Origin of the sequence: Chryseobacterium sp. GP-SGM7, from assembly GCF_049166575.1 — a bacterium.
In the GTDB taxonomy this organism is placed as follows: Bacteria; Bacteroidota; Bacteroidia; order Flavobacteriales; family Weeksellaceae; genus Chryseobacterium.
The window spans coordinates 1,153,429-1,211,099 of record NZ_JBMHFF010000001.1 but is presented as its reverse complement, the minus strand read 5'-3'; the positions used below and the strand labels follow the sequence as shown (position 1 = coordinate 1,211,099).

Here is a 57,671-nt window from a genome sequence, read left to right as displayed (position 1 = left end):
CAATTCCTGTTCCGTATCGTACCGAAATTTGATTAAAAGAACCAGCTATTTTTGTTTTTAAATTAGAATTCAGCTTCCCGCCAAAAACCCAGCCTTGGTCTGATGCATATTGCTCCATAGAATTTTTTCCTGATTTGTCCAGATTATGAAATTCAGCCAAAAGTTTAAGTTGATGAATATTATTTTTAAAAGGAATTGTCTGTTCGAGAATCATCACTTCTCTTTGTCTGTAAATCAGATTTTTGGTTCCGCTGATCACATTCGTATAAGAATATGGTGTTGAATTGGTTGCGGCTGTATCAATTGCAGCGGGAAAAAACATAGAAAATCTGGTATTTTTATGTCTAAAACCCCAACCTGTCGCAGAGTGGTCATCAAAATAAAAATAATCCGCAATATGAACGTCATCGTATCTCAGCCAACGTGAACCAGCCCAAACATCCCAATTGCTTCCCATAATATTTCTGGCTTCCACAAACGCTTCAGGCAATGCGATAATCATCCCGTGATTTGATTTTGAATCTACATTTCCCAGAAAAGTTCCGCCGGAATAAAAACTCAATCTTGCCTGCATATCGATTTTTGTTGCTTTTGCACTATCGCCATTCGCAACCGGAGTGAAATGAAAAGCCGGCAAAAAATCTACATAATCACCCTGATCCATTCTTCCACCAAGCGAACCTTGATTATTAAGATTCAGCTGTCTTCCCGTTTTTCCATCAGCATTTGGAGAATATCCCGCGCCAATTCTGCCCGTTGTTCCGAAAGAAAAATCTTTGTTGGTAATCACAATCTGAGCAAAAGAAACCTGAGCAATGAGGAGCAAAACCCCAAAGCTGTATTTTAAAGCATTGATTTTCATCGTTTATTTAAGAGTTTTCGGTTTATAAAACTTTAAAGCAAACAGGAGAATCACAACATAGCAAATAATAGGAAGAAGATAAGCGTGTGCAATATCTGTTTCTGCTATTTTACCCATTAATGGCGGGAAAACTGCACCTCCAAACATCGCCATTACAAGAAATGAAGATGCTTGCGGAACTTTGCTTCCCAATCTCTTCAGACCAAGGCTGAAAATTGTCGGGTACATTACGCTCAGGAATAAGTTCAATAATATCAGACTGATAAATGATGCCCAACCGAAACTTTGCGAGATAATTAAACATAAAATAATATTACACGTTGTAAAAATTGCCAAAAGCTTATTCGGAGCAATGAATTTCATTAAAAATGTTCCCACAAAACGCCCGATCATCATCATTGCCATACTTAATGAAAAATAGTAAGAAGCCTGAATCTCCGGCAAATGCATCTTTTCCACTCCATAATTGATGAAATAAGCCCAGGTTCCGCCTTGCGCAGCAATGTTGAAAAACTGTGCAACCACAGCGAATATAAAATGTCTCTGTTTGTAAAGTGGTGCGTGTGGATCTGAAACCGAAGCTTCTACTCCATTTTCATTTTCTGAAATCTGAATATCTTCTGCGTGCGGGTCTTTCAGACTCGGAACTTTTATGAAAGAAAAAATAATGGTAATTGCTAAAATCACAACGCCAATCCAGGTATATAAATCTTTCACAGAATCCAGCGAATTATCATTTAATCCAGATTTTCCAAAGATGAAAAATCCGCCCAATAGCGGACCAATAATTGCTCCCAATCCATTAAATGACTGTGCGAAATTTACACGCTGATCACTCGTTTTTTCATTTCCCAACGCGGCTACAAAAGGATGCGCCACAGTTTCTAAAGTTGCCATTCCCATTGCCAGAACAAAAAGTGCGATTCTGAAAAAATTAAATGACATTTCATTGGCAGCCGGAATAAAAAGAAATGAGCCAAGCGCAAAAAGTGATAATCCCAAGATAACTCCTTTCTTGTAGCCAAATTTTTTCATAAAATATCCCGCAGGAATTCCCATCAAAGCGTACGCTCCGAAAATTGATAGTTGCACCAAGCCTGATTCCGATTTAGAAATTTTCAGGACATTCTGGAAATGTTTATTCAACACATCACCCATTGTGAGAGCAATAGCCCAAAAGAAAAATAACGAAATAACGAATGCCAGTACGACATAATATTTCTTTTCTGTAAATTTTGCAGTATTCATAGTTTTGATTTTTAAAAGGTTGGACTGAAATGCTCTTCTCTGAAATTTCTGAATTCTTCATACGAATAATCCGGACAAGCACCAGATTTGGAAGTAATGAAAGCGCCTAAAGAAACGGCCTGCCTCATAATTTCATCCGGAGATTTCCCCTGGATTCTTTTAGATAAAAATCCTGCTAAAAAAGAATCTCCGCTTCCCACAGTATCATTAACGTCAATAGAAACGGCTGGAAATGTATATTTTTCTTTCCCTACAAAATATCTTGCGCCTTTGCTTCCTTTGGTCAATACAATTTCATTCAGGTCAAAGTAATTTTGGATATGTTGGATACTTTTGTCTTCATCAATATAATTTTCGCCCAAAAATTCGATGATCTGTCTCAGTTCAGCCTTATTCATTTTTACCAGATCGGCTTTACCTAAAAGTGTTTTAACCAATTCAAAATCAATGAAAGGCGGACGAAAATTGACATCAAAAATTCTGAATTTTGAATAATCTACCAATTCAAGTAATGTGTTTTTCGATTCTTCATTTCTTGCAATCAAACTTCCGAAAACGAAAGCTTCTGAATTTTGAATTAATTCTTTGTGTTCAGAAAAAATCTTAATGTGATCCCAAGCTACATTACCGATAATGTCATAATGCGCTTCGCCGTGTTCATCAAATGTTGCAAGAACAGTTCCCGTAGGTTTTTCTTCATCAATTTGGATGAAATCTGTAGAAATTTTCCAGTCTTCCAATTGATTGATAAGTTTATTGCCCAATTCATCATTGCCGATTTTGCTTATCATTTGTACTTTAATACCCATTTTATCAAGATTATATGCGACATTAAATGGGGCTCCTCCAGCTCGGGAATCTGTAGGAAAAATGTCCCAAAGTATTTCTCCGAAACATACAGCGTAATTATTATTTTTATTATTCATTTTGATTAAACGTTTAAGTAATTAAGTAAAAAAATTATTTGACAGAGTTCTGAAGAATTAAACTTGCTGATAAAGTTATTTTCTTCGATGTTTTAGAATATTGATTGATTTGCGAGTCTAGAATGGCTATTGCTTCATCTGCCATTTCTTCTAACGGCTGTTTGATATGAGTAATTTCTGCAGGAAATAATTGATAGGCGTCTGTTTCATCAAAAGCCAAAACTGAAACATCCTGCGGAACTTTGATATTATTTTTGATAAGATAAGCCAATCCTGCAACTGCAAGTTTATTACTGGAAAAATATAAAGCTATGTTTTTTGGATTTTTTCCCAAAGCATCACTCAAGCTGGCTTGAATCTCATCACTGATATTTTCAATTCCTACTAATATTTTCTTTACTAAAATATCATTTTTAAATTCAGAAATACAAGATTCGAAGCCTTTTTGTCTGTCTAAAAGATGTTCCAGTTTTGTATCATACCCAATATAAATAATTTGGTCAAATGCTTTTTGTAAAAGAAAATCGGTAGTCGTTTCTGCAATTTCCCTATTATTTAGAATAACTCCGGGAAGATTGATGCCTTTTAAATATCTGTCGATGGTAACAACAGGATAATTTTTTTCAATTAATTTCAAAAGAGAACCCTCAGAACCAACAACGGGGGCTACAATCATTCCATCTACCTGTTGCTGGGAAAAAAGCTCAATCAGTTTTTCAAATTTACCGGCATTTTCATCAGAACTTCCGATAATCAAAGTGTAGCCTAACTGCAAAGCTTTATCTTCAAGTTTTCTCGCAATATTAGAATAAAATTCATTTGAAATATCGGCAACGATAAGACCTAACAACTTAGATTTATTATTCTTTAAACTTCTGGCGTTTCTGTTGGGAATATAGTTAATAGTTTCAGCTACTTCAAAAATTTTTTTCTTGGTGTCTTCACTGATTCGCTGACCTTCTTTTCTGTTAAGAACATAAGATACTGTTGCAACGGAAACTCCTGCAATTCTGGCAATATCTTTTATGGATGCTCTTTTCATTGACCTTATTATTTTGCAAAGTATTTTATAAATTATTAAAAAAACAATAGTCAAAAATATTTGCACAATTCAAAATAAAATGTAATTTCGCAAATTTGTGAAATCAAAAATTTTAAAATATAAATATTTGTATTTCAATGATTTATAATTAAATTATAATTAATACATTTTTGATACTTAACCAGAAATTCATTTATAATTAATTTTTGGTTAAACGTTTATTCAAAAAAATTTATTATTTTTTATAATAGCAGTTGACAAAAATCAAAATTTATTCAATTACCAAAAAAATTAGCCCAAAATCAGATTACAAAATATTTACAGCATTTCACCTTTTAATTCTTAAAACTTTCAAGCTTTCTTAAGATTGGCTTTGTTTTTGCCAACCAAGGATTATGAAAACAATTTATATCGTAGAAGATGAGACAGGCATCAGAGATGCATTACAGCTACTCCTGTCATTTGAAAATTATGATGTGCGTTCTTTTGCAACCGTTGAAGCATTCAACAGCAGAGACAAATCTGTAAATCCTGATATTTTTATTCTGGATGTAAGACTTCCCGACGGATCTGGTACAGATTTATGCAATCAAATTAAGGAAGATGAAGCTACTTCAAAAATTCCTGTAATGATTATCAGTGCACATGCAAAGGCTGAAAATGTGATAAATTCCTGCGAAGCCGATGAATTTATCCCCAAGCCTTTTGATATTGATGATGTGTTGATAAAAATTGAAAAACTAACTTCTTAACAGAATAAATTTATATAAAGTATCCGCCTCAGTTGTGAGACGGATACTTTGATACTTAGATGATTTTATGAAATTGCTTTCGATTCAATAATCAAAAAATAAGCAATACGGTCTTTAATGAGCCATTTTCCGTTTTGGTTGACGTAAAAATCATCGTATTTTACGCTGTAATCTGTCAAAACATTCTTTCCTTCCACTTCTCGTACCATTTTTAACTGCGAGAATGAAATTCCAACAGCAGTTTCTCCATCAATTTTTACGGTATGCTGTCCGTTTAAGGTAAAATAGGTTTTCACTTCATTGGCGTGACCGTTAAAATTCTTTTCCACATCTTCTCTCCCCGAAACACTGGAAACCAAATTCCCATTCATATAAACTTTATAGGTAAGGTCTGGAGTGAACAAATCCATCACCTGCGGGATTTTTTTTCCATCGCCCAGATAAGCGTAATCATCGATCAAGTTTCTTAAATCTTCTTTTGTTTTTAAAATTTCTAGTGTCATAATTTTGTTGTTTTAAATTTTTCTTTATTCTTACCCAACAAAATTATATTATATTTACTTACATTTTATTAGTCATTACTTAAAGGTTAGTAACTAACAAATTAATTATTCATGAAAAAATCAACAGAAATCCAGACAGAAAATAAAGAATTTACCGAAGAATGCCACAAGATTTTAACGGCAGTTTCCGACGCATTATATGTCATTGGTGGAAAATGGAAACTGATGATTATCATTGCAATGGCGAGAGGAAACAAACGATTCACAGAAATTCAAAGACAAGTCACAGGAATTTCTGCACGTGTACTTTCCAGCGAACTGAAAGATTTGGAACTGAATGGTTTTATCATCAAAAAAGTGGAAAATGGCTATCCTGTAAGTATTGAATATGAATTGCTTCCTTACAGCCAGACTTTAGAAGAACTGGTCAATGCAATGACAAAATGGGGAATTCAACATCGAAAGAAGGTAAAAGCTGAGATGCGCAATAAAAATAAAATCAAGAATTAATCTCAAACCCGTACCTTTGATTTTTACAAACAAAATGAGTTCAATCACTATTAAAGAATTTTATCTGGATATTTTGGGCGAAAGTTGTCCGGATATTGATTTGTTTATTACGGAAAATATTAATAAAGATATTGGTCACTTCAATGTTTTTGATATTTCTAAAATTTTCAGAGAAAGCAAATCAAAACCCGAAATGCCTTACAATAGACGTACTTATTACAAAATAAGTTTAATCAACGGGCAAAATAAAGTGGAATATGCAGATAAAACTATTGAGATCGAAGACTGCGCCATTCTTTTCGCTTCACCAAAAGTACCCTATAATTATAACAACCAATGCACTAATCAATCAGGACATTTCTGCGTTTTTACTAAAGACTTTTTACCAACAAATAAAATCGGAATCGAAATCGATAATCTTCCCGTTTTTTCGCCACAGAGCGATTTTGTATTTCAAATTTCGACAGAACAATTTCATCAGTTTGAAGCCATTTTCATTAAAATGCATGAAGAAATTAATTCTGATTACATATATAAATATGATTTGCTGAGAAATTATGTAATGGAACTGATTCATTCCGGCCAGAAATTAAAACCCATTCTTCCAGTAGAAAACAGTAAGACTGCAGCTTCCAGAACAACAACTTTGTTTATAGAACTATTGGAAAGACAGTTTCCTATCGAAAATATCAGTCAGCTTTTAAAACTGAAAACACCGGCAGATTTTGCTGGAATTTTAGGCGTTCACGTTAATCATCTCAATCGTGTTCTGAAAGAGACGACAGGAAAAACAACAGGAGAAATCATCGGAAGCCGAATTTTTCAGGAAGCAAAACTATTACTTGCACAAACGCAATGGAATATTTCTGAAATCGCTTTTACATTGGGTTTTGAGGAAGTAGCGCACTTTTCTAATTTTTTCAAAAAACACGATCAACAATCACCTCAACATTTCAGAGAATTAATGAATGTTTGATTTTCACAAATTTTGATTTGATTTATGCAAATGCTTTAATGTTCAAATTTTTCAACTTTGTATCATTAATTAAAAACATTAAAAATGTCAGACAATCAAAGTAAAATAGCATTATTAACAGGCGGAAGCCGCGGATTGGGTAAAGATTCTGCATTGCAATTGGCAAAAAAAGGATTTGACCTCATCATCACTTATCAAACTAAAAAAGAAGCTGCGGATGAAGTAGTAAAAGAAATTGAAAACATCGGCCAAAAAGCATTTGCTTTGCCTTTGGATATCTCATCAACTTCAGGTTTCGACCAATTTGTAACGGAAGTGAAAAATATTTTAGACACTCAATTTTCCTCAGCAAAATTAGACGCATTGGTAAACAACGCCGGAATCGGAATCAATGAAGCTTTTGAAACCACAACTGAAGAAATTTTAGATTCCATGACGAATATCCACTTCAAAGGACCTTATTTCTTAACTCAAAAATTATTGCCCTTATTGAATGACGGAAGCAGCATTGTGAATACTTCTTCTGGCTTGGCAAGATTTTCTTTCGCCGGATATTCGGCTTATGGTGCAATGAAAGCAGCGGTAGATTCATTATCAAGATACCAAGCTGTAGAGTTGGGAAGCAGAAAAATCAGAGTGAATTCTATTGCTCCGGGCGCGATTGAAACAGATTTTGGTGGTGGTTTCGTTCGTGATGTTGAAGATATAAATAAACATCTGGCTTCAGAAACTGCTTTGGGAAGAGTTGGTTTGCCGGATGATATCGGAAGCGTGGTTGCATTTCTTTGTTCGGATGATTCTAAATGGATTAATGCACAGAGAATCGAGGTTTCCGGAGGATACAGAGCTTAATCAAAGCATCATAAAATAGATAAAAGCCCAATCGACAGTTTGTTGATTGGGCTTTTATTATCGTTGAATTGAAATGTAATAAGTTCGGCACTAAACATCTAATATTTTTTACAATCTTACGCATCTAATTAATTTGAAGCTGATTACAACAAATTTTTTCATTATTATCACCAGACTTTTAAATCATAAGCAGCCTGCCAAAATTGAAATTCCAATCTTGAAGCCGTAAAGAAAGCTTCATTCATTCGGTTTCTTATTTCGGGAGTTGTATTTTCAGCAGCTTTATCACAAATTTCGATGGCTTTTCTAACCGCAACTGCAAAATCTTCCCCACCATACGTATCGATCCAGCTTTGATAAACATTTTCTGATTTTTTTTCAAGATTTAAAATGTAATCTCCTACTTCTTTGTAAATCCAAAAACACGGCAACGTTGCAGCCATGGCAACCTCGACAGGTTCAAAAGCTGCGGTACTTTTCAAAAAGTGAATGTAATGATGGCACACCGGCTGTAAAATTCCTTTGCCTGAAATTTTAAATTCTTTAAAATAGAATTCATGTAAAGCATTTTCTACTAAGATTGCGTTTTCAGCAAAACGCATATAAGCCAAAGCATCTTCTATATTATAAGCTTTGCTTCCAATCATTGCCAACGTTCTCCCAAAATGTTCGAGATACAAAGAATCCTGAGCAATGTAAAACTGGAATTTTTCTTTATCTAAATTTCCGTCAGATAATTCTTTAATAAAAGGCATTTTGATAATGTCGCTGTAAACGATTTCAATCGATTCCCAGGCTTTTTCAGACCAATTCATTTTTGATGAGTTTTTGAGGATTAAAAAAGTGATTTAACGGACCGTTGCCTTTTCCTGTTTGTACATCGTAACCGTGATAAATGGCTTCGGAAACATAGTTTTGCGCCAAGTCAACTGCCTTTTCGATGCTGTTTCCCTGTGCTAAAAACGAAGCAATTGCCGATGAGAGTGTACAACCTGAACCATGCGTATTATTGGTTTCAATTTTTTCCGATTCAAAAGTTCTGTAATGATGCTGATTATTATAAAGAAGGGAAGTGATTAATTCAGTTTTCAAATGACCGCCTTTCAATAAAATATTTTTACAGCCTAATTCTTTAATGCTTTCCCCGGCAATTTTCATATCGTCCAGAGTTTCAACTTTCATATTGACTAAAATTCCCGCTTCATCCATATTTGGAGTAATAATATCAGCGATTGGGAACAGTTTTTGAATAATTGTTTTAATCGTTTTTTCCTCGATTAACCGATGGCCGCTTGTTGCTACCATCACCGGATCAAATACGATGGGAATCTTTCTGTATCTCCTTAAGGTTTCTACAATAGTTTCTACCAATTCGGACGTGTGAACCATTCCTATTTTAATTGCATCCGGAAAAATATCATCCAAAATAGACTCTATCTGTTCTGAAACTACTTCCTCAGGAATCGGGAAAATATTCCTTACACCTTGTGTATTTTGAATGGGCAAAGCCGTTAAAACTGAAGTTGCATAACATCCCAAAGCTGAAATGGTTTTTATATCGGCCTGAATTCCGGCTCCGCCACTTCCGTCGAAACCCGCAATCGTAAGAACTGATGGATATTTGTATTTTTTCATTTTATAATTTCGTTTTTCAGATTAAAAGCTGCTTTTTGAGGATTTTCAGCACTGCAGATTTCCGAGACGACTGCGATACAATCTGCACCAGCTTCGATAACAGCTTTTGCATTTTTAAAATGAATATTTCCAATTGCTACCAAAGGTTTTTCTGTAAGTTCTCTGATTTTCTTTAAACCTTCCAAACCCCATTCTGTAACGGTATCTGTTTTTGTTTGTGTTTTAAAAACCGGACTTACTCCTAAATAATCTGAAAGAATTGTTTCATTGTTTTCAAGCTGGCTTAAATATTCAATCGAATATCCAATCATTTTATTCTGGAAAGAAGTTTTTCTTAAAACAGAAGGTTGTATATCATTATTCCCGACGTGAATTCCAAAAGCATTAATTTTTTCAGCAACAAATATATTATCATTAATAATTAAGGGGATTTTATACTTGTCGGTAATTTCTTTCAGACAGATTGCTTTATCAAGAAAATCTAAATCAGAAGCATTCTTCTCACGCAACTGGATGATGTCTACTCCACCCAAAATGGCTTGTTCGGCAACATCTGAAAAATTTCGTTCTTTACAATCTTCTTCGGAAATAACGAGATATAATTGATAAGGAAATGATTTTATCAAACTCATTTTTTTGAAACTTTTACGTTTTCAAAAAACTCCTGCTCAGAAATAGTGTACAATTTATCTAAAATATTCACCTGAAGACTTCCCGGTCCTGCTGAAATCTTTTCTGACAATTCTCCGGCAATTCCTAAAAGTGACATTGCTGCAACAGTTGATTCGGTTTTATTTTCAGAAATTCCGGCAAAAGCTCCAATAATAGCCGAAGCTGAACAGCCCAATCCTGTTACTTTAGTCATTAACGGATGTCCGTTTTCAACAAAATAAGTTTCCTTCTCATCGATAATAATATCTGTTGCGCCAGAAATACAAACTACAGACTGATAGTTTTCAGCAAGAAGTTTTGCTGCAGTAATTGCTTCATTACTTTCTGCAGTACTGTCGACTCCTTTTGTAATGGTTTTATTCGCTTTTGCTAAAGCGATGATTTCTGATGCATTTCCTCTGATCACTGTCGGTTTAAATTCCAAAAGTTTTGCTAAAACTTCATCCCTGAAAGAAGTTGCGCCCGCTCCAACCGGGTCTAAAACCCAGGTTTTATCTGTACGACGAGCTTCTTCTGCAGCAATCAACATGGATTCACACCAATATTCATCGAGTGTACCGATATTGATGACTACAGCATTTGAAATAGCAACCATTTCTTTCACCTCAGATTTTGCGTGAGCCATAATCGGAGACGCTCCCACTGCCAAAAGTGCATTGGCAGTATTATTCATCACCACAAAATTGGTCATATTGTGTACAAGCGGCGATTGTTTTTTTACAGATTGAATGTAAGTCCAGAGATTATTTTCCATTAAACTAATTTTTATAAAAAAATGCTTTAGGAAAACGACAGAATAAAGAAAGAAAACATCACAGAACAATGTATCCTTGCTTTTCCCTACGTCGGTGTGAGCCGTATCAGGTTCAAAGGGACTCTCTCAATTCTTTTCAGAATACCCCTAAAGCGTAGAGCAAATATACAAATGTTTTGTATAAAAGAAAAAATTTGATGGTAATGTAAGATTTTCAGTTAGGTATTCAAAGGATAAATCATTAATAATTAGTAAATCATTAACATCTTAAACCATATTTAAAACTAACATATTTATAAGTTCTCAAAAATTACAGAATTTAATAAAACTCATCTAGAAATGATTTACTGTAAGCATTTACTAATAAATATGATTTTTAAAATTAAAAATTATTAACGTAAACTAAACAATAAATCGATGACAACCTCGTTGTTTAGGCAATTATAAGGTTTTATTTCTCAAATCTATGACTAAAATTTGACATCATTAATTGAAATTAGAAACTTATCCTTCATTTAAAATAATAAACTAAACAAATTGATACACAAAACATCCTTAAAAGCCGCAACAACCATTGCTGCGGTCTGTTTCAGTACATTTATTTTTGCACAGCAGAAATTTTCGGTAAGCGGAACAGTTAAAGATCAGAAAAACGGTGAATTACTTCTCGGAGTTACCGTAAAAGTCGCAGAAGATCCTACAATTTCCGTAATTGCCAATGAATACGGGTTTTACTCGCTTTCTCTTCCGCAAGGTTCTTACACTTTGGTCGTTTCTAATCCTGGTTTTAAAGATTTCCAACAAAAAATTACGGTTGAAAATGATTTAAAATTAAATCTGCAATTAACTCAGGAAGGAAATGACAGGGTGAAAGAAATTGATGAGGTTATTATTTCCGCAGTAAAAAAAGACAAAAACCTTTCTTCTGCACAAATGGGAACTGAGACTTTAAGCATCAAACAAATCGATAAACTTCCCGTATTATTCGGTGAAAAAGATGTGATGAAAACTATTCAGCTTTTACCCGGAATTAAAAGTAACGGTGAGGGAAGCAGCGGATTTTCTGTAAGAGGTGGCGCAACCGACCAGAATTTGATTTTACTGGATGAAGCTGCAGTTTATAATGCTTCACATTTACTGGGATTTTTCAGTACATTCAACAGTGATGCGCTGAAGGATGTGAGTATCATTAAAGGTAACAGTCCGGCACAATACGGAGGTCGGCTTTCGTCTGTTTTGGATGTTAAAATGAAAGACGGAAACAACAAAGATTACAACATCAATGGAGGTATTGGATTAATCAGCAGCAGATTGAGCGTTGAAGGCCCGATTCAGAAAGAAAAATCATCATTTATCGTTTCTGGAAGACGAACTTATGCGGATGTTTTCCTGAAAGCAACCGATGATTTTAAAGACAGCAAATTGTATTTTTATGATTTAAACTTAAAAGCCAATTATCAGATTAATGACAATAACCGTTTATACTTATCGGGATATTTTGGGCGTGATGTTTTAGGTTTGGGCGATACTTTTTCGACAGATTGGGGAAATACTACGGCAACTTTGCGTTGGAACAGTATTATCAACAGTAAATTATTCTCAAATACATCTTTCATTTACAGCAACTACAATTATAATATTGCTTTGAGCAGTAACAATAATACTTTCGGGCTTGATTCTAAAATTGAAGACTGGAATCTGAAGCAGGATTTTTCTTGGTTTGCTGGAAATAAACATTCGGTGAAATTTGGTTTACAGTCTATATATCATACGATTACACCGAGTAGCGCTTCTGGAACAAGTGTGAGTAGTTTTCCGAGAAATCCGAGATATTCCTGGGAAAATGCTATTTACATTAATGACGATTTTAAAGCAACCGAAAAGCTGACAATCAATTACGGAGCGAGATTGGCAATGTTCAGTGTTTTGGGCGGAGATACTTTTAATACCTATCAAAATGGAGTTTTAACCGATTCTGAATATTTAGAAAAAGGAAAATTCGGGAAAACATATGTGAATCCTGAACCGAGAATTACAGCGAACTACAGAATTAATGAAATGAGCAGTGTGAAAGGAGGTTATTCCAGAAATACCCAGAATCTACATTTATTAAGCAACAGTGGAAGCGGAAACCCAACCGACCAATGGATTGGAAGCAGCTATACTGTAAAACCAGAGATTGCAGACCAGATAAGCGCGGGTTACAGCCGAAATTTTAACAATAATAATTATGAACTGAATGCTGAGATTTACTACAAATCAATGCAAAATCAAATTGATTATAAAAACGGAGCGCAAATTTCATTTGACACAGCTGCAGATGTAGAAAGCGAGCTGTTATTCGGAAAAGGAAGAGCTTATGGTTTAGAATTAATTGCCAAAAAGAAAAGTGGAAAACTAACCGGATGGATTTCTTATACTTTATCTAAAACCGAAAGAAAAATTGACGGAATCAACGATAATGAATGGTATGATGCAAGACAGGATAAAACACACGATCTTTCTGTCGTTGCAACGTATCAGCTAAATCCAAAATGGTCTTTTTCAGGATTATTTCTTTACAGCACAGGAAACGCAGTGACTTTTCCCACTGGAAAATATGAACTTAACGGACAAACGGTTTTCCAATATAGCAGCAGAAATGCCGACAGAATGCCCGCTTATCACAGAATGGATTTGAGTGCAACTTACGAACCAGTTTCTGATAAACGCTGGAAAGGTTCCTGGTCATTCGGAATTTATAATGTTTACGGAAGAGAAAATGCCTACACCATTACTTTTGAAGACAATCCGAACAATCCTGGAACGACCAGAGCCATGCAGACTTCACTTTTCAAATGGGTTCCAAACATTACTTATAATTTTAAATTCTAATTATGAAAAATATATTAATCATCATATTTTCTTTATTTCTACTACATTCTTGCGAAAAAGAAATCGATCTTGATCTGGAAGACCAAAGCGGACAAATCGTGATTGAAGGAAATGTAACCGATCAGGCTGGACCATATTATGTGAAAATTACAAAATCGGTTGCTTTTACTCAGACTAATCAATATCCTGCGATTGAAAATGCACAAATTATTTTGAGCGATAATACAGGACAAACAGAAACCCTACAATATATCGGAAACGGAAGATACCAAACTTCAACATTTGTAGGACAATCCGGAAGAACGTATACTTTGAAAATTCAAGCTGAAGGAAAAGAATATATTTCTACAAGTACAATGCCTGAAGCAGTATCTTTCGATGGCCTGGATCAGGATTCTTTTATGGTCGGCGGTGAAACAAGTTACACACTTTTACCCGTTTTTACAGATCCGCCAGCTTTAGGGAATCGCTATCTTTTCAGTTATACAGTTAACAATTATTCTAAGAAATTTTTTTCCGAATTTTCTGATAATGTGAATAATGGAATGCCCAATCAAAGACCCTTGATTTTGCCAAACGATGATGGTGAAGATTCAGATGATATAAAAGTAACTGTTGGAGATACCATTCACGTAGAAATGCAGTGTATTGACCAGAATGTTTATACCTTTTACTCCGCTCTGCTACAACTTTCAGGAGGTGGTCCCGGTGGAGGAATTACTCCCGCAAATCCGCCAAGCAATATCAGTAACGGAGCTTTGGGATATTTTTCAGCACATACTGTGAGAAAGAAAAGCGTTGTTATTCAATAAAAAAACTAAAAAATTTAGTAAAAGCTATTTCATCACAACGAAATAGCTTTTTTATTTTTAAAACTAAATTATTACCAATTACGGACATTCATATTTTTATTTTATTGATTTTAAAGCTGTTTCAAAAACAATTTCCATATTAACAGAATTTAACAGTTATCTGATGTAACAAATATTCCCATTCATGTGTCTTATAGTTACAATTAATAACCTTAATGAAAAAAATTTTAGCACCAATCGCTTTATTAGTAGGAACTCTGGCTTTTGCACAACAAAAAAAAGATACTGTAAACTCTAAAGAAGAAAAGATTGAAGCAGTAACAATGACCTACAGAAAACCCACTGTAGAATCTAAAGTAGACCGTACTGTTTTTAATGTTTCCAACAGTTCAATTCTTGCAGGAAACACAACCTGGGATATTTTACGAATGACTCCATTGGTAAGCATCGATAATAATGACGCTTTGAAAGCCGAAGGAGAATCGGTAACGGTTTACATCAATGATAGAAAATCTGTTTTTACAGGGAAGGAATTAAAAGAATATCTGCAGACTATTCCTGCGGATAATCTGATGAAAATCGAGGTTATTACGAGCCCGTCTTCCCGGTATGAAGCTTCAGGTTCTGTGATTAATATTGTTCTGAAAAAACGGGATGATGAAGGGATGAAAGGCAGTATCACTTTAAATAACCGACAGAATACGAAAAACTCACAGTATACTAATTTTAATTTGAATTATCACAAGAAAAAATTCACACAAACACTTATCGGAAGTTACAGCGACAATACTTTTGTTCAGAAAAACTCTTTACTTAATACTTTATATGCAAACAATGAAGTGACCAAAATTGATAACGACATCATCTACAAAGGTAAAAATCCGTCTATTTCGTCAACTTCTGAGTACGAACTTAATGATAAAAACAGCGTCGGCGCCATTCTCGAATTTTATAAAGGAATAAGAAGCAACAGCTCTGAAACCAATGCTCAGATTTTTGAAAATGACAATTTAAACCGTTCATATTTTCAAAATCAGACGTCATCATCATCAAATCCCACCTTTGGAACGAATGTGTTTTATAAATATTATGACAAAGAAAAAAACAGAATTTTAGATGTTAATTTAGGTACAAATTACGATGCCGAAAATGACAACAGTTATTATCTTAAAAACACAGTAACCAATGCAGGAGCAACTTCTGTGGACCAAATCGGGGTTTTAACAGATCTTGAAAACCGAAATTATTACCTGAAAGTTGATTATACACAACCTTTAGGAAAATCGGGAGGAACTTTTGAAGTCGGCGGTAAAATAGATTTTCACAATAACGCAGTGCCCAACTCGTTATATGGTATTTTACCGGAAGGTTTGAGCAGAAATGACACCTTCAGATATAAAGATAATATTAGTTCTTTATATGCTAATTTTACCAAAACTTTTTTCAAAAAACTAGAGACCAGAGTCGGTATCCGATATGAATATATTGATTACAGGATGAGTCAGGACATCGCAGGAGCTTCAAGGAAAGATTCTTACGGAAGTTTCTTACCCAATTTATTACTAAAATATTCTTTCACAGACAAATATGATTTAAGTTTAACCTACACCAGAAATCTTTGGAGACCTTGGTATTCTGAGTTTAACCCGTTCTTATTACCGAGAAACGACGGATTGTACACCCGAGGAAATATGGAATTAAATCCTAACCCAAGTGATCGTATTTACATGAAATTCGGATTTATGAAAAAGTACTTTCTTTCGGCAAGATACAGTTTCACCAACCAGGATTACTGGACAGATTATGTAGTACAAACAGGAGCAACTCCGAAAGACAATAAAACCATTTCTCAGGAAAGTAACTTTACAGGAAATGTGCACAAATATTACCTTTATGCAAACACCAACCAATCTTTCCTGAAGAATAAATTAAGTGTCAATCTAAGTTTTGGATATAACTATATCGATAACAGCGATTTTAATGCAAGAAATGATCTTAAAGGAGCAGATTATATAAGTTTTTGGGCAGGATCAAGTAATTTAACGTATACCAATCTTTTCAATAAAAACATCAATTTGAGCGCGTGGGTAGAAATTTCCAATCAGAATAACGGAAATTCTTATGCCAATAAAACCAATGTTTTTCATAATATTTCGGCAACCAAAATTTTCCCTAAAACACAGATGGAAGTAAGTTTACAGCTAATGAATATCTTTCAGAGACCAAATTTTGATGCAACCTCTTACAGCCAAATCGGAACCTTCAGAAATTCAACAAAATCTGACTGGTACGGATTTTCTTTAACATTTGTAAAACGATTCGGAAACCAGAAAGTAAAAGAAAATACCAAAACCGACGTTGAAAAAGACAGCGGTGGCGGAAAATAAACACAGCTTTTTTTAATTGTGACGGATAATAAACATTTTTATTATCCGCCTTTTTTTTTAAAATTTGAATTAAACTTAAAAAAAAATTAGAAATTCTATTTATGGCATAGAAATTACTTCACTAAGAAAAGAAAACATCCCAAGATGGAAAGTGTGAAACAAAATAAAGATTTATTAGAATATTATTTATCATTAAACCTAAAAAAACAGTTCAATATTGATCTTGATCTGAAAGATGAATATATATTTACCGAAAATATAGTGTCTGGAAAAACAATTGTTGCACCTACTTTTTCTGACAAAATTTTATCACAACCTGAAATTAAAGAATTTTTATCAGCTTTAATCAGTGATATTAATAATGAAGAGCAACCCAGAATGGTGACAACATCAGAGCAGAAACACATGAGAGATATTGTATGAAAAACTAAAATCCCTTTCAGAAATCATTGAAAGGGACTATTATTCAATTAAAAATTCGCTGCTATATATTGATATATTTTGCAACTTTTTCCTCCAAATCATCAAGATTAAAAGGCTTTGCAACAAAATCATCAGCCTGAGCTTCTCTTGCCAAAGCCACAATATCATTATTTGCCGTAACATAAATCACCGGAATTGTACTAAATTCATCATGATTTTTTAAAAGCTTAGTCGCTTCTACCCCACCAATTTTCGGAATCCAGTTATCCATAAGAATTACATCGGGCTTAAACTGTGAAACTTTTTCAATAATATCATGAGATGTTTCTGAAATTTCGACCTGATAACCATTTTCTTCAAAAATAATTGTAATAACTTCCAAAATTGCTTTATCATCATCAAAAATCAAAATTTTCTTTTTACTCATATAATTAACTTTAATTTAAGTTTTTAATTTTTTTAATATTTATAATTGATTGATATGATCTGCTAAATTACCTGGTTTAATCAGCAAATCGTATCTCACTTCTTTTACCGCATGTTTCGGCATATAATTGACTTCAGCTGTATCAGGATCCTGAATCCAGACTTTGCCATTGTTTTTTTTTATATATAATAAACCTTCTACTCCGTCTGCATTTGCTCCTGAAAGCAAAATACCTACCAAAGTTTTTCCGAAAACTTCAGCTGCAGACTTAAATGTAACATCAATCGACGGCCGTGAATAATTCATCTTCTCTGAACTGTCTAGAGACATTGTTTTTTTATCTTCGAACAACAAATGATAATCAGCCGGAACGATGTAAATCTTATTTTTTTCAATTTCGCACTTGTCGTCAATCTCTACTACTTCAGTTGCAATAAACTGTTGAAGTAAGGTCTGTAAGATATTGTTTGAGTGTGCTTTTCTATGAAGAACAAGTACAATTGAAAAGTTTAAATTTTCGTTTAAATTTTTAATCATCTCCAGAATAACCTGCAGACTTCCTGCAGATCCTCCAATTACTACCAGTTCAGTATTTGAGTTTTCTGTGTGCATGATTAAAAAAACATTAGTTGTGATCTACTTTTTTCCAGATCCGCTGATCTTCGATCTGATGATAATTTTTATCTAATTTAGAAAATCTAATGGTTTCTTTTGCACCTAAAGCCAAAAATCCCAAATTTTCTAAACTACTATCAAAAAGCTTAAAAACCCTTTCCTGTAAACCACGATCAAAGTAAATCAAAACATTTCGGCAAATTATCAATTGAAAACTATTGAACGAACGATCTGAAACCAGATTATGCGTCGACAAGATCAGTTTTTCCTGAAGACTTTTATCAAATTTTGCACTGTCGTAATTGGCAGTATAATAATCTGAAAAATCTTTTTTCCCTCCGGAAAGCATATAATTTTCAGAATATAATTTCATTTGCTGCAGGGGAAAAACGCCTGATCTTGCAGTTTCTAAAACTGAAGGATTAAGGTCTGTTCCGTAAATTAAACATTTATGATACAAATTGGCTTCTTTCAGCAAAATAGCCATAGAATATGCTTCTTCACCTGTAGAGCAACCTGCAACCCAAATTCTGATTAAGGGATAGGTTCCCAACTGCGGTAAAATCTTTTCCCTTAAAGCTTTGAAAAAATAAGGATCCCGGAACATTTCTGTAACATTCACCGTTACTTCTTCTACAAAACGCTTTAAATATTCCGGATCGTTGATTAAAGTATAACGCAACTCTGCAAAGCTCGTAAACCTGTCGATCAGACAGATACGGTTTACTCTCCGTTTAAAAGAAGCTCTGCTGTACTCGGAAAAATCGTATCCGTACAGATCGTAAACATCTTTAATAAGATATTCTATTTCTTCATCTTTTACGATACTTGGTTCCAGCATTTATGAAAGATTTTCCAGAGCAGTTAATAATATATCTACATTAATCGGTTTTGAAACATAATCCTGCGCTCCCGCGTCAAGACATTTCTGGCGATCTTCCGGCATTGCCTGTGCTGTGACTGCAATTATCGGAATTTCATTTATTAAAGGAGTATTTCTAATAATTTTTATGGCTTCATAACCGTCCATTTCGGGCATCATCATATCCATCAAAACAGCTGCAAAGTTTTGTTCGTTTTTCAGCATATCGATTGCTTCCAAAGCCATTGTTGAGCTTTCAATCTGATAGCCTTTTGCTTTTAAAGTCAGTTTTAAAGCAAATATATTTCGCGGATCATCGTCCACAATTAGAATTTTCTTATTCATCAGAATTTTAGCTGTTTAACTTTCATATAACCAAACTCGAAGTAAGGATAATAACTGATCAATATCTACTGGTTTTGAGATATAGTCAGACGCACCTGCATCAATACATTTCTGGCGGTCACCAATCATCGCTTTTGCAGTGATTGCAATAACGGGAAGTCTTGCCAGTTTCGGCATTTTCCGTATTTCCCGAATGGTTTCGTAGCCGTCCATTTCGGGCATCATCATATCCATTAAAATAACATCAATATCAGGATTTTGTTTGATTTGCTGTAATGCATCTTTTCCGTCCATCGCAACCACCACTTCTACTTTATATTTTTCTAAAGACTTCGTTAAAGAGAAAATATTGCGGGCATCATCATCTGTAATTAAGATTTTTTTACCGCTTAAAACTTCCGTCAACGTACCTAAAGTTTTGGTTCTTACATTTTCTAAAGAATTATTTTTTTCTTCCACCAAATGCAGAAATAAACCTACTTCATCCAGAATTCTTTGATAAGAATGGGCAGTTTTTACCACAATAGAGTCTGCGTATTGCTTGATTTTCTGTTCTTCAGACTGAGACAGATTCCTCTCAGTAAAAATAATGATCGGTAGATTTTCAAGACCTTCGTAACTTTTAATCGACTCAATAATCTGATATTCATTACCACGGGAATCACCAATATCAAGAATCACACATTCATTTTGATTTGAACTTAAAGCATTTACAACATCTTCCACATTATTTTCTACCGACAATGAAATATTAAAATTACTCAGGAAATAAGATAACGCACTTGCATGTTTCGCATTTTCTTCTACAATTAATACCTTTTTTGGACCTTGCTGTAAAGCTTCTTCAATTTTTCTGAAAACATCCGTCATCTGTTCCAATGCAACTGGTTTGTTGATAAAATCTACGGCTCCTTTCATTAAACTTTCTTTCTTCACATGAAGCGCAGACATCATGTGAACCGGAATATGTTTGGTTTCCGGAGTAGATTTCAGTTCATCCATTACTTTCCAGCCGTCTTTTACAGGAAGCTGAACATCCAGTAAAATTGCTTGTGGATGATATTTCTGAGCTGCAGACAAGGCGTGATCACCTCTTACCACGACAATACCTTTGTAATCCTGTAATCTTGCATATTTCAGCAAAGCTTTAGCAAAATTGGTATCATCTTCAATAATCAAAATAACTTTATCATCTTTATGGATCTGATCTCTATCATCATCTACATTCTCAGGGATTTCAAGAACAGCGATATTTTCATAATATTCCGTTTCACCATCATCCACGATATTTTGAATTTCTTTAACCTCCTCCCGGATAATATCAACTAATTGACGATCTGTTTCAGGTTTTTCAATTTCTGAAACAGGTTTTATTGGAATTATCAGACTAAATTCACTTCCTTTATTGACTTCACTTGTCAAGCTCAATTCTCCGCCTAAAAGTCTTGCAATTTCACGGCTGATTGACAGCCCTAAACCAGTTCCACCAAATTTTCTACGGGTAGAACCATCGGCTTGCTGGAATGCTTCAAAAATAATTTTCTGTTTATCTTCCGCAATTCCGATTCCAGTATCTTTTACTGAGAAAATAATGAAATCTTTATTTTTAGGATCTTTATTAATATTTAAATCAATACTTCCCTCTTTTGTAAATTTCAATGAATTGGAAAGTAAATTTCTCAGAACCTGATCCACACGCAAACGATCGCTCTCAATCACTGGCTCTACATCTTTATCAATATTAATGTTAAACTGAAGTTTTTTCTCTAAAAATATAGGATTGAAGAGACTTTTTAAATCTTTTACAACTTCATTGATTTCAACATCCTGATATTCCAGAGTCATTTTACCCGATTCGATCTTCGCTAAATCTAAAATCTCATCAATCAGAGTCAATAAACTGCTTCCTGAGCTCTGAATAACTTTCGCAGATTCTACCTGATCTTCATTAAGATTTTCTTCAGGATTTTCTGCCATTAAACGGGAAAGAAGAAGAATTGAATTTAAAGGAGTTCGTAATTCATGAGACATATTCGCCAAAAATTCTGACTTATATTTTGTGCTTAATGCTAATTCTTCAACCTTTTTCTGAATTTCATTATTTCGTTCTGCAATCAAATGGTTTTTGTCTTCCAATAACCTTGAACGTTCCTCCAATTCAGCATTTGCCTGCATCAATTCTTCCTGCTGGACTTTCAGTTCTTCTTCAGAAGCCTGAAGTTTTTGGGTCTGAGCTTCCAATTCTGTATTCAGATTTTCCAATTCAGAATGTTGAACCTGCAATTCTTCCGACTGAGCCTGAGTTTCTTCTAATAATTGCTGCTCCTTTTCACGACCTTTAGCAGCGTTTAATGCAATCCCGATATTTCTGGCAGATTCTACAAAATAATCAATTCGATCCTGATCAAAATTACTGATTGCCGCCAATTCTAAAACACCAATGCAATGACCATCTGAGAAGATAGGAATCAATAATAAGCTATTCAATTTCAGTTTACTGCTTGAGAAACTTGCTACAAAACTTTCTTCTTTAAGATCATTATAGACTTTATGTTTTGCACTGCTAAAAGTCTGCCCGATCATTCCTTCTCCAGGTTCAAAGCTTTTTTTCATGTTGGCTTCCAGACCAAAAGCTGAGCATAACTTCAAAGTTCCTTCATCAAAAAGATACATCGATCCGTTGATGCATTTTCCATATTCAATCAGCTGATTTAAAGATCTTTCTGAAACCTCTTTCACAGATTTATTTCCCATTAGAGATTCATTCAGCAAAGCCAAGCCTTTTTGCCTCCAGTCACTTTTATTTATTTTATCAAAAGATTTTTTAAGAGAATCTTTCATGTGATTTAGAGAATCTACCAGATCACCTAGGTCATCTTGTGCGTCATCTGCCAAAGTCTGGGTATAATCTCCGTTTGCAACACGGTTTGCAATCTTTTGAATAGCACTTACACGTCTGCTGATTTCAAGGTCTTTATCTCTTAAATCTTTTTCTAATTTTTCTCTTCGAACGAGATCAGATCTTAATTTCAAATAGAAAAAAACAGTGACTATAATTGCTGAAAGTGCCGAAAAAATAATGAATAATACCGTTGTATTTGAAGAGTTGTTGAGATCCTTATTTTTTACTTCGAGTTGAGACTCTTCAAATTGAGCAAATTCTTTTACGATCTGCCTGCATTTATCCATATAAGATTTGCTCAGCATAATCTGCTCCTGCGTCATTATAATACCTTTTCTACGGTTTTCTACAAACAGCTTCAGGTTAGCAATATTACTTTCAACATTCTGTTCTAAATTTTCTAAAAGTTTTTGCTGATGCGCATCTTTTATATTTAAACTTTTTGCTCTTTCAATTGCTTGTGAATATTCATTCAGGCTTCTATTGTAAGGCTCCAAAAAGCTTTCTTTTCCCGTCAGTTGATAACCACGATTTCCCGTTTCGGCATCTAAAAGTGCAACTAAAACATCTTTCACTGCTGTAACTGATCTTCTGCTTACACCTACACTTTCTCTGTGGTTCATCTGATTTTGAATACTCAGGTAAGATGCAACCGAACTTGCAATTAAAATAGCTAATGAAAGACCAACTCCAAACTGAAGATTTCTAAGTATTTTTTTCGGCATAAAATTAGTTTAATGGTAAAGTGAAATAAAATGTAGAACCTTCGTCGATGATACTTGAAACTCCTATGTTTCCGTGATGTTGTTTGATGATCTCCGAACAGATATAAAGCCCGATCCCCATTCCCTGAAACTGCAGCGAAGACTCTTCAACACGGTAAAATTTATGAAAAACCGCTTCCTGCTTAAAATCCGGAATACCAATTCCGAAATCGGTAACACTTACTTTTACTTCCTGCTCTTCTTTGTCTACAAATGTGGTAACAATTACCTGATGATTTTCAGGAGAATACTTAATAGCATTCGTTAAAAAATTAATCAAAACCTGCTCAATACGAATGACATCCAAAGGAATTAAAATATCGGGAACAAAACCGTGACGGTCAATTTTCACTTGTTTATTTTCATGGGTCTGAAGAATTGTATCGATAGAATTCTGAATTAGCTGATCCAGATCTGTTGGTTTTTTATTGATTTTCAGTTTACCGTTTTCAATTTTAGAAACATCCAATAAATCGGTAATCAAGGTATTAAGCTTTTCAATCTGATCATGAACTTTTACCATAAACCCTGATTCTGCGCTTTGTTTATCAAGCTTTAATTTACGATCCAAAAGTTGAACGTAGGCTTTAATGCTCGTTAAAGGTGTTTTCAGTTCATGGCTTGCTATACTTAAAAATTCGTCTTTTTCTTTCTCAACTTTTTTCTGATCATCGATGTCTGTAAAAGTTCCAACCCAATTTTTAATTACATTTTCTTCAAGAACCGGTGTTACACGAAGCAAATGATATCTGAAATCTCCTGTTTTTCTGTTTTTAATACGAATTTCAAGTTCTAAAGCTTTACCTTTATTTCTGCACCGTGAAAATTCTTCCTTTATATCTAAATCATCGGGATGAACTTCGGGAAAACTGGTATCTGAAATAGAATATTCATACCATTTTCCGTTGACAAAATCTACAATTCCTTGTTCATTTAAAGTAAATGCAATTTGGGGTAAAGATTCCAGCATCAGATGAAAATGATCAATCTGCGACTTCATGGTAACCTGAGATTCACGTCTGCCTTTTACTTCAAGCTCGAGATTTTGCTGCATTTTTCTCATCGCAACACTCTGCTCCTGAATACTATAGAAAGTTTTCACTTTCAAAAGAAGAATTTCGGGATCTACTGGTTTTGTAACATAATCTTTCCCTCCAGAAGCGTAACCTTTTGTAATAAATCGTTTTTCTGTATTTACAGCCGATAAAAATATGATAGGAATTTCTTTAGTTCTGCTATATCCGGCAAGAGTTTCGGCCACTTCAAAGCCATCCATTTCAGGCATCTGAACATCCAAAATAATTAAAGCATACTCATTTTTTAAAGCTTTTCCCAAAGCTTCCTCACCAGAACCGGCGGTGTCTACCTGAAAATCTTTAGATTCTAAAAGTTTTTTTAATGAAAAAAGATTGTTTTGGTTATCATCAACTATTAAAATCATATCAACGAAAAATAAATAATTTATTATAATTTACTTAGCCTCAAAAATACTTACAATAATTTGATAAATAGTTATACTTGAATCATATTTACCATAATACAATTTATTGATTATTAATCTGGAGAATTTTCGGTGAATTTTTCAGATAATCGCAAAAAGTATTTCATATCTTTAAAGTGTTTGCTTTTTTAAACAAGAATTTATTCAAAATAAAATTGAAAAAGAAATATAATTCATCTTAAATCTTTCAAGGAACAAGTATTTCTGGATAATTCTTACTTAGTAAATTTGTTTATCATGATTCGCAACAATAATGCCATTAAAATTAATTATGAATGTCCGTAGTTGGTAATAATTTAGTTTTAAAAGTTTGTTTCTCATTCCATAGGAATCTAAACTACTTTATTTCAGAATATTTAGATTCCTCCTGAATGACAAAATGACAGCTGATTTTAGAGTTATAGTTGTTTTATACATTTCAAAGTAAACTTTTAGACAAAAAAAAAATAGTTCACAAAACCCTCCAATAAAAAGAAAATATTAAATTTAAAGCTATGAAAAATTACATATTTTTAGCATTTGCAATACTTTTCGAGTCGGTGGCAACTTCTTTTTTAAAAGCTTCTGAAGGCTTTACAAAACCTTTACAGACAATCGTATTTTTGGTTGCGATGTCGGCATCGTTTTATCTTCTTACTCATGCAATAAAAGTTATTCCGATAGGTATTGCTTATGCGATATGGTCTGCTGTAGGAATTGTTCTGATCTCGTTAGTCGGATATTTTGTTTATAAACAGTCGCTGGATTTGCCTGCAATTCTTGGAATTGTTTTAATTATCATCGGGGTTGTAATAATTAATGTATTCTCAAAATCTGCATCTCATTGAAGATTTCGAGAAATTTATTTCTGGGAGTCTCACAACTTTGTTTTTTTAAACAAAAAGATTTTAAAATAGAATTTGTGGATTTTCAATCTTTTTAAACTCAAAATACAAATAATTAGCTGTAAATGGAGGATATTTTAAAATGATGATTCACAATTTGCAGAATTTTGCAAGAAATTATTTTATTATTGGGAATCGAAAAGTTTTTTTTCATCATTTGTGTTTTTAAACGATGCCTAGTCGTTGATACTTAAAATATCGATGCAAATTTAAAATTCAATTATTACAAAACTACCCCTAGTTTCCTTGTGGAAACTACTTTCCTTTATGATACTGAAGGTATTTTTTTTAAATTTGCAAACCTTCAACTGATCATTAAATTATGAAAAAAGAACCGGAATTTAATAATAACCTAATTTGTAAAAAAAGAATTTTAGCCATAAAAGATACGATGGAAATTCTTTCCGGTAAATGGAAATTCCATATTTTGGGGACTTTAATGTTGGGTAATAAGTTACGTTTCATGGATTTAGTAAGAGAAGTTGACGGAATTGGTTCGAAAATGCTTTCAAAAGAATTGCAGGATCTGGAAATGAATCATTTAATTATGCGTACAGTTCTCGATACCAAACCCATTACTGTTGAATATCAAATCACTGAGCATGGTAAAACATTAAGCTCAATTATTGATGAAATTGCAAACTGGGGAATTGATTACAGAGATAAATTCCATAAAAAAACGGAGCAGATAGATGTGCCCCGTAATTAATTTTACCTTTAAAGAATTCCAGATTACTTTTTAGTACTCAAAATACGTTGACAAGAATCAATTGTTTTCCCGTTACACTATAAAGTTTTGTTTGTATAATTCAGCCGTTTTTATTAATAACAGGATTGGCGTACATTGATAAAAAGTTATTTTTTAAAACAGGATCCGAACTGTCAATCCGCATTTCAAGACGTCGCTCAAACAGTTGCTTCTCATCTTCTGTATAATGATCAGCATATTGATCTGAATTGTTTAACAAATCAAAAGCAATATATTTTGTCGGCCAAAGTTTATAGTTCTCTAGAATAGAATCGTCAATAATTTTGGCAATCGCCTGAAGCTGTTTATTTTTATTTTCAGTGGTTGAGGCTATCTCATCAAACTCTGTTTCCAGAACTTCACCTGCGTGCAAATGAATTCTCTTTTTTTGTCCTAAAACTCCGCTCAACATGGTTTTAAAATCTTCATTTTCATCTTTTATATAGATTTCATTTTTAGATTTTGCCAATACCTGCGGCATTTTCAGAGCATCTGTAGGATCATATTCGTATGAAATTGATAGCGGAACAATTTTTAGTGATTTAAAGAAATCTGTCAATGGCTCGGTGTTTGAAGCCATCGCCAACATTTTTAAAACACCTTGTTGTGTGGCGTCATTTCCGTCTTTTGTACGACCTTCACGTTGCGCAATCCAAACCGAACGATTTTCTTTTTGCAATAAATCATGAATATATTCAGACATTATTTTTGAACTGCTCAGCTGCTCCCGAATTGACAAACCTCTCTGAACCAAAAAATTACGGTTTAATTTTGCTAAAATATGCAGAAATGTTTTCTGCACAAGATTATCTCCTATCGCCGAAGAAGTCATAATTAAACCCTTGTCAAGCAAAACCAGATTCAGCAACGAAGTATCTAAAACAATATCGCGATGATTGGAAATAAATAAATAAGCTGTGTTTTTATCTAATTTTTCAAATCCTGATGTCGTTAAACCTTCCGAACTTTGCTTCAAAATCTGACGAATCGTCTGCGAAATAAACTGATGCTGAAAATCACTTATAGAATGAATATTTTTAAACTGACCAAGCCAAAAATTTTCTTCAGAATCGGGAAAAGTAAACTGCATTAAGACCTTCATCATCGGATGCCTCGCTATACTTTGCAAAGCATCATTCACTTCATGATCATAAAAAGGCCTGATCTCATCAAACTTCGACATAGTTATACTTAAATTAACGATTTGCAAAAGAACAAAAAAATATTGAGTAAGTTGGATTATAGATATTATTATTGTTTTAAAAATAAAATTTAGAAAAAGAGATAAAAAAGTATTTGAACTAATTTTTACTTTTGGATATAAAACAATGCGTTAATTTAAAAAATATCTTAATTACAAAGATTTAAAAATTAAATTTATTGGGAAAAATTAAAATCTTATGAATATAGAATATCAAATTCAAGAATATATTTCTGGTCAAACTTCACAAAAGAGCAGAGATCTGCAAAATTTACATAAAATTATTCTTGAGATAATGCCTTTTTGCAAATTATGGTTTCTTGACGGAAAAAATAATGACGGAAAAATAGTTTCCAATCCCAATATTGGCTACGGATTTCAGAATTTGAAATATGCAGATGGAAGTTCCCGGGAATTTTACCAATTGGGAATCAGCGCCAATACAACCGGAATTTCTATTTACTTTATTGGTATTAAAGACAAAAATTATTTAGCTAAAAACTACAGCAATACCATTGGAAAAGCTAGCGTTACAGGATATTGTATTAAATTTAAAACCCTCGATCATATCAATCTGGATGTTTTGAGAGAAATACTAAAATTTGGATTGAATGTTTCAAATTAAACTATCTTACTCCACAAACCAAATTTCAAAACGACTTCCCTGCTCCAAAGGTTTATAATTGAGATAACCTTTATGCGCTTCTATAATACTTTTGCTCAGCGTTAAACCGATTCCGGAACCATTGCTTCTTGTTGTGAAAAACGGAAGAAAAATTTTATCCTGAATTTCTTTTGAGATTCCGATTCCATTATCTTCCACGCTTAAAATAATTCGTTTATTTTGAGTTTTAATTTCAGTTTTTATCGTTCTTTCAGCCTTATCAGAAACTGCATAAATGGCATTGAGATAAAGATTTATCAGGCATCTTTCAATCATTTTCTGGTCTGCAACAATGATTTGATTTTCTAATGAATTGAGAATTTTAATATGTCTTTTTTCAAATTCCGGTTTCAGAAAATTGAGTGCAGATTCTACAATATTCTTTAATGAAATTTCTTTGAAAACAGGTTTCGGAAGTTCTGCAACTTGTCGGTAATCATCCACAAAATTCAATAGCTGCTTTGATTTTGAGTTGATAACCATCAGACTTTCTTTCATATCCTGCTGATCTTCTTTTTCTATAATTTCCTGATTGGCAATATATTCAAGATTTTGAATCAGACTGTTGACAGGCGTCAAAGTATTGAGAAGTTCGTGGGAAATTACTTTCATCAGATTATTCCAAGCCACTTTTTCTTTTTGTTCGATAATTTTCTGAACCGATTCTAAACTGATAATACAAAACCGATTTTTCACATTCTGAACTTTTTTGGTCCTCAGTGAAAACGATTGTTTCGTATTTTCATTAATCGAAATGTCAAAAAATTCCTGCGAGTTTTCATAATTGGTTTGTTCAATGATTTTATAAAATTCCTTGGTTTTATTTTCATAAAGATTCCACAAATTATATTTTGGAATTTCCAGAATTTCCAGAAAAATCGGATTTACATAAAAAACTTCCCAAACTTCATTTTTCTTCGACAAAATCATCAATCCGATTTCCAGTTGATTTAAGATTTCCTCATACAAAAGTTTGTAAGATGATAATGAAAGATGTTCGTCTTTGCTTTGATAATAGAGTTTTACAGCATTATCCACCAAACTGTTTTCTTCTGTTTTCGGGAACAATGAAAAATCTTTTTTCTGAATAGCCAAAAGCAGTTTTTCCGTTTTCTGAATGTAAGATAAAGCCGAAGTCTGCGCCAAAACAACACAAACCAAACTTATCAATGAAAACAAAGTACAATTAATCCATTTGTTTTGTGAATAAAAATCAAACGCAAAAATTCCGCAGACAATTGCCAACAGAATAAAAATTACCCAAACAAAACTTCTCGAATTCATCAATTAAATATATTAAAATCCACCAACCAAAAACTATCAACCAACAACTCAATCACAAGTCGAATTTTTCCATTCTTCGATACAACGCAGCTCTTGATAATCCCAAATCTTCCGCTGCTAAAGAAATATTTCCACGGTGTTTTTTCAACGCTTTTTTAATCAGAATTTCTTCCATTTCTTCAATGTTAAGATTCACGATGGTGTTTTCGGATTCTTCATCCTGAGGCATCAGCAATTTAAGATTTTTTTCGCTGGAAAGAATCACGCTTCGTTCGATGCAATGGTCGAGTTCACGGATATTTCCGGGCCAGGAATAATGATTTAATTCTGAAATTAAAACATCATTTAAAATCAAATCAGGCTTGTGATATTTCTGTTTGTATTTATCCAAAAAATAATCCGCTAAAGTTGGAATATCTTCCAAACGTTCTCTCAATCTTGGAATATTTAATTCAACCGTATTGATTCTGTAATATAAATCTTTCCGGAAACGGTTTTCAGCTACGGCTTTTTTAAGGTTTTCGTTGGTTGCAAAAATAAATCTCACATCCAATAATCGCTCTTTGCTCTCCCCGATTCTCGATAATTTTCTATTCTGAATCAAACTCAATAATTTGGTTTGGAGATGCAGCGGTAGATTGCCGATTTCGTCGAGGAAAACTGTTCCATTCTCCGCATTTTCTATTTTTCCGGCGTAATCCTGATGCGCATCTGTAAAAGCGCCTTTTTTGTATCCAAGTAATTCAGCTTCAAACAAATTCTCAGAAAGACTTCCCAAATCAATATGCACAAAAGGCTGATTTTTCCTTTCAGAAAGCTCGTGAATATATTCTGCCAAAACATATTTTCCCGTTCCGTTTTCTCCCAAAAGCAAAACGTTCGCATCTGTCGGCGCCACTCTTGTGATTTGTTCCATTACATCTTTCATCGCAAAAGACTGCGTTTCCAGTTGGTATTGATTGGTTTTTAGACTGACGTTTTCCCATTGATTCAGTTTCTTATTCTTTCGGGAAATATCGACGGCAAGATTCACAGAAGCATACAGCTTTTCGTTATTCCAAGGTTTTAAAATAAAGTCGGAAGCTCCGTTTTTCAAGGCTTCGACAGCCAATTCTACTTCGCCATAAGCAGTCATCAGAATAATCGGAAGTTGTGGTTCCAAAGTTTTTATTTCCTGCATCCAGTACAATCCATCTTGTCCGTTCTCAAAACCTTTTCGGAAATTCATATCCAGAAGAACGGCATCAACTTGCTGCTCAGATAAAAATTTCAGAATATTTTTAGGCTGACTGAGACAACTTACTTCTGTAAAAAACTTTTTAAGCCAGACTCTTGCCGAAAATAAAATATCCTCGTCATCATCAACAATTAAAATATGAGCTTCTTTTTTTCGCATTTTCTTTTAATAAATTACAATAATTTCTTGCGTTCAAAACGTTCTTTTGCTTCTATTAAAGCCAGATGTAACTTTCTTTCCAGTTCTTTTTTGGGTGGTAATTCGGTCCAATATTCCGCAACCATAATTCCATCTTTATGCATTTCTAATAATTCAACCTGTTCCTTACTACTTTCTGCACAAAGTATCAATCCAATTGGCATTTCTTCTTCTTGTTTTTCATTTTTATCGAGCCATTTCAGATATAATTCCATCTGACCTTTATGTTTCGCCTGAAATTTCCCTAATTTCAATTCGATGGCAACCAATCTTTTTAATAAACGATGAAAAAATAAAAGGTCGAGATAAAAATCATCTCCATCGATAATCATTCTTTTTTGTCTTTCCACGAAAGCAAATCCTTTCCCTAATTCCAATATGAATTTTTCCAGTTCGTGAAGAACGGCTGTTTCAATATCTTTTTCTAAATAATCGTTTTGCAAGCCAAGAAAATCTAATAGATATGGGTCTTTGAAAGTATTGATAGGAAATTTTTCGCTTTGAGATGATTGTAGATTAGCAATTTCTGTTCTTTCAAAAGCTTTATTGGTGATTTGTTTGCGGAGTTCTCTTACACCAAGTGTTTCCTTAATAGCTAATTCTGCATAGAATTGTTTTGCATTATTTGATTTTAATGAGAAGAGTTCTATAAAATGTGACCAACTCAATTGTCGTGACAGTGGAACGACAATTTCAATATCTGGAAATTGTTCAGAAAATCTGACCATTCTTCGTATATTTTTTTCGGTAAAATTTCTGCCATATAGATTTTCCAATTTTGCCGACAGTGTCGGCAAAATTTGTTTTCCGTATTCTGCGCGTTGGTTTTGCAGAACATCGTCATTGATACGTTTACCAACCTGCCAAAACAAAATGGTAAGTGTACTGTTGGCTTGCATAGCCACTTGTTGGCGACTTTGCTCTATCAATTGTGATAAATCAACAAATAGTTTTTCGTTTGAAAATTCTATTTGATTATCGGAAGTTTCTGTATTTTTTATTTTTTTAGTCATAGTTTTTAATCATCATTAAATTAAAATTGTTCGTTTTCGCACAAAAAGTGTCCGATAATGAACAGTTTTAAAATTATAATTTTTTTTTTAATCACATTTACAGAGTGTTATAAAGTTATAAATCTCTGGTATCTGAATTGTGTAATAATCTGTATATAAACAAGTTATCATAAACATGGATACGAAAATAGTAAAAAAGAATTCTAAAATAAAATTTATATCAATCATCATTATTTCTGTTTTGGCAGTTTCAGTCTTTGGTTGGTATTTTCTTAATCAGAAAAAAACTTATAATGTAAAGGCGGAAGATATCACGATTGATGAAGTGACAAAAGGGAAATTCGAAGATATGCTGATGGTAACGGCACAGACACAATCTCTGAATTCTTCTTTGGTGAATGTTTTGGAAGGTGGAGCGGTGAAAGAAATTTTTGCAGAAGATGGGCAAATGTTGACGAAAGGACAACCTATTGCGAGAGTTTATAATCCAAATACAGAGTTTAATTATCTGAATCAGGAAACGGGAATTATGCAACAGATCAGCCAGATGAGAAGTTCGCTTTTAGAACTGAAAAATCAGAAATTTAACCAAGATAAAGAATTGTTGCAATCACAAAACGACTACAATACAGCTTTACAAAGTTTTAATCTTCAGAAAAGATTGTACGATGCGGAAATCGGAAAGAAAACAGATTATGATATTGCACTTCAGAATTTGAATTATCAAAAAGACAGAAAACAAATCGTAGAAAATGGAGCCAAAAATGAAAAAGTTTCCAGAAATTCTCAATTTTCTGCTATCAATAGCTCTATCAGTCAAATGGAAAAAAGTCTGAATATCCTTAGTTCCAACAAAAATAATTTCCTCATAATGTCGCCTGTTTCGGGAAGATTATCGTCTTTCAATATTTCATTAGGGCAAAATCTAAAAACGGGAGAAAGCATTGGAAAAATTGATTTGATGGGTGGTTATAAACTGGTTGCAAAAGTGGATGAATATTATATTAATAAATTAACAGTCGGAATCAAAGGAAGTTTAGATAACAACGGAAAAGAATATGAGGTCATCATCAGCAAAATTCTTCCCGAAGTGAAAGACGGACAGTTTTCTGTAGAACTGAATTTCATTGATGCAAAAATTGAAAATCTGAAAATAGGGATGACCTTCGGTGTGAAACTGAAATTATCTGCCGATACGCAAAGTATGATGATTCCAAAAGGAAATTTCTATAAAGATACGAACGGAAAATGGATTTTCATAGTAAAAGACAAAAGAGCTGAGAAAAGAAGCATCAATCTAGGAAGAGAAAATCCTCTGTATTATGAAGTAGTTTCCGGATTGAAACAGGGCGAAATGGTCATTACTTCAGATTATTCTGAAATGAAAAAATATGAAATGTTAAATATTCAAAAATAACACTCAGAGAGTGATAATTAAACAAAAAAACAATTTATAACAATGCAAAAACTATTATTACTTATTATAACAATGATTATCGGTCTTTTCACATCGACTAAGGTTTTGAAAGGACAAGATTTTTCAGATAAAAATTCTGTAGAAACAAAGACTTTCAATTTAGGTTCTTTTAATTCAGTGAAATCTTCTCAGGCGATTGAAGTGGAAATTGTAAAAGCTCAGGAAGACAAAGTGGTTGCGACGAGTAATTATATTTCAGAACTGAATATTGAGTTGAAAAACAATACGCTTTATGTGAATACAAACCCAATGTTTCGCTTCAAAATACTGCTACGAAAGTGGTTGTATATATGAAAGACTTAGTAAAAGCAGAGTCCGAAAATGCTTCAAATATCAGAGTTAAAAGTATTTTCAATAATAAAAATCAAACTTTTGAAACTGAAACTGCCGGAAAAATTTTCGCAGATTCCAAAGCAGAAAATGTTTACATTAATCTTAAAAATACAGGTGGATTTTCAGGAAAAATTGTTGCGAAAAATTTGAAAATAAACATTAATTCTGCAAGCAATGCAAAATTGAGAGGTTCTGCTGATAACGCGGAAATTAACGCAGACAGCGCAAGTAACTTGGATGCCAAAAATGTGAACATTAAAACAGCAAAAGTTTATGCGACTGCAACATCAACCGTAACTTTGAGCGTTTCCGAAGAACTGACTGCTGAAGCAACTTCTTTAGCTAAAATCAAGTATAAAACTTTGTCGGGAATCAAGTTTTCAGCGAAGAGAAAATCGGGTGGAAAAATAAATTCAATTTAATTCAAAATAAACTATAAATTTTAAACAATACTACAATGATAAATATTCAAAACCTTTCTAAAGTATATAAAACAGAAGATGTTCAAACCAATGCGCTTAATAATGTAAGCCTGCAAATCAAAGAAGGCGAATTTGTTGCAATAATGGGACCTTCAGGTTGTGGAAAATCGACTTTCCTTAATATTCTCGGACTCCTAGACAGTGCTTCTTCCGGTTCTTACCAATTTGAATCAACTGAAACTATCGGAACTTCTGAAAAGAAAAAATCAGACATCAGGAAGAAAAATATCGGTTTTATTTTTCAGAATTTTAATCTGATTGATGAACTCACGGTATATGAAAACATCGAATTACCCTTGATTTACAATGGCGTTTCTTCCTCGGAAAGAAAAAAAAGAGTGGAAGAAATTATGGAGAAAATAAACATTACGCACAGAGCAAAACATTATCCACAACAACTTTCCGGAGGTCAACAGCAAAGAGCAGCTGTTGCAAGAGCTTTGGTAACAAGACCAAAATTAATTCTAGCCGATGAGCCAACAGGAAACCTCGATAGTTCCAACGGCAACGAGGTAATGAATCTCCTGGCAGAACTTCACAGAGAAGGTTCTACGATTGCAATGGTAACGCACTCTTCTTATGACGCTGGTTATGCTTCCAGAATTGTGAACATGAAAGACGGCGAGATTTTCTCTGAAGAACATTCTTCCCAAAGAAAAGATGTTTTCGAAAAAGCAGATGCTAAAAACTTTTAGTAAAAACATTCATTCTCTATATCCAAACCTTCAAGGTTTTTGAAACCTTGAAGGTTTAATAAAATTCGAAACTATGTTAAAAAACTGGCTCAAAATTGCCTTCATCAATTATAAAAAAAACTGGCTTTCCACCATCATTAATTTGTTTGGTTTGACCATTGGTCTTACCGGATTTATGCTCATCCTGATGCATTGGAATGATGAGGAATCCTATGAAAGATGGAATCCCAAGAAAGATCAAATCTATGGGATTCAGAGTTATTACAAAAAAGATAACGGCTACGGAAGCAATATCTCTATTCCTATGGCCGAACGTGCTGCGAAGCTGATTCCGGAAGTGAAAGATTTTGTTCTTTTTAATTCGTCTGGAATGGGTTTCAAAATGACAGCAAAAAACAAAACGGTTTATCAGCAAGACGGAATAGCAACATCCGAACATTTCTTCAACTTTTTTCCATTCAAATTAATTTCAGGAAGTTTTAAAGACGCTCTTAAAAGCGAAAATGCAGTTGCTCTTTCTACAACTTCAGCCAAAAATATTTTTGGAAGAACTAATGTTGCCGGAGAAAGCCTGAAGTTTAATGGTAAAAATTATATTGTAACTGCCGTTTATGAATTACCAAAGGAAAACAGTCTCATAAAACCTGAATTTATCATTCTGGCTTATGAACAGATGAAAAATGATAAAGAAGCCTGGGGAAGCTTTAATTACGGATGTTTTTTTATGCTGAAAAACAATGCCGATATAGTTGCTGTACAAAATAAATTGGTTAAAGAAGTCTTTGAATATCGAGCAAAAATCAATGAGGAAGGTTCTTCTGGTGTTACCGTTGAGAAATATATGGAATTGTACGGTCCGAATAGTTGTGAACTGATACCATTAGATAAATTAAAACTCCATGCAAAAGCTTATTGGTTCGGAAATGGCGATTTTCAGACAATGATGATTTTGCTTACACTTTCTGTTTTGATAGTTGTTTTGTCTGCCATAAATTTCATTAATCTTAAAACAGCACAAGCTTCTCAACGTGCCAAAGAAATTGGGGTGAGAAAAGCGATCGGCAGTACAAAATCAAGTTTGGTTCTTCAGTTTTTAATGGAAACATTTATCATTTGTTTCGCATCATATCTTCTTTCTTTAGCTTTAACAGAACTTTTTTTACCAAGTTTTAATAAGTTTTATGGCAAAGAAATAAAAATGAACGATTGGCTTATTTATTTTTATTCTTTATCTATGGTTTTGGCAGTTACCCTGATTTCCGGATTAATTCCTGCACTGTATTTATCAAACTTCAAAACTATTGAAACTCTGAAAGGAAATTTTGCCAGAAGCAAACACGGAGTTTGGTTGAGAAATGGAATCTTGACATTGCAATTAATTATTTCTTCATTTTTCATTATAGGAGGTTTGGTTGTAAAATCACAAGTGAAACATATGATGGATAAAGACATTGGTTTTAGTGGAAAACAGATATTGTATGTTAATTTTAGCGAAAATGTAGAAAAACCCTGGCTGAAATATGAACGCCTGAAAAATGAATTAAGTAAAATTGAAGGTATTGAAAGTATTTCTTTCGGAGAAGCAGTTCCTGGAAGTGGCAGATTCAGTAATTCAAACGTAGATTTTAGAGATAAAAGTATCAATGCTCAACATGGTTCTATGGATTTTGATTATCTCCAATTTATGAATGTAAAACTAAAAAAAGGACGCTGGCTGAATCCTAATTTAGCTTCAGATACAATTGCAAATGTTATGGTAAACGAAGCTTTTGTAAAGAAATTTGGATGGACAGATGATGAAGCTTTGAAGAATGAGATTCGTCCGGGTTTTGACAGCAAACCATATCATATCGTAGGAATTGTGAACGATTTTAATATGTGGAGTCCGAAAACTGCAGTAGAACCTATTACATTTTTTCATTATAAAGAAACTACCTGGAAAAGATTTGGGGTTTACAACATTCAATTGAAATTGAAGTCTGAAGATATCGATGGGACAATAAAAAGAATCAAAACCTACTGGCAAGAAAAAGCAGAACCAGGCTATCCTTTCGATTCTTACTTTATTGATAAAAAATTTGCAGAGAGTTTTGTTAAATACCAAAAACAACAGACGCTTTTCACGATTCTTAATGCAATGGTTTTGATGGTTGCTCTACTAGGGTTATTCGCTTTATCATCATTGATGATTGAACAAAAACTGAAAGATGTCGCGATTAGAAAAACTTTGGGTGCATCAGACGGAACATTGGTTTTCGGATTGACGAAGCAATTTCTTTGGATTACTTTGACGGCGGTTCTCATCAGTATGCCAATCAGTTATTATTTGATGAATGAATGGCTGAAAGATTTTGCTTACCGAATTGATATGCCGCTTTTCCCATTTATTTTAAGCTTGATTTTATTACTGGCTTTGACATTTACCGTTGTAAGCATTAAAGCCTATCAAGCTACAAAAGTGAATCTTGTAAAATATCTGAAATACGAATGATGATGGATGTCTGATGATGGAAGCTGGAAGTTTTTCCGCACAGTAATTAAAATCAAACTTCCTGCATCCATCTTCCAACCTAAAAAAAACAAAAAACTATGTTAAAAAACTGGCTCAAAATAGCATTCGTTAACTACAGAAAAAACTGGCTTTCTACCATTGTTAATATTTTGGGATTAAGTATGGGTCTGTGTGTTTTTCTGTTAATATTTATTCATTGGCAGGACGAAAAATCATACGAACAATGGATTCCGAATAAAGAGAATATTTATCTTGTAGAAAATGCAAATGCCGATTTCGGAACTATGCTGGTTTCCAGCTACCCCGAACTTTCGGTATCTAAAGAAAAGTTTTCTGAAATTGAAGATTATACCACCGCCAATCTTTGGGCAAGTTATAAGATTCGCCTTATAGCACAAGGCAATTCTGCTTTTGTATCATCTTGCAGGGCATCAGATTCTTTTTTTGATTTTTTTCCACTTGAAAAAGTTGCAGGAAGTTTTAAGAATTCTATAAGTGATAAATCTAAAATTGTAATATCCGAGGAAACTGCCAAAACGCTTTTCGGTGACGAATACAAAAGCTGTGTCGGAAAGACCATCAGTTTTGATGAACCTGACGCAAAACCAATGGTTGTGACAGCTGTTTACAAAAATCCGGCAACAAACAGTGTTTTCAAACCCGGATTTATAATGAGAAACCAAGGTCTGGATAATGGAAGTGGTTCTAATTCACAATGGACAAATTACAGTTATGTAGGCTATTTTAAATTGAAACCCGGAACTGACATTAAAAAACTGGAGAAAAAACTTTCCGACCAGCAATCTGCCCAGGAAAAAATTGTTTCGGCAAAATTGGGCGAAAAATATGACGAAAAAAATAGTGCAAAGGTTTATTTAACTCCGATCAGCAAAATGAAACTGGACGCTAAAAGCGAAGGTGTAGAGAAAGGTGATAAAAAATCGATAATGATTCTGATGAGTTTATCAGCATTAATTTTGTTACTTTCCGGCATCAATCTTATTAATCTTAAAACAGCTCAGGCTTCCCAAAGAGCAAAAGAAGTAGGAATAAGAAAAGCCGTGGGAAGCACGAGATCAAAATTGATGTATCAATTTTTGCTGGAGACCTTTATCATTTGTTTTACCGCATATATTTTTGCTTTGGCAATGGTTGAGCTTCTGCTTCCTACTTACAACAAATTTCTTAACAAAGAAATTATACTTAATGATCCTAATTTGTTTATTTATACCGGATTATTATTAATTGTTTTTGCATTAATTTCAGGGTTGCTCCCCGCTCTTTATCTTTCGAATTTTAAACCGATCAATACATTAAAAGGTAATTTCGCAGGAAGCAAAAGCGGTGTTTGGCTGAGAAATTCTATTCTGACTTTACAGCTCATTGTCTCTTCATTTTTTATCATCTGTTCATTAATTATTCATACGCAGGTCAGTTTTATGATGAATAAAGATTTGGGATTCAAAGGTGATCAGGTAATTCAAATACAGTTTAAAAAGACCGATTGGCAAAGTAATTATAATTTTAAAAAATACATTCGTCTTAAAAATGAAATTTCTAAAATACACGGTGTTACAGATATTACAGGTTCTGTAAATTCCATAGGTTTAGGATTGGCAAATGCATCTAGCGTAAAAAACGCTTTAGACACCACAAAGTCAGTTCCCAACGTGTTGGTTGGAGGTATTGATTATAACTATTTCAAATTCTATAAGATGAAGTTTGCATCAGGAAGAGACATGGATCTTCGCTATGCTTCGGATACTATTTCCGGAGCAGTTGCCAATGAATCTTTCGTCAAAAAAATGGGCTGGAATAAAAATCAGGCTCTCGGAAAAGAAGTTTTTCCGGGTTGGGAACAAAAGAAAAAATATAAAATTATAGGTGTTCTAAAAGATTTCTACATCAACGGAGTCGATAAACCTGTAGAGCCTATGTTATTTTTTAACTATGACAGAAACTGGGCAAAAAACAATATGCAAAATCTGCAGATAAAGCTTTCCGGAAATGATATCAACGGAACTATAGAGCAAATAAAAGAATTCTGGCTTACAAAAGCAGAACCGGGTTATCCGTTTGAATATGAGTTTGTGGATAAACAGTTCGCCAAAACTTTTGCAAAATTCCAGAAGCAACAAACACTTTTCACAACTTTAAATATGGTGGTACTTTTTATTGCTCTGTTGGGATTATTCGCTTTGTCTTCCCTATTAATTGAACAAAAGTTAAAAGATGTTGCCATCAAAAAAACATTGGGAGCCGACGAAAAAACGATTGTCTGGGATTTAACCAAAAGATTTTTGCTGATCTGTATAATTGCAGTTTTAATAAGCATTCCTTTCGGATATTATGCAATGAATGAATGGCTTAAAGATTTTGCTTATCGAATTGATATGCCAATTTGGCCTTACTTTTTAAGCCTGATTTTATTGTCAATATTAACTTTTTTTGTGGTGAGCTTCAAAGCCTATCGTGCTACAAAAATCAATCTTGTGAAATATTTGAAATACGAATAATTTGGGGATTGTTGTTGGTTGTTAATTGATTGAAAACTTATCAATATAAACAACTATCAACTATAAATCAAGAACTTATTATGAAAAAACTAATCTTTATATTATTTATTAATCTTTTTTCTGCACAGAAAGTCTGGAACTTACAAGATTGCCTTAATTATGCTTCGACAAATCATCCTTTAATAAAACAGGCAACTGTAAATATTCAGAAAAATGACAGACAGATTGCTGCTTCAAAAGGAATGTTGTTGCCATCAGTGTTTGCCGGTGTGAATCACAGTTACAGTTTCGGATCATCAATTAATCAGTCAAATAATCAGCGGGAAGCTTTAAATACGCAATATGATCAGGCTTTTGCTCAGGCAAGTGCCGAATTGTTTAACTGGAAAAATTATTTGAATATTTCTTTATCAAAACTCAACAAAACAACCAATACCTACAAACTCAAACAAGCGCAAAACGAAGTAAAACTGAATGTTATTCAGACGTTTTTTGCTTATCAGAACAGCAGAAGCTGGCTGGAAGTTTTAGAAACCCAAATTTCGGGAATCGAGGAACAAATTAAACGTACCGAAAAAGAAGTTGAGACTGGAAACCGTCCTAAAAGCGACATTTATGACATTAAAGCAAACCTTGGAACGTTGCAGGAACAATGGGTTTCAGCAAAAAACCAACGGGATCTGGCAAAAATAAATTTGCTTAATGCTCTGAATATTACAGAAGATTATATTGATTTTAAAATGGAAAATGAGAATTATCTTGCTGTAGAAAATTTCAACAATTCTGAATTCACCAATCAATTAATTGAAAACAATCCGGCCTATAAAGTGGTAATTGCTGAAATTAAAGCTCAGGAAAAAAATATCGCTTTAGAAAGATCCAATTATTTTCCGACACTCAACGGAAACTACAGTTGGTCAACTTTTTATAATAAATTTTTAGGTAATACTAATCTTTCCAGTACTTCTTTTTCAGATCAATTCGGCCAAAATAAAAATCAGTCGGTTTCTTTTGGTTTAAATATTCCGGTTTTCAATAAGTTTCAGGTTAAAAATAACGTGGAAATCGCAAAACTAAATGTCATCAATTCGAATTACGATAAACAGTTGATTATTAATGATCTTACCAAATCGATCAATTCCATTAAAGCTCAATATCTGAATGCTCAGGAAAAATATAATCTTTTAGAATTAAATTTTGAAAATCAAAAACTTTCGTTTCAAAAATCTGAAGAAAAATACAAAGAAGGTCTTATGGACGCTTATACTTTTTTTATTGTGCGAAACAATTGGCTTCAGGCAAATTTCAACCTGATTAGTAGCAAAAACGATGTAATGCAGCAAGTGGAATTGCTAAAGATATTAAAAGATTTTTAAGGATATATAAAATGCAAAGTATACTAAAATTCTACATCTTCGGTAATGCATAGTTTTGCAATTGCGATTATATATTTTAAATTATGCTAAATTTAAAGCTTTATGCTATTTTTATGTGATACAGTTTAAACATAATTCTGGCTATGATATTTTTTAGCGAATATTGTAAACAAAAACAGCTGAATTTTTAACGAATTCAGCTGTTTTTGTGTGCTAACTAAAATACCTCACGGATATTTATGTTTCCTGTTGCACCTTGAGGCAGAAATACAACTTTTCTCTTAATTGTTTTTGCTTTTTCTAAAGCTTTAATTGCTTTTTGACGCTCAATTTCTCTTGTGTAATGAGAAGCAATATTCTCAGATTCTGTAGATAATTTCATAATAATAATTTTGGTTTATACAAAATCATAATCTAATTCTGTACCAACAAAAACCAATCTTGCAATCTGTGGTATTTAAAATTCAAATTCATAGCAGATGAGTTAGTTTTATAATTATTTTGCTTCAATAATTTTTTTATGGCAACAATTCTCCAATACGAGATTGATAAATCATAAAAATCCATTTTTCATTTATTGAAAACGGACTCATTATTTTTAAGAAACGATTTAATTATTTTACAGTTTTTTATGCCTTTTCAGATTCCATAAAATGATGTTCCAAAGCAGGAATAGTTTTCGATGCAATAGATTTTTTCATAAATAAATTATTGGGTTTGATAAGTGATTTCACAATTTATTCACCAGACATTTCTTTGCTAAAATTAATGATAGAGGTATAAATTATTTGAGGATTAACTCAAATATATACATCTAAAAAAAATTAAAAGTCATAATCTGATTGGTCGTTTTCAAATTACCTGTAAACTATACGGATCTTATATGGCCGGGATCATTAGATTGCAAAATTTTCTTCGAAATAATCTTTTCTGTCATATTTTTTCAAAACTAATTACATCATGATAAACTGCAGTTTTTTAATAAACAACAGCAATATGTTTATAATCATAAAAAGTTAATTATTTTATCTACATGCACTTTATTTAAGGAACATTATTTGAACTCTTACTAGTGACAATACATATTTTATGAACCCAAATAGTACACAAGATATCGCAGTGATTGGCGGAGGTCCGGCCGCACTGCTTTTTTTAAAACATATCGTAAACAGCTCTTTTCTTCCAAAAAACATCTATATTTTCGAGAGAAATAATAGACTTGGCGTTGGTATGCCTTATGGTAAATATGGATCTTGTAACGAACATGTAGCGAATGTTTCTGCTAATGAGCTGCCGGAACTTGCAGACAGTTTTGAAAATTTTATCAGAAGAAATCCCAGTAAAATCTTTAATGATTTTAAAGATGCTGAAAATATTAATCCCTACCTTGTTATTCCGAGGCTTTTGCTGGGAGATTATTTAGAAGATCAGTTTAACCAATTTCTCAGTATTGCAGAAGAAAAAGGCATCAATATAGTGGTGAAAAAAGAAACTGCTGTTAAAGATATTATCCCTAATGTAAACTCAGGTAAACAATTTAAAATTATCACAGAAAACAATGTTGATAATGAAGATTTTTCAGCAGATCGGGTTATCATCTGTACAGGTCACGTTTGGCGCAAAAAACATGAAGAAACCGTTAAAGGTTGGTACGATTCACCATATCCGCCATCAAAATTTAAAGATTCCACCAATTTTCCGATCGCTGTACGCGGCACATCTCTTACAGCAATTGACTCCGTAAAAACTTTGGCAAGACTAAATGGAAAATTCAGTGAAGATGGTGATCAATTGATTTATGAACTCGATCGTTCATCCAAAAATTTTCGTTTGGATTTATTTTCAAAAGGAGGTTTTCTTCCTGCTTTGAGATTTCATTCCGAAGACGATTCTTACTCTCTAAAATGGGCGATGTCTTTACAGGAAATTGCCAATTATAAAGAAAAACACGAAGGCTTTGTAGATCTTGATTATGTATTTGAGATCAATTTTAAATTACCTTTAAAGGAAAAAGATCCTGAATTTTATGAATCGATTAAAAATTTAAGTATTGAAAAATTCGTAGAAAAAATGATGGGTTTGCGTGAGAAAGCAGATACTTTTGATCTTTTCGAAGCAGAATATTACGAAGCAGAAAAATCAATTACCAGAAAAAAATCGATTACCTGGAAAGAAAAACTTGCAGCTTTCAGTTATGCGATGAATTATCCTGCAAAACATTTCTCTGCTGAAGATATGTTGCGCCTGAAATCTACTTTAATGCCATTGATTACGATCATTATTGCATCATTGCCACAATCATCATATAAAGAAATGATGGCTCTTCATAAAGCTGGTCTTGTTACATTAATTGAAGTTGACGAAGAAAGTACGGTAGAACCCAATATTCAGGGTGGTGCAGATTATCTTTATGCCGATAAAGATGGTAATCAGGTCAAGAAACATTATGAGATGTTTGTAGATTCTATCGGTCAGCAACAAATGAACCCTGAAGATTTACCTTTCAAAAGTTTACTGAACGAAAATCTGGTAAGTGCGGCTTATCTTCGTTTTAAAAATCAGCAAAAAGGTGAAGAATTATATATAAATGAAAATCAAAAGGTAATTAAATCTTCTGATCAGCAAAATTATTATCTGAATGTTCCCGGTTTAAATATTAATGATTATTTTCAGTCATTGGATGTGTATAATCAATCTATTGATGGTCTTTACATTATGGCAGTACCTTTTATTGGCGGACTAAATCCTGACTACTCGGGTCTCGATTTTTGTGATACTGCCGCTGAAAGAATTGTACTTGCTCTGAGCAGATCAGAATTCCCGACAATTAAGACAGAAAATCAAGATCTCAAACAGGAAGAAAAACAAATTTTATAAAAGTAAATAGCTTTCAGAATCATAAAACCAATATTGTATTCATTTTATTTTAAATTAGCTTTTCCTGAATATCATTTGAAAATGTAGGAAAAGCTAAACCTGCTTTTGCATTATTAAGTATCTCTTCAGCTTCATCATAAAAAACATTCATTGATATTTCAAAACCGTTTGTCATAAAAAAAGTAACATTTCCATCAATATTATGGCTGAGAAAATTGATATGATTTACATTCACAATAATGGGTTTTCCCAATGCTTTGGCTCCCTCAAGTGAATTGGGACGTTTCAGGTTAATGATCACAGACTGTTTTATATAAATTAAACCGTCTGAAGTTGATCGTAATTTGATATTCATAAGGCTGTAAATCTACAAATAATTACAAGAATAATTTATGACATGAATATCATTACTTTAGTGGCATATCCTTTGAATATTGATCGTTATGTTTTCATCACAAAAGAATCATTTTTACTGCCCGACTTTTGAGTTGGGTATTTTTGGATCTTAGGATTAAAATAGTATCGAATTATCTTCAAAAATAATTTTTTATTCACTTATGAAAAAAGCTATCTTAAGAATTATAGCCGGAAGTACAGCAGTCGCAGGAATAATTTATCTCTCGGGTTACGGATATATATTCAAAGCGATTGGTATCAATTTAAAGAAAGGACCAATGACGCCATCAATTGACGATGCAGACAAATTTCCTTCTAATATTATTTCTAACTCTACCCCGGAACCGTGGAAGAAAAACTTCACATATAATACAAAAAAAATTTCAGAGCAGTTTGAAGATGAGCTTAGAAAAACTAGAACATCTTCACTGATCGTTATTAAGGACAATACACTTATCCATGAACAATACTGGAAGAATCATGATGAATTTTCGTTGATGAATTCGTTCTCCATGGCAAAAGGTTTTCTTTCTATTCTGTTGGGATGTGCTATTGACGACGGTTTTTTAAGTTCTGAAGATCAATTGATTTCAACTGTTTTCCCCGAATATAAAAATACTAAGTTTGGTAAATACCTTACGTTTCGGCACTTAATGACCATGCAGGGTGGTTTTGATTGGGATGAAGAATACCGCCATCCGTTTGCCAAAAATTCTAAGCAATATTTTGTAGAAGATCTTGCAAAACAGACTTTTGAAACAGAAATAAATAAAATGCCGGGAATTTGCTATGAATATCAAAGCGTTTCAGCTCAACTCTTAGGATTAGCATTGATAAAAATTACAGGTAAAAGTCTGGCTTCATATTTTTCTGAAAAATTATGGATTCCTCTTGGGATGGAGTCAACAGCAAAATGGAGCACAGATGAAAAAGGAATAGAAAAAGCATTTTGCTGCATCCATGCAACTGCAAGAGATCTGGCAAAAATAGGACAACTAATTCTGCAAAATGGAAATTGGAACGGTAAACAACTCATCAATAAAGATTATTGCAAAAGAATGCTGAGTCCCACAAAAGAAAATGATGCTTTTTGCTATACGATTTGGGCAAATGATGATGAGGCTTCAAATGTTCGCTTTTTTTATGGATTTTTAGGTCAGTTTATAATAATCGTCCCAGACAAAAATATGGTTATCGTAAAAACAGGTTTTTATAACAAACTTGAAGTTGATGATAAAAAGAGACCTCTGCAAGTGAAAATTCTGGTGGATGAGATCAAAAACCTGTTTTGAATGACCATTTTAAAAAAAATTAAAATTCAGATACCACAAAGCTTATTTTATTTAAACCATGGCATGTCCTTTGAATAAACCGAAATAATTTTTTCATCATCACTCAAAGTAATCTTTCTATCCTCATCTTTTGTAAAGATGAGGATCTTTTATTTACAGACCCAAAAACAATTTATTTTGCCAATCTAATCCCTGTAAACTGCCACTGCAAATGTGTCGGAAAAAAATTACGGTATGTATTTCTGCTATGTTCTTCAGGTGTTGCCTCGGAAGCTCCCCTCAAAACCATTTGGTTGATCATAAATTTTCCGTTGTACTCTCCTACTGCGCCAGCTTCTTTTTTAAAGCCAGGATAAGGAAGATAGGCAGAATTTGTCCACTCCCATCTTTTGCCCCATTTGAAATGATCCGAAGCTGTTTCCCACTCTTCTTCAGTAGGTAAACGCATTCCTTTCCAGGCTGCATATGCTGAAGCTTCAAAAAAGTTGATATGGCAAAGATCTTCGTCAAGATTTATTTTCTGTAGTCCGGACCATGTATAATGCATCCATTCACCGTCAATAAAATGCCAGTATAATGGTGAGTTTGCCTGTGTTTGTTTCACCCAATCCCATCCTTCGGCATGCCAATGTCTGAAATCTTCATATCCTCCATCTGCCATAAATTCAAGATATTCTTGGTTGGTTACTAAACTTGAAGAAATTTCAAAATCATTCAGAAATACTTTGTGTCTTCCGAGTTCGTTATCAAAACAAAAACTATCTCCAAAGGATCCAATCTCATAAACACCTTCCGGAAAGCCGATCATTTCAACTTTATTTACAGGAATATTCTGATTAAGACCTTGTGGTTTATAAGGTGGAAAGAGCGGATTATGACCTAAAATATATTTTATATCTGTAAGGAGCAATTCCTGATGTTGCTGTTCATGATTTAAGCCAAGCTCAAGAATTGGTTCGATGTCATTGTTGAAAAATTCGGAGTTGAGAAAAACTTTCATATTCTCATCTACATATTCCCGATACCTGAAAATCTCAGAAACTGAAGGACGGCTTAAATTTCCACGGTCTGTACGGATTACACGCGCACCAACAGTCTCATAATAACTGTTGAAAACAAAATTATACTGCGGATCAAATACTTTATATCCAGTACAATATGGCTGCAGAATAAAGGTTTCAAAAAACCATGTAGTGTGTCCCAAATGCCATTTTGGAGGACTTACGTCTACAATGGGCTGTACAACATAATCTTCAATCTCCAGCGGTTTACAAATATCTACAGAATGATTTCTGACATCCGAATAGCGGTTAATCCAGTTGCTTTTTGAATTTTCTTTACTGATTATATCTGAGTTTAGTTCCATTAAAATTAATATTAAATTATACCTGCCAAATTGAATCTACAAACCAGTTTTTGGAATCTCTTATCTCTTTCAGAACATAATATCCTGATTCTTTCGCTAATTTATCAATATCTGAGGGTGAAAACTTTTGAGAGACCTCCATATCAATTGCCTCATTTTCTTCAAATGCAAATTCATTGTTCCCGATATGAACTTTTTGTTCCGTCATACTTACAAGGTAACTTTTGCAGGCTCCGGTAAGCGGATCGTAGGTTTGATAATGCTGAAACTGCAGGACATCAAAATCTGCTTCAAGTTCTCTGTTGATTCTTACCAAAAGATTCAGATTGAATTGTGCAGTGATTCCGGCATCATCGTTATAAGCATCTAATATTATCTGCGGATGTTTCATCAGATCAAAACCCATGAGAACAAGATCACCCGGATTGAGTTTTCGTCTGAGCTCACGGCAGAAATGGGAAGATTCCTCTTTATCCATATTTCCTATATTTCCACCCAGAAAAAGTACGACTTTTCTTCGGGTAGAAATTTCTGTGGCTTTATTAAGCATATCAAAATATTCTCCCTCCAGTGGAATAATAGATAAATCCGGAACTTTCTGAGAAAGCTTGTCATTTAGAACTGAAAGTATGTTTCCTGAAATATCGATTGGCATATAATTGAACTCTACACCATTCTGAACGAGATATTCTATAAGAAATGATGATTTCATTGCATCACCGGCTCCGAGTTCTATAAGATCAAATGGTGAGTTGTTGATTATTATATTATCAGCAATTTCCTTTGTTTTATTCTGGAAAATATCCAGCTCACATTTTGTAAGATAATATTCCGGCATCTGCATTATTTTTTGAAAAATCTGATCACCGGTTTTATCGTAGAAATATTTGGAAGATAATTTTTTGGGATGGCTGTTTAATCCTTTTAAGACTTCTGTGCGAAAATCACTGATGGCACTATTTTCTGTGTGAAATTCAGTACTGAGCGGCAAATTCATGGTAGCTATTTTTTTGATATATAATGAACTGCAACTATCTTGCCGCCATTTATAATTTTTATCTTGATCTTACTTTGTTAATCATGAAATGATGTATTTCCCAATTTCTTATTAATGTTCTAATTTAATTACAGGAAACTGATTAATTAAAAATTAAAAAAAACCTACTGAATAGATATTCAATAGGTTTTCATAATTTTCTGTGATTTATCTAATCATTCAGATTTTCCAGATTTTCGAATTTTTTGTAAGATGATTTTATCTTTTCGTGCTGATCGGCAACCACCACCGTACTCTGCGGACAAAGATTATCACTCTGTAATGCTTCCTGATATGCATTAATCGCTGCTTTTTCACCAAATACAACATTTTCAAGTGTTGATTCTGCATGGTTGCCCGCAAAAGAATTTTTAACATCAATCCATGTTCGGTGCAATGCTCCTGCAACAGTAGTCGTATCATCTACCTTTCCGCCGCGCTCATTAATCAAATCTATAAGATCTGCTCTCATTATTTTGGCTTCCCTCATCATTTGGTCATAGTCTACTTTCAAGTTGGCGTAAGAGTCCCAAACTTTTTCTTCTACTTTCCCGAATCCCTGAATTCTGTCGTTGGTAATGTTTAATAAATCATTCAGTGTAGATACTATTTTGCTGTTGTCCATAATAATATATTGTTTAGTGTACCCAACATGTTGCAAGTGCTGTACCATAAATTATTTAAGAGATATAATAAAGTTGAACTTATAGCGGTATTAAAATTAAGAGAATCAAAAACTCACAAAAATAATTTTTAAATCCATCTCATTTTAATTGCTAATGAACAGGCTTCTGTCGTATTTACTACTCTTAGTTTTTCAAGTATATTTTGGCGATGACGGTTAACAGTATTGATGCTTATATAGAGTTTGTCGGCAATTTCTTTGCTTATTTTTCCTTTCTGGATGAGTAATAAAATTTCTTTTTCACGCGCGGTGAGCATATTGCTGTTGCTCTCGTCGGTCTGCTGAATGATTGATCCATCTGCAGTATTTACAATAATTCCATGCAAAAAAGATACATTCATAAAATCAAAATAATACAGGCAGAGTGCTAATTGTACATTTTCATCACCTTCATTTTTGAAATAAAACATTTTATGAATCAGCGCCTGATCATCTTTTCCTTCAATTCGCAGTCTGCTGAGAACATAATAATCTTTCTGTTGATCTGCAGGAATAGTTTTGATAAACTGAAAAAATTGCAGCTCAAAGACATGCTTTTGCAACACGTCATAAGAATTTAGCTTTGAAAAAAGTTCTTCTTCCCATATACTTTCAATCTCATCTTGATCTTTATTTTGAAAAACATTGATTTTCTCTGCCAATTTACCTTTATAAATATAACTTTTATTGTACCGAAGATCACTCAGGATAGCAATACCATTTTTCAGATCAACAAAATCTTTTGCCAGTTGTTGGCATTTTTGAAGCAGTGTATTTTTACTTTCAGATAAATCTTTAAATTTCTGATTTAATAATTTCTCTTCCAATTGAGACTGAAATGCAATATTCTTTTCAGGGTCTTTCACAATACAATTTTTTTAAATCTACATTTTACATTTCTGTCTCTGAAGAAATTCAGAATGGTTATAATTCAGCATTGACAGACATTGACTAAGCTTCTACTTTTGCTTCACAATAAAGTAAAAATACAATGATTTATCATAACGAAAAAGAAAAAATGCTTGCCGGCAAACTGTACAACGCAAATGATGAAAATTTAATCATTGAAAGACAGGAAGTTAAAGATCTCTGTTTTCAATATAACCATCTGTTACCTTCAAAAATAGCAGAAAGGAAAGATTTAATAAAAAAACTGTTTCATAAAACCGGTGAAAATTTTCATATCGAGCAACCTTTTTATTGTGATTACGGTTACAATATCGAGATTGGAGAAAATTTTTACAGCAATATGAATGTCGTTATTTTAGATTGTGCAAAAGTAACCTTCGGTAATAATGTTCTTATTGCACCCAACTGCGGATTTTACACAGCCGGACATCCCTTTGATATCGAACAAAGAAACAATGCTCTGGAATATGCTCACCCTATCAAAGTAGGAAATAATGTCTGGATTGGTGCCGGATGCAGCATTTTACCCGGTGTAACCATAGGAGATAATACGGTAATCGGTGCCGGAAGTGTGGTTACAAAAGATATTCCGCCAAATGTATTGGCATTGGGAAACCCGTGTCGTGTTATTCGAAATATTTAAAAATAATTTAAGTACATAATGAAAAATATTTTAGCCTCTGTATTTTTTATTTTTTCTCTATTCCAGGAATTAAAAGCACAATCTCTTGAAAAAATGACATGGTTTAACGAACCTCAAAAATGGGATATTAAAGATAAAAAACTCACAATGTCTGTAACGCCTCAAAGTGATTATTGGAGAATATCACATTATGGTTTTACCGTAGATGACGCACCGTTTTATTACACAAATTACGGCGGTGAGTTTGAAACAAAAGTGAAGATTTCGGGAGATTATAAGGCGAGGTTTGATCAGGCCGGATTGATGCTGAGAATCGACGCTGAAAATTACATTAAAGCCGGGATAGAATTTGTTGACGGTAAATATAATCTAATTACGGTAGTAACCCATACAACAAGTGACTGGAGCGTAATCGTTCTTGATAAAACACCACCCTTTGTATGGATAAAAGCCATTCGCAGATTAGATGCCGTAGAAATATTTTACTCTTTTGACGATAAAGATTATATCATGATGAGAAACGCCTATTTTAAAGATAATACGCCTGTAATGATAGGGTTTATGGCTGCAAGTCCTGATGGAAATGGATTTAATGCCACATTCGAAAATTTTTCGGTAAAACATCTTCCTGATCAACGTCGCTTGGAATGGTTGAAAAAGAATGTCAACAAATAATTCTTAAAATGTAAAATAAACTGGCAAAGTTCGAGATCCAAATTTAGCGCATCAACAATTTTTAAAACATTTAAAGAAAATATTAAACAATTTTCCCTTAAAAACCTTGATCTTAAACTCTGATTCTAAAAAAACTCCAATACGTTTGTAGTGGAGTTTTGTATGAATTCTGTTAACTGTCACAATTAATTTTCCAAATATTTTTTTATCTGTTCTTTGGGGATGAGATCCAGTATTTTTGCAACGTCAATAATTTTATGTTCGTTTATAATATTTTGAACTGCTTTTTCAGAATTTTTTTCCGTAGTAAGTCTTTCTAAAAGTCCATAGATGTTAACCATTGTTTTATGCGTGTTTTCTTCATCGCCTCCAAACCAGGATCCGTTGAAATGGTGACTTACATAGTTTTTTGGCAGATCCTGTGAGAAATAAACTGAAGGATAAAGAGTGACATCATGTTTAAGCTTTTGGATCTTATCTGAAAAACGGTTGGCTCCGTAATCTTTTTCCAGCATTTCAGAAAAAATATCGGTATTTATCCTTTCTTCAAAACCTTTCTGTTTATTGTAATATTCAACAAAATCTTTCGAAAGCTGATGTCCCGGTTCGGCCATCCAAAAGGCGGAATATGGCACCCCTTTTACTTCAAAACCACATACCGCTTTTTCGTTGAGAAATTCATCCAAAGGAAGTTTCAGTTCCATATCGGTATCCATGTATATGCCGCCGTGATCCAGCATCACTTTTGAACGTACATAATCTGATACAAATGCCCATTTTCCTTGCTCAAAAGCTTCTTTTACATAATTATTATCTTTAATGGGAGCATTTTTTTCATTCCATTCTATAATTTCGAAATCAGGATGAATTTTTTTCCAGGTCTCAAAACAATGTTTTGCCAATTCGTCTTTTTCTTTACCGCCAAACCAGCAGTAATGTATTTTTTTTGGTATCATATATAATATTTTTGGTGTTGCATTTAGAACAATGATCATTTATTTACAAAAATTAAACCTAAATATTTATTTTTCATTTAAATCATTTATTTTTCTTAAAAAAATTCATGTAAAAGTTTCTATAGCTTATAAATTTACATTCAGGAAACTCTTCTTATAAAATCACAATAAATGGTACAATTATTTCTAACTCATCCATATTCTCAGCTAATTTAATTCTACCATGTATGGCAAAACGAACCGATGCACGCTACGACCCCAAAAAATATGTTCAAATTACCACACCGGAATGGGTGAAAAATGCAACTCTTTACGAGCTCAATATCCGTCAGTTTTCAAAAGAGGGAAATTTTGTGGCCGTTAAAAAGCAGATTCCAAGATTAAAAAAGATGGGTATCGATATTATCTGGCTCATGCCGATTCATCCCATTGGTGAGGTTCATCGTAAAGGAACACTTGGAAGTTATTATTCCGTAAAAGATTATTATGCAATTAATCCTGAATTTGGAACTGAAGATGATTTCAGAGAATTAGTAAAAGCAGTTCATAATGAAGGAATGTATGTTATCATCGATTGGGTAGCGAATCATACAAGCTGGGATAATGAATTGGTAGAAAAACATCCCGATTGGTACATGAAATCAAGAAAAAATACATTTCAATCTACCCGATGGAGAGATTATGATGATATTATAGAATTTGATTATAAAAATTCTGATCTACGAAAATATATGACAGAAGCCCTGAAATACTGGATAAAAGAATTTGATATTGATGGTTACCGCTGCGATATTGCAAGCTTTGTACCCATTGATTTTTGGGAGAATGCTCGGAAAGAATTAGATTCTATCAAGCCTGTCTTTATGCTTGCAGAAGCAGATGATAAAGAGCTTCACCGGAAAGCATTTGATTCAACGTACAATTGGAATCTTTGGAATATTCTCCACCTTATTGCAACACAGAACTTAAGTGTAAAAACATTAACGGAAGCTTATTTGGCAGAACATGTATCAATTTTCCCAAAAGACGGAATCCGTATGAATTTTGTGGACAATCACGACAAAAATTCATGGGAAGGCAATCAATTCAGCAACTTTGGCGTTGCTCTAAAAGCGGTTATTGTCTTTAATGTGATGATGGATGGAATACCTCTTGTTTACAGCGGCCAGGAAGCAGGGCTAGACCGATCGCTGGAATTTTTTGAAAAAGATCCTATTGACTGGATAAAACATGAAAATGAAAAACTTTATACCCAACTTTTTACACTGAAACATAAAAATCAGGCATTATGGAACGGGCGTTTCGGCGGAGAAATGGTAAGAATAATGAATGATAAAATGGATCAGGTAATTTCTTTTGTGCGAGAAAAAAATGGTGACAAAGTTTTAACGGTTATTAATCTATCAGACAGTCATCTCATCGTACAACTGGACACATCATTTGATCAGGGAGTTTATAAAAATTTATTTACCGGTAAAAAAAGAGATGTCGGCTCTACAATGATTGTAACACTTGATGAATGGCAATATACTGTATTGTATCTCATGGGAAATAATAATGCCGACTAGCATTCAAAATTTTAAAGAAATACCAATAACATCTAATAGTTTCACAGTTTTTTATAATCATTCATATCTATAATATAACTTTAGCACACCTTTTGATATGCCTTACATAGCAGCAAAGATAAAATGATTGAGAAGATGCGACTGTAAGTTATTCAAATTTTATAATTATTGTATCATACTCAATTATGAACACCGAGCAAATAAAATATTCAGACCAGGACCTATTTCTTTTCGTCAAAACGGAGCGAATAGAATATTTTGATTACATATATGAAAACTACAGTCCGATTCTGTATGGATTTTTGCTGAATTCAGCTCTTTCAGAAAAAAATTCATCAGACATATTACAGCAGACTTTTGTTAAATTATGGACTTTAAAAACTGAAGAGATATCTCCGGGAAGCAATTTCTTATGCTATCTTATAAAAATTTTAATGGATACAATTAAAGATTATCTACAAACCAACAACAGAAAATTTACCATTAATTTAAAGAACAGTTCATCAATTTCTATTGAATTTACAGACATTCTCCAGCCACAAACCGTTAAGCATTGCAGTGCCTAAAAATATTTCCGGATAAATCTTAAGAATACTTAAAAAGACTTTTTCACAAATCTAAGTGATAACAAATACACTTCTTTAATTTTCATATAACTTTGATATTCAATCATTTTAATTACAAATTAAAATATTTTCATTACAAATAACGGAAAATCTTTTAGAGTAATTTATGATGCATATTTATGATTGATAATAACTCAGTTTTAAGAGTTTGTTTGTCGTTCCGGAGGAATCTAAACCATTTTAAATAAAGCAGTTTAGATTCCTCCGGAAATCGAAGATTCGACGAAGTCAATGATAAGATGACTGCTGATTTTAGCGTTATTATTGAAAAGGGATTTTGCAGAGGGAAATTTAAAAGTGTTAAAATTCATAATACAATTAAAAAAAGAATGCTTCAAATTTTATTTTTATGAAAAGAAGATTTATGATATTTGAGTTCAAGCCTCAACACGAATAATGAGTAAAATATGAGTGAGAAAGCAAGAAATAGAAGCTTTGCTCTCAATAAAATTCATATAATAGATTACTAAAAATACTGATGAGTATTTCTATTTTAGGATTCAGCTTTCACACTATTTAATAAATCAGTATCAGATGACGTTCTCAATAAAAATTTTTCTTTTCAAATAACGTTTTAAAGCCCAAAACTTAACTCTTACATATTTCATGACGAATTTTTTTAATGTAATATTGCTTTACAAATAATATACCACATTACTTTTTTAGTTTAATATTTTGTATTATAATCCTGTTTAAAACTTAATTCATGAAAAAAAATATACATTTCAAAGCTTTAATCAATTATTACAGTATTGAAAATGGCGGACTGACTAGTCCCATATCTTCAGGTTATAGATCATCTGTGAAATTTCCTTTTGAGCTCACACCGTATATTGCAGTTCAGGAATTTCACCATTCAGAGCTCATCTTTCCGGGAGATTCCGCTGTCATTGAAGTAACTTTGATCGGTGCTGAAAAATTCCTCGAAAAATTATATAACGGAATGGATTTTGAACTCGAAGATAACTCCGGAAACATTGCAAATGGAGTAATTACTGAGCTTTATTTTTAATACAATACTTTGATGCTTCTACAAAATGTTATGAGCATTCGCAAAAAACCTAATTTTGTACACTAAATTCCTGAATTTATTACAGGTTAGTTTTCAATATTAGAATTGTCTGAGTATTGTTTATTTACTAGTGAGTCTTGATATTTTGTACCTTTGTTAATTCAACTAATGATAATTACTTACGATATATAATGGCTGATAATAATTCTTCGGATGAACAAAATAGGCTGAAAGCTCTTTATTCTTACGATATACTTGATACCGCTACAGAAAAAGATTTTGATGAACTTACAGAATTGGCTGCTGCCATCTGTGATACTCCTATTTCGCTGATCAGCTTTGTAGATAAAGATAGACAATGGTTTAAATCTCATTACGGTCTTGATGCTCGCCAAACCGACAGATGTTATTCTTTCTGTTCTCATGCTATACAAAATCCAGATCAATTAATGCAGGTTGAAGATGCCCAAAATGATATTCGTTTTCAAGATAATCCACTTGTTACAGGCAGTCCTGAAATTCGCTTCTACGCAGGAATTCCGCTACTGGATAAAGATGGATATGCTCTGGGATCTCTCTGTGTAATCGATCAGAAGCCTAAACTTTTAAACGAAACACAACAAAAGGCGCTTCGCACAATTTCACATCAGGTTATTGATAAACTGCTGTTGCGAAAAAATAACAATGATTTGATATTATCCAATCACAGTCTTACAAAAGCTAATAATAATTTGATAGAAGCAGAAGAAAGACTTAAAAAAGCCGTTACAGACTTAACAGAAAGTAAAGAAAGGATTCAGAATATACTGGATATAGTAGGAGAAGGCATCGGAATTGCAGATCAAAAAGGAAATATTATCTACAACAACAGACGTAATCGGGAAATTTTTCAGCTGGATGAAAAAAGCGTCTCTACTTTATCGAATATTTCTCCGGAATGGAATAACAGAAGGCTCGACGGATCACAACTTCCTGCCGAAGAGCATCCTATAACTATTGCTTTAACAACCGGAATCCCAGTGCTTGATCGTGAATTTTTAATCAGTGATCAGCCAGGCAATTTTAAATGCCTTCGAATGAATGCGATGCCAATAAAAGACGGTAATGGAAATGTGAGCGGAGCCATCGGAAGCTTTGCCGATATAACAGAGAGTTATCAGCTTCAGGAAAACCTTAAAGAAAGTGAACAAAGCCTTAGATCTGCTATATCTTCTGCTAATTTGGGTACTTGGCGCATACAGGTGCAGAACATGGAATTATTTCCATCTCCCAGAATGAAAGAATTGTTTGGTTTTTATAATGATGAGCCAATGTCTTTTAATGCTGCCATTGATCAGATTGCCGAGTCTCACCGTCAATTAGTAATTGATACAATAGACTCAGCGATTTCTAAAGACGAGCCGCATGAACTAGAATATCCCATTGTAGGTTACCGCGATAAAAAACTTCGGTGGCTGCGTGCTACCTTTCAAATTTATAAAGATCAAAAAAATCTGAATTTTTCATATTTATCCGGAACTGTTGCAGATATTACTGAAAAAAAACTAGATGAGCAACGCCGTACAGATTTTGTAGGAATGGTAAGCCACGAATTGCGTAATCCTTTAGCAGCTATTAAAGGATATGTCTACATTCTTAATAGATCTGCACACAAAAATAACGATCTACTCTTAGCTGAAAATATGTCTAAAGTTGATAATCAGGTAAAGCGGATGGAAAATTTAATTAATGGTTTTCTTGATGTAGCCCATTTGGGTGAAGGAAAAATCCGCCTTGAAAAAAACAGCTTTGATATAGCCAGATTATTCAAAAGAACTGAAGAAGAATTTCTGGCCGCTATTACTTCTCATCGGGTCATTTTCGCACCACTAGAATCTGTTCCTATAGAGGCTGATCAGGATAAAATAGAGCAGGTTTTGGTGAACTTTATAAACAATGCAATAAAATATTCACCTACAGATACTGTAATCAAGGTAATTTGTCATATTAAAGATGGCTGGCTCAAAGTCTCAGTAAAAGACCAGGGTATGGGAATTCCGCTAAAAGATCAGTCATTTATTTTTGATCGATTTTACAGGGTGGAAAATGAAGCCACGAAAAATAAAAAAGGTTTTGGAATGGGCTTGTACATTTGTAAAGAAATCATTGAAAGGCATAACGGACAAATCGGAGTGGAAAGTGCCGAAGGAGAAGGCAGCACATTCTGGTTTAGCTTGCCCTTATCGGTTTAAATCATATTAAATTAAATCTCTGAAGATTGCGATAAGAATTTTACTTTTTAAATTATCAAAACTTTTTGCTTAATCCCTAAGTTTTACATTGATCCTTTATTTTGATTTTTTTGGTAATATGGTCAAAAATAGTTGGTATTTTTGCCAAAAATAATT

Annotated in this window: 52 protein-coding genes and 1 riboswitch (1 of these 53 running past the window's edge); of the genes, 26 read left to right on the top strand and 26 right to left on the bottom strand. The window is 33.3% G+C overall.

What is annotated here, in order from left to right; genetic code table 11:
* The 4 genes in view from ACOOWA_RS05335 to ACOOWA_RS05320 are tightly spaced (at most 34 nt apart) and all read right to left on the bottom strand, a layout consistent with a single transcriptional unit that may run on beyond the window.
* Positions 1-862, bottom strand: the 5' portion of a protein-coding gene (locus ACOOWA_RS05335) for a carbohydrate porin (RefSeq protein WP_421373746.1). 548 nt of this gene lie to the left of the window's left edge; only the first 862 of its 1,410 coding nucleotides appear in the window; the start codon lies at positions 860-862; its stop codon lies off the left edge, out of view.
* Positions 863-865: 3 nt separating this feature from the next.
* Positions 866-2,110, bottom strand: coding sequence for an L-fucose:H+ symporter permease (fucP, locus tag ACOOWA_RS05330; protein WP_421373745.1), 1,245 nt, complete (start codon positions 2,108-2,110; stop codon positions 866-868).
* An 11-nt stretch (positions 2,111-2,121) separates the two neighbouring features.
* Complete coding sequence (locus ACOOWA_RS05325; RefSeq protein WP_421373744.1) at positions 2,122-3,036, bottom strand: carbohydrate kinase family protein; 915 nt, start codon at positions 3,034-3,036, stop codon at positions 2,122-2,124.
* A gap of 34 nt (positions 3,037-3,070) precedes the next feature.
* On the bottom strand, positions 3,071-4,078 hold the full coding sequence (locus tag ACOOWA_RS05320) for a LacI family DNA-binding transcriptional regulator (protein ID WP_421373743.1): 1,008 nt from the start codon (positions 4,076-4,078) through the stop codon (positions 3,071-3,073).
* Between the two features lie 395 nt (positions 4,079-4,473).
* On the opposite strand from ACOOWA_RS05320, the gene ACOOWA_RS05315 reads away from it, so the two are divergent.
* Positions 4,474-4,830 (top strand): response regulator, encoded by a 357-nt coding sequence (locus ACOOWA_RS05315; RefSeq protein WP_421373741.1) that lies wholly within the window; start codon positions 4,474-4,476, stop codon positions 4,828-4,830.
* 65 nt (positions 4,831-4,895) lie between these two features.
* Here the strand turns inward: ACOOWA_RS05315 and ACOOWA_RS05310 are convergent, their stop codons facing one another.
* On the bottom strand, positions 4,896-5,333 hold the full coding sequence (locus tag ACOOWA_RS05310; RefSeq protein WP_421373740.1) for a nuclear transport factor 2 family protein: 438 nt from the start codon (positions 5,331-5,333) through the stop codon (positions 4,896-4,898).
* Positions 5,334-5,444: 111 nt separating this feature from the next.
* Here ACOOWA_RS05310 and ACOOWA_RS05305 point away from each other — a divergent pair, with 111 nt between their 5' ends.
* The 3 genes from ACOOWA_RS05305 (at position 5,445) to ACOOWA_RS05295 (ending at position 7,671) form a co-directional block, all read left to right on the top strand.
* Entirely contained in the window at positions 5,445-5,843 is a 399-nt protein-coding gene (locus tag ACOOWA_RS05305; protein WP_421373739.1) for a winged helix-turn-helix transcriptional regulator, read from the top strand.
* Between the two features lie 34 nt (positions 5,844-5,877).
* Positions 5,878-6,819: a helix-turn-helix domain-containing protein gene (locus tag ACOOWA_RS05300; RefSeq protein ID WP_421373738.1), complete on the top strand. Its 942-nt coding sequence runs from the start codon at positions 5,878-5,880 to the stop codon at positions 6,817-6,819.
* A gap of 84 nt (positions 6,820-6,903) precedes the next feature.
* Complete coding sequence (locus tag ACOOWA_RS05295; protein ID WP_421373737.1) at positions 6,904-7,671, top strand: SDR family NAD(P)-dependent oxidoreductase; 768 nt, start codon at positions 6,904-6,906, stop codon at positions 7,669-7,671.
* 167 nt (positions 7,672-7,838) lie between these two features.
* Here the strand turns inward: ACOOWA_RS05295 and tenA are convergent, their stop codons facing one another.
* From tenA to thiM, 4 genes are read right to left on the bottom strand one after another with little or no spacing between them, the layout of a single operon-like run.
* Positions 7,839-8,486, bottom strand: a complete 648-nt coding sequence (tenA, locus tag ACOOWA_RS05290) for a thiaminase II (RefSeq protein ID WP_421373736.1) — start codon at positions 8,484-8,486, stop codon at positions 7,839-7,841.
* Entirely contained in the window at positions 8,473-9,306 is an 834-nt protein-coding gene (gene thiD, locus ACOOWA_RS05285; protein WP_421373735.1) for a bifunctional hydroxymethylpyrimidine kinase/phosphomethylpyrimidine kinase, read from the bottom strand. The genes tenA and thiD overlap by 14 nt, the downstream gene beginning before the upstream one ends.
* Positions 9,303-9,938, bottom strand: coding sequence for a thiamine phosphate synthase (gene thiE, locus ACOOWA_RS05280; RefSeq protein WP_421373734.1), 636 nt, complete (start codon positions 9,936-9,938; stop codon positions 9,303-9,305). Before thiE ends, thiD begins: the two co-directional genes overlap by 4 nt.
* Positions 9,935-10,732: a hydroxyethylthiazole kinase gene (gene thiM / locus ACOOWA_RS05275; RefSeq protein ID WP_421373733.1), complete on the bottom strand. Its 798-nt coding sequence runs from the start codon at positions 10,730-10,732 to the stop codon at positions 9,935-9,937. The genes thiE and thiM overlap by 4 nt, the downstream gene beginning before the upstream one ends.
* A 66-nt stretch (positions 10,733-10,798) precedes the next feature.
* Positions 10,799-10,891, bottom strand: a riboswitch (TPP riboswitch).
* Between the two features lie 378 nt (positions 10,892-11,269).
* Between thiM and ACOOWA_RS05270 the strand changes: the two genes are divergently transcribed.
* The 4 genes from ACOOWA_RS05270 (at position 11,270) to ACOOWA_RS05255 (ending at position 17,228) form a co-directional block, all read left to right on the top strand.
* The gene (locus tag ACOOWA_RS05270) at positions 11,270-13,606 is read left to right on the top strand and encodes a TonB-dependent receptor (RefSeq protein ID WP_421373732.1); all 2,337 of its coding nucleotides are present in this window, start codon (positions 11,270-11,272) and stop codon (positions 13,604-13,606) included.
* 2 nt (positions 13,607-13,608) lie between these two features.
* Complete coding sequence (locus tag ACOOWA_RS05265; protein WP_421373731.1) at positions 13,609-14,418, top strand: DUF4249 domain-containing protein; 810 nt, start codon at positions 13,609-13,611, stop codon at positions 14,416-14,418.
* A 215-nt stretch (positions 14,419-14,633) separates the two neighbouring features.
* Positions 14,634-16,805: an outer membrane beta-barrel protein gene (locus ACOOWA_RS05260; RefSeq protein WP_421373730.1), complete on the top strand. Its 2,172-nt coding sequence runs from the start codon at positions 14,634-14,636 to the stop codon at positions 16,803-16,805.
* A 144-nt stretch (positions 16,806-16,949) separates the two neighbouring features.
* A complete protein-coding gene (locus tag ACOOWA_RS05255; RefSeq protein ID WP_421373728.1) occupies positions 16,950-17,228 on the top strand; it encodes a hypothetical protein in 279 nt (92 codons plus the stop codon).
* A 61-nt stretch (positions 17,229-17,289) separates the two neighbouring features.
* Here ACOOWA_RS05255 and ACOOWA_RS05250 read toward each other — a convergent pair whose 3' ends face one another.
* The 6 genes from ACOOWA_RS05250 to ACOOWA_RS05225 are packed head-to-tail and all read right to left on the bottom strand — an operon-like array spanning position 17,290 to position 24,584.
* Positions 17,290-17,655: a response regulator gene (locus tag ACOOWA_RS05250; RefSeq protein ID WP_421373727.1), complete on the bottom strand. Its 366-nt coding sequence runs from the start codon at positions 17,653-17,655 to the stop codon at positions 17,290-17,292.
* 39 nt (positions 17,656-17,694) lie between these two features.
* On the bottom strand, positions 17,695-18,267 hold the full coding sequence (locus ACOOWA_RS05245) for a chemotaxis protein CheB (protein WP_421373726.1): 573 nt from the start codon (positions 18,265-18,267) through the stop codon (positions 17,695-17,697).
* Positions 18,268-18,280: 13 nt separating this feature from the next.
* Entirely contained in the window at positions 18,281-19,111 is an 831-nt protein-coding gene (locus tag ACOOWA_RS05240; RefSeq protein ID WP_421373725.1) for a CheR family methyltransferase, read from the bottom strand.
* Complete coding sequence (locus ACOOWA_RS05235; RefSeq protein WP_421373724.1) at positions 19,112-19,477, bottom strand: response regulator; 366 nt, start codon at positions 19,475-19,477, stop codon at positions 19,112-19,114. It lies immediately after the preceding gene.
* A gap of 15 nt (positions 19,478-19,492) precedes the next feature.
* Positions 19,493-23,104 carry a response regulator gene (locus ACOOWA_RS05230; RefSeq protein ID WP_421373723.1) on the bottom strand — a complete coding sequence of 1,204 codons (3,612 nt, stop codon included), beginning with the start codon at positions 23,102-23,104 and terminating at the stop codon, positions 19,493-19,495.
* 4 nt (positions 23,105-23,108) lie between these two features.
* Entirely contained in the window at positions 23,109-24,584 is a 1,476-nt protein-coding gene (locus ACOOWA_RS05225) for a response regulator (RefSeq protein WP_421373721.1), read from the bottom strand.
* Between the two features lie 554 nt (positions 24,585-25,138).
* Here ACOOWA_RS05225 and ACOOWA_RS05220 point away from each other — a divergent pair.
* Both ACOOWA_RS05220 and ACOOWA_RS05215 read left to right on the top strand, forming a co-directional pair.
* A complete protein-coding gene (locus ACOOWA_RS05220; protein WP_421373720.1) occupies positions 25,139-25,471 on the top strand; it encodes a DMT family transporter in 333 nt (110 codons plus the stop codon).
* Between the two features lie 379 nt (positions 25,472-25,850).
* Entirely contained in the window at positions 25,851-26,237 is a 387-nt protein-coding gene (locus ACOOWA_RS05215; RefSeq protein WP_421373718.1) for a winged helix-turn-helix transcriptional regulator, read from the top strand.
* A 100-nt stretch (positions 26,238-26,337) separates the two neighbouring features.
* Here the strand turns inward: ACOOWA_RS05215 and ACOOWA_RS05210 are convergent, their stop codons facing one another.
* The gene (locus ACOOWA_RS05210) at positions 26,338-27,459 is read right to left on the bottom strand and encodes a 1-acyl-sn-glycerol-3-phosphate acyltransferase (protein WP_421373716.1); all 1,122 of its coding nucleotides are present in this window, start codon (positions 27,457-27,459) and stop codon (positions 26,338-26,340) included.
* Positions 27,460-27,676: 217 nt separating this feature from the next.
* On the opposite strand from ACOOWA_RS05210, the gene ACOOWA_RS05205 reads away from it, so the two are divergent.
* On the top strand, positions 27,677-28,102 hold the full coding sequence (locus tag ACOOWA_RS05205; protein WP_421373714.1) for a DUF1801 domain-containing protein: 426 nt from the start codon (positions 27,677-27,679) through the stop codon (positions 28,100-28,102).
* Between the two features lie 6 nt (positions 28,103-28,108).
* Here ACOOWA_RS05205 and ACOOWA_RS05200 read toward each other — a convergent pair whose 3' ends face one another.
* From ACOOWA_RS05200 to ACOOWA_RS05190, 3 genes are read right to left on the bottom strand one after another with little or no spacing between them, the layout of a single operon-like run.
* On the bottom strand, positions 28,109-29,425 hold the full coding sequence (locus tag ACOOWA_RS05200; RefSeq protein WP_421373713.1) for a sensor histidine kinase: 1,317 nt from the start codon (positions 29,423-29,425) through the stop codon (positions 28,109-28,111).
* Positions 29,426-29,477: 52 nt separating this feature from the next.
* Positions 29,478-30,821 carry a sigma-54-dependent transcriptional regulator gene (locus tag ACOOWA_RS05195; RefSeq protein ID WP_421373712.1) on the bottom strand — a complete coding sequence of 448 codons (1,344 nt, stop codon included), beginning with the start codon at positions 30,819-30,821 and terminating at the stop codon, positions 29,478-29,480.
* Positions 30,822-30,835: 14 nt separating this feature from the next.
* The gene (locus ACOOWA_RS05190; protein WP_421373711.1) at positions 30,836-31,873 is read right to left on the bottom strand and encodes a PDDEXK nuclease domain-containing protein; all 1,038 of its coding nucleotides are present in this window, start codon (positions 31,871-31,873) and stop codon (positions 30,836-30,838) included.
* A gap of 175 nt (positions 31,874-32,048) precedes the next feature.
* Here ACOOWA_RS05190 and ACOOWA_RS05185 point away from each other — a divergent pair, with 175 nt between their 5' ends.
* The 7 genes from ACOOWA_RS05185 to ACOOWA_RS05155 all read left to right on the top strand — a co-directional run bounded on the left by ACOOWA_RS05185 (position 32,049) and on the right by ACOOWA_RS05155 (position 41,264).
* Positions 32,049-33,290 carry an efflux RND transporter periplasmic adaptor subunit gene (locus tag ACOOWA_RS05185; protein ID WP_421373710.1) on the top strand — a complete coding sequence of 414 codons (1,242 nt, stop codon included), beginning with the start codon at positions 32,049-32,051 and terminating at the stop codon, positions 33,288-33,290.
* Positions 33,291-33,332: 42 nt separating this feature from the next.
* On the top strand, positions 33,333-33,644 hold the full coding sequence (locus ACOOWA_RS05180; protein ID WP_421373709.1) for a hypothetical protein: 312 nt from the start codon (positions 33,333-33,335) through the stop codon (positions 33,642-33,644).
* Positions 33,641-34,105, top strand: a complete 465-nt coding sequence (locus tag ACOOWA_RS05175) for a GIN domain-containing protein (protein ID WP_421373708.1) — start codon at positions 33,641-33,643, stop codon at positions 34,103-34,105. The genes ACOOWA_RS05180 and ACOOWA_RS05175 overlap by 4 nt, the downstream gene beginning before the upstream one ends.
* A 35-nt stretch (positions 34,106-34,140) precedes the next feature.
* The gene (locus ACOOWA_RS05170; RefSeq protein WP_421373707.1) at positions 34,141-34,860 is read left to right on the top strand and encodes an ABC transporter ATP-binding protein; all 720 of its coding nucleotides are present in this window, start codon (positions 34,141-34,143) and stop codon (positions 34,858-34,860) included.
* A 73-nt stretch (positions 34,861-34,933) separates the two neighbouring features.
* Positions 34,934-37,351, top strand: coding sequence for an FtsX-like permease family protein (locus ACOOWA_RS05165; RefSeq protein WP_421373706.1), 2,418 nt, complete (start codon positions 34,934-34,936; stop codon positions 37,349-37,351).
* 98 nt (positions 37,352-37,449) lie between these two features.
* Entirely contained in the window at positions 37,450-39,888 is a 2,439-nt protein-coding gene (locus tag ACOOWA_RS05160; protein ID WP_421373705.1) for an ABC transporter permease, read from the top strand.
* An 80-nt stretch (positions 39,889-39,968) separates the two neighbouring features.
* The gene (locus tag ACOOWA_RS05155) at positions 39,969-41,264 is read left to right on the top strand and encodes a TolC family protein (RefSeq protein ID WP_421373704.1); all 1,296 of its coding nucleotides are present in this window, start codon (positions 39,969-39,971) and stop codon (positions 41,262-41,264) included.
* Positions 41,265-41,481: 217 nt separating this feature from the next.
* Here ACOOWA_RS05155 and ACOOWA_RS05150 read toward each other — a convergent pair whose 3' ends face one another.
* Complete coding sequence (locus tag ACOOWA_RS05150) at positions 41,482-41,646, bottom strand: hypothetical protein (RefSeq protein WP_421373703.1); 165 nt, start codon at positions 41,644-41,646, stop codon at positions 41,482-41,484.
* A 707-nt stretch (positions 41,647-42,353) separates the two neighbouring features.
* Between ACOOWA_RS05150 and ACOOWA_RS05145 the strand changes: the two genes are divergently transcribed.
* The gene (locus tag ACOOWA_RS05145) at positions 42,354-44,141 is read left to right on the top strand and encodes an FAD/NAD(P)-binding protein (protein WP_421373701.1); all 1,788 of its coding nucleotides are present in this window, start codon (positions 42,354-42,356) and stop codon (positions 44,139-44,141) included.
* A gap of 49 nt (positions 44,142-44,190) precedes the next feature.
* On the opposite strand, the gene ACOOWA_RS05140 is transcribed toward ACOOWA_RS05145, so the two are convergent.
* Positions 44,191-44,496: a hypothetical protein gene (locus ACOOWA_RS05140; protein ID WP_421373699.1), complete on the bottom strand. Its 306-nt coding sequence runs from the start codon at positions 44,494-44,496 to the stop codon at positions 44,191-44,193.
* Positions 44,497-44,698: 202 nt separating this feature from the next.
* Here ACOOWA_RS05140 and ACOOWA_RS05135 point away from each other — a divergent pair, with 202 nt between their 5' ends.
* The gene (locus tag ACOOWA_RS05135; protein ID WP_421373697.1) at positions 44,699-45,829 is read left to right on the top strand and encodes a serine hydrolase domain-containing protein; all 1,131 of its coding nucleotides are present in this window, start codon (positions 44,699-44,701) and stop codon (positions 45,827-45,829) included.
* A 172-nt stretch (positions 45,830-46,001) separates the two neighbouring features.
* Here the strand turns inward: ACOOWA_RS05135 and egtB are convergent, their stop codons facing one another.
* The 4 genes from egtB to ACOOWA_RS05115 form a co-directional block, all read right to left on the bottom strand.
* Positions 46,002-47,195: an ergothioneine biosynthesis protein EgtB gene (gene egtB, locus ACOOWA_RS05130; RefSeq protein ID WP_421373695.1), complete on the bottom strand. Its 1,194-nt coding sequence runs from the start codon at positions 47,193-47,195 to the stop codon at positions 46,002-46,004.
* Between the two features lie 16 nt (positions 47,196-47,211).
* Positions 47,212-48,192 (bottom strand): L-histidine N(alpha)-methyltransferase, encoded by a 981-nt coding sequence (egtD, locus tag ACOOWA_RS05125; RefSeq protein WP_421373693.1) that lies wholly within the window; start codon positions 48,190-48,192, stop codon positions 47,212-47,214.
* Between the two features lie 211 nt (positions 48,193-48,403).
* On the bottom strand, positions 48,404-48,856 hold the full coding sequence (locus ACOOWA_RS05120) for a PA2169 family four-helix-bundle protein (RefSeq protein ID WP_421373691.1): 453 nt from the start codon (positions 48,854-48,856) through the stop codon (positions 48,404-48,406).
* Positions 48,857-48,984: 128 nt separating this feature from the next.
* Positions 48,985-49,761: a response regulator transcription factor gene (locus ACOOWA_RS05115; RefSeq protein WP_421373689.1), complete on the bottom strand. Its 777-nt coding sequence runs from the start codon at positions 49,759-49,761 to the stop codon at positions 48,985-48,987.
* A 125-nt stretch (positions 49,762-49,886) separates the two neighbouring features.
* Here ACOOWA_RS05115 and ACOOWA_RS05110 point away from each other — a divergent pair, with 125 nt between their 5' ends.
* Positions 49,887-50,447 (top strand): sugar O-acetyltransferase, encoded by a 561-nt coding sequence (locus tag ACOOWA_RS05110; RefSeq protein ID WP_421373687.1) that lies wholly within the window; start codon positions 49,887-49,889, stop codon positions 50,445-50,447.
* Positions 50,448-50,465: 18 nt separating this feature from the next.
* Positions 50,466-51,122 carry a DUF1349 domain-containing protein gene (locus tag ACOOWA_RS05105; RefSeq protein ID WP_421373685.1) on the top strand — a complete coding sequence of 219 codons (657 nt, stop codon included), beginning with the start codon at positions 50,466-50,468 and terminating at the stop codon, positions 51,120-51,122.
* A gap of 185 nt (positions 51,123-51,307) precedes the next feature.
* Here ACOOWA_RS05105 and ACOOWA_RS05100 read toward each other — a convergent pair whose 3' ends face one another.
* Positions 51,308-52,078 carry a glycosyltransferase family 32 protein gene (locus tag ACOOWA_RS05100; RefSeq protein ID WP_421373683.1) on the bottom strand — a complete coding sequence of 257 codons (771 nt, stop codon included), beginning with the start codon at positions 52,076-52,078 and terminating at the stop codon, positions 51,308-51,310.
* A gap of 227 nt (positions 52,079-52,305) precedes the next feature.
* On the opposite strand from ACOOWA_RS05100, the gene ACOOWA_RS05095 reads away from it, so the two are divergent.
* The 4 genes from ACOOWA_RS05095 (at position 52,306) to ACOOWA_RS05080 (ending at position 57,515) form a co-directional block, all read left to right on the top strand.
* Positions 52,306-53,646: an alpha-amylase family glycosyl hydrolase gene (locus tag ACOOWA_RS05095; RefSeq protein WP_421373681.1), complete on the top strand. Its 1,341-nt coding sequence runs from the start codon at positions 52,306-52,308 to the stop codon at positions 53,644-53,646.
* Between the two features lie 185 nt (positions 53,647-53,831).
* Positions 53,832-54,212 (top strand): RNA polymerase sigma factor, encoded by a 381-nt coding sequence (locus ACOOWA_RS05090; protein WP_421373679.1) that lies wholly within the window; start codon positions 53,832-53,834, stop codon positions 54,210-54,212.
* A 766-nt stretch (positions 54,213-54,978) separates the two neighbouring features.
* The gene (locus ACOOWA_RS05085) at positions 54,979-55,284 is read left to right on the top strand and encodes a hypothetical protein (RefSeq protein ID WP_421373678.1); all 306 of its coding nucleotides are present in this window, start codon (positions 54,979-54,981) and stop codon (positions 55,282-55,284) included.
* A gap of 191 nt (positions 55,285-55,475) precedes the next feature.
* A complete protein-coding gene (locus ACOOWA_RS05080) occupies positions 55,476-57,515 on the top strand; it encodes an ATP-binding protein (protein WP_421373677.1) in 2,040 nt (679 codons plus the stop codon).
* Positions 57,516-57,671 lie beyond the last annotated feature (156 nt).

What these genes read in the sequence shown, in the direction of transcription:
- ACOOWA_RS05320 (WP_421373743.1), bottom strand. Translation starts at nt 4,078, where the DNA reads ATGAAAAGAGCATCCATAAAAGATATTGCCAGAATTGCAGGAGTTTCC.
- ACOOWA_RS05110 (WP_421373687.1), top strand. Translation starts at nt 49,887, where the DNA reads ATGATTTATCATAACGAAAAAGAAAAAATGCTTGCCGGCAAACTGTAC.
- ACOOWA_RS05140 (WP_421373699.1), bottom strand. Translation starts at nt 44,496, where the DNA reads ATGAATATCAAATTACGATCAACTTCAGACGGTTTAATTTATATAAAA.
- ACOOWA_RS05165 (WP_421373706.1), top strand. Translation starts at nt 34,934, where the DNA reads ATGTTAAAAAACTGGCTCAAAATTGCCTTCATCAATTATAAAAAAAAC.
- ACOOWA_RS05220 (WP_421373720.1), top strand. Translation starts at nt 25,139, where the DNA reads ATGAAAAATTACATATTTTTAGCATTTGCAATACTTTTCGAGTCGGTG.
- ACOOWA_RS05145 (WP_421373701.1), top strand. Translation starts at nt 42,354, where the DNA reads ATGAACCCAAATAGTACACAAGATATCGCAGTGATTGGCGGAGGTCCG.
- ACOOWA_RS05135 (WP_421373697.1), top strand. Translation starts at nt 44,699, where the DNA reads ATGAAAAAAGCTATCTTAAGAATTATAGCCGGAAGTACAGCAGTCGCA.
- thiE (WP_421373734.1), bottom strand. Translation starts at nt 9,938, where the DNA reads ATGAGTTTGATAAAATCATTTCCTTATCAATTATATCTCGTTATTTCC.
- ACOOWA_RS05230 (WP_421373723.1), bottom strand. Translation starts at nt 23,104, where the DNA reads ATGCCGAAAAAAATACTTAGAAATCTTCAGTTTGGAGTTGGTCTTTCA.
- ACOOWA_RS05085 (WP_421373678.1), top strand. Translation starts at nt 54,979, where the DNA reads ATGAAAAAAAATATACATTTCAAAGCTTTAATCAATTATTACAGTATT.
- ACOOWA_RS05240 (WP_421373725.1), bottom strand. Translation starts at nt 19,111, where the DNA reads ATGCTGGAACCAAGTATCGTAAAAGATGAAGAAATAGAATATCTTATT.
- ACOOWA_RS05175 (WP_421373708.1), top strand. Translation starts at nt 33,641, where the DNA reads ATGAAAGACTTAGTAAAAGCAGAGTCCGAAAATGCTTCAAATATCAGA.
- ACOOWA_RS05245 (WP_421373726.1), bottom strand. Translation starts at nt 18,267, where the DNA reads ATGCACACAGAAAACTCAAATACTGAACTGGTAGTAATTGGAGGATCT.
- ACOOWA_RS05190 (WP_421373711.1), bottom strand. Translation starts at nt 31,873, where the DNA reads ATGACTAAAAAAATAAAAAATACAGAAACTTCCGATAATCAAATAGAA.
- ACOOWA_RS05250 (WP_421373727.1), bottom strand. Translation starts at nt 17,655, where the DNA reads ATGAGTAAAAAGAAAATTTTGATTTTTGATGATGATAAAGCAATTTTG.
- tenA (WP_421373736.1), bottom strand. Translation starts at nt 8,486, where the DNA reads ATGAATTGGTCTGAAAAAGCCTGGGAATCGATTGAAATCGTTTACAGC.
- ACOOWA_RS05215 (WP_421373718.1), top strand. Translation starts at nt 25,851, where the DNA reads ATGAAAAAAGAACCGGAATTTAATAATAACCTAATTTGTAAAAAAAGA.
- ACOOWA_RS05095 (WP_421373681.1), top strand. Translation starts at nt 52,306, where the DNA reads ATGGCAAAACGAACCGATGCACGCTACGACCCCAAAAAATATGTTCAA.
- fucP (WP_421373745.1), bottom strand. Translation starts at nt 2,110, where the DNA reads ATGAATACTGCAAAATTTACAGAAAAGAAATATTATGTCGTACTGGCA.
- ACOOWA_RS05150 (WP_421373703.1), bottom strand. Translation starts at nt 41,646, where the DNA reads ATGAAATTATCTACAGAATCTGAGAATATTGCTTCTCATTACACAAGA.
- egtD (WP_421373693.1), bottom strand. Translation starts at nt 48,192, where the DNA reads ATGAATTTGCCGCTCAGTACTGAATTTCACACAGAAAATAGTGCCATC.
- ACOOWA_RS05170 (WP_421373707.1), top strand. Translation starts at nt 34,141, where the DNA reads ATGATAAATATTCAAAACCTTTCTAAAGTATATAAAACAGAAGATGTT.
- egtB (WP_421373695.1), bottom strand. Translation starts at nt 47,195, where the DNA reads ATGGAACTAAACTCAGATATAATCAGTAAAGAAAATTCAAAAAGCAAC.
- ACOOWA_RS05195 (WP_421373712.1), bottom strand. Translation starts at nt 30,821, where the DNA reads ATGCGAAAAAAAGAAGCTCATATTTTAATTGTTGATGATGACGAGGAT.
- ACOOWA_RS05325 (WP_421373744.1), bottom strand. Translation starts at nt 3,036, where the DNA reads ATGAATAATAAAAATAATAATTACGCTGTATGTTTCGGAGAAATACTT.
- ACOOWA_RS05105 (WP_421373685.1), top strand. Translation starts at nt 50,466, where the DNA reads ATGAAAAATATTTTAGCCTCTGTATTTTTTATTTTTTCTCTATTCCAG.
- ACOOWA_RS05080 (WP_421373677.1), top strand. Translation starts at nt 55,476, where the DNA reads ATGGCTGATAATAATTCTTCGGATGAACAAAATAGGCTGAAAGCTCTT.
- ACOOWA_RS05200 (WP_421373713.1), bottom strand. Translation starts at nt 29,425, where the DNA reads ATGAATTCGAGAAGTTTTGTTTGGGTAATTTTTATTCTGTTGGCAATT.
- ACOOWA_RS05260 (WP_421373730.1), top strand. Translation starts at nt 14,634, where the DNA reads ATGAAAAAAATTTTAGCACCAATCGCTTTATTAGTAGGAACTCTGGCT.
- ACOOWA_RS05180 (WP_421373709.1), top strand. Translation starts at nt 33,333, where the DNA reads ATGCAAAAACTATTATTACTTATTATAACAATGATTATCGGTCTTTTC.
- thiM (WP_421373733.1), bottom strand. Translation starts at nt 10,732, where the DNA reads ATGGAAAATAATCTCTGGACTTACATTCAATCTGTAAAAAAACAATCG.
- ACOOWA_RS05160 (WP_421373705.1), top strand. Translation starts at nt 37,450, where the DNA reads ATGTTAAAAAACTGGCTCAAAATAGCATTCGTTAACTACAGAAAAAAC.
- ACOOWA_RS05185 (WP_421373710.1), top strand. Translation starts at nt 32,049, where the DNA reads ATGGATACGAAAATAGTAAAAAAGAATTCTAAAATAAAATTTATATCA.
- thiD (WP_421373735.1), bottom strand. Translation starts at nt 9,306, where the DNA reads ATGAAAAAATACAAATATCCATCAGTTCTTACGATTGCGGGTTTCGAC.
- ACOOWA_RS05155 (WP_421373704.1), top strand. Translation starts at nt 39,969, where the DNA reads ATGAAAAAACTAATCTTTATATTATTTATTAATCTTTTTTCTGCACAG.
- ACOOWA_RS05255 (WP_421373728.1), top strand. Translation starts at nt 16,950, where the DNA reads ATGGAAAGTGTGAAACAAAATAAAGATTTATTAGAATATTATTTATCA.
- ACOOWA_RS05100 (WP_421373683.1), bottom strand. Translation starts at nt 52,078, where the DNA reads ATGATACCAAAAAAAATACATTACTGCTGGTTTGGCGGTAAAGAAAAA.
- ACOOWA_RS05090 (WP_421373679.1), top strand. Translation starts at nt 53,832, where the DNA reads ATGAACACCGAGCAAATAAAATATTCAGACCAGGACCTATTTCTTTTC.
- ACOOWA_RS05205 (WP_421373714.1), top strand. Translation starts at nt 27,677, where the DNA reads ATGAATATAGAATATCAAATTCAAGAATATATTTCTGGTCAAACTTCA.
- ACOOWA_RS05300 (WP_421373738.1), top strand. Translation starts at nt 5,878, where the DNA reads ATGAGTTCAATCACTATTAAAGAATTTTATCTGGATATTTTGGGCGAA.
- ACOOWA_RS05210 (WP_421373716.1), bottom strand. Translation starts at nt 27,459, where the DNA reads ATGTCGAAGTTTGATGAGATCAGGCCTTTTTATGATCATGAAGTGAAT.
- ACOOWA_RS05265 (WP_421373731.1), top strand. Translation starts at nt 13,609, where the DNA reads ATGAAAAATATATTAATCATCATATTTTCTTTATTTCTACTACATTCT.
- ACOOWA_RS05295 (WP_421373737.1), top strand. Translation starts at nt 6,904, where the DNA reads ATGTCAGACAATCAAAGTAAAATAGCATTATTAACAGGCGGAAGCCGC.
- ACOOWA_RS05225 (WP_421373721.1), bottom strand. Translation starts at nt 24,584, where the DNA reads ATGATTTTAATAGTTGATGATAACCAAAACAATCTTTTTTCATTAAAA.
- ACOOWA_RS05235 (WP_421373724.1), bottom strand. Translation starts at nt 19,477, where the DNA reads ATGAATAAGAAAATTCTAATTGTGGACGATGATCCGCGAAATATATTT.
- ACOOWA_RS05120 (WP_421373691.1), bottom strand. Translation starts at nt 48,856, where the DNA reads ATGGACAACAGCAAAATAGTATCTACACTGAATGATTTATTAAACATT.
- ACOOWA_RS05315 (WP_421373741.1), top strand. Translation starts at nt 4,474, where the DNA reads ATGAAAACAATTTATATCGTAGAAGATGAGACAGGCATCAGAGATGCA.
- ACOOWA_RS05310 (WP_421373740.1), bottom strand. Translation starts at nt 5,333, where the DNA reads ATGACACTAGAAATTTTAAAAACAAAAGAAGATTTAAGAAACTTGATC.
- ACOOWA_RS05305 (WP_421373739.1), top strand. Translation starts at nt 5,445, where the DNA reads ATGAAAAAATCAACAGAAATCCAGACAGAAAATAAAGAATTTACCGAA.